The following is a 57,671-nucleotide window of genomic DNA, read 5'->3' on the forward strand; positions in this document are numbered from 1 at the left end:
GCGAAGAGGTCTTTTATGCATTAGAAGGTGAAATAGATTTCTATGTGAATAATGAAAGAGTTCCGATTAAACAAGGTGATGTCCTGCAAGTTCGCCCTCATGAATCTCACTATCTGATTAACCATTCTGACAAACCTTTTAAAGCTGTTTTTATTAAGTCACCACATTTACCAAATAAAGATACGGTTCAAACGGAAAATCCAACATTAACGAAGGAGTGATTTCAAATGACTTGGGGATTTAAAAATCGATTAAATACTATTTTACCTGATGGCAGAGCGGTTATGTTAGCGATAGATCACGGCTACTTTTTAGGACCAATTCACGGGCTTGAACAGCCACTTGAGACCGTCAAAAACTTACTTCCTTATACAGATTCCCTCTTTTTAACGCGAGGTGTACTTAGCTCCTGTATTCCTGAAAACTGCAGCACACCGATGGTAATGCGTGTATCAGGCGGATCTACTGTCGTCGGTAAAGACTTAGCGAATGAAACAATCGTTACCCCTGTAAAAGAAGCAGTGAAACAAAATGCAATTGGCGTCGGCGTTTCTGTTTTCGTGGGATCAGACTATGAAACACAAACAGTTACAAATCTCGCAAATGTAGTTTCAGAAGCTCACGATTATGGTCTGCCAGTACTCGGCATTACCGCAGTTGCAAAAGAACTACAAAAACGAGAAGCGCGCTTTCTTGCACTCGCTTCCCGTGTATGCGTTGAAATGGGCGCTGACATTATTAAAACGTACTACTGCGAAGGATTCGAAAAAATCACAAGCACTTGCCCTGCCCCAGTCGTAATCGCTGGTGGACCAAAACTAGATTCCATTGAAGACGCATTAAACATTACGTACAATGCATTGCAAGAAGGCGCAATCGGGGTAGATATGGGCCGAAACATATGGCAATCTGAACATCCTGCTGCGATGATTCAAGCGATTCATGGTATTGTGAAGAATGGATTGAATGTGAAAGAGGCGCAGGAATTATATGATGATGTAAAAAACTAAGGTAATAGATAGACTATTACACTTAAATAAATACAAAATCAATATTTACTATAATAAGGAAAAGCCCATATGTAACATATGGGCTTTCTTTTACATTTCTTATTATTTCAAATTTGGTCAGGTCTCTACAGATCGCGTACATTCCAAACAATCTCACCGCGTTCACCAAACGTACTGTGATGCCGCTTAAATCCTATCTTCTCTAATACCCGGAAAGATGCAGTATTCCAAGCACCTACAGTTGACCAAAGTCTTTGGCGTCCCGTAGCAATCGCAGCCTCTAGCACCGCTGATGCTGCCTCTGTCGCATATCCCATGCGATGAGCACTGCGGAACAACTCGTATGCAATCTCCGGCTCTTCAAGCGTAGAACGACCGATAATTAAGCCACAGTAACCGATGAAATCGCCTTCGTCTCGTCTACGAATAGTGAGAAGAGAAATACCATTTTCAGCTGCTTTCTTGCGCTTCTCAATAAGATCGTTACGAACAGATTCAACGGTTGGCATTTCCACTCCACGTTCACCAATTAGTTCTCTAAGCCAGACTGCATCGGATTCCTCCCACATATTCAGGTCGAGTCGTTCCGTTCTCAGCTGGAACGCCATATCTTTAAATACAGATGTCATAGCGGTAACCTCCTATTTATATCACTGTACTGCACTATTCAATTTCTCTTATTGATTGCTATCGAGCTTTCTTACCATCTTTATAGTCAAGACAAGACACTTCAATTAATAACCCATTAAACATTGAAAAATAAAAACCATAACTACTACCTCTCATCCCATACGGTTCCTTGTCTATTTCAATGCCACCAGCTACTAAACGATTATATGCTTGATCAACTTCATTTGAAGTATCCACTAAAAAACCAATATGAAAAGCTTCTGGATACGTAACTTCCTTATTCCCCTTAAATGCTTTTGGATCGCTCAGCACAAGTATAAATCCACTTTCGTCACTCATCACTACTAGTGCCTTTCCCTTTTGCTCCAAAAATTGAAAATCAAAAAATGTTTCAAAGAAATGTCTCGCTTCTAATAAATCATCTACACATAAATTTAAATGATTTAACTTCATTCACTCATCTCCTTTTAATCAGAGGGTATGTAGACTCATTTTCATAACACTTAAATATGTAAGGTAAGATATTCAAGCGTTCCGTCTAAGACTATGCTTTATAGTCTAATACTTTTCTTCATAGCCTAGAACGTTTTTTATGACTGTAATTACATCAACCGTTCGACGTGAAATATTAATTTACCTATATAAAATAGCCTTATTATTTAGTTGTCATATTGTGTAAAACCCACTCAATCAGGAAATTCGCTGAAGGGATGCGCTCTGTTGTATTTCCTAAAAATAGTTTATTAAGTAACTCATCTAAATGAATTGGCTTATTCGGTAACGTTTGAATATACCTTAAAACAGACCCGGCTGGCGGTACTGGCTTACTATTAACAGCCCATATCCCTTCTAACAATGTCCAAGTTGAAGTTTGAACTATGTATGAAGCTTTTAACTCATCATTTACTTTCAAAGCAGATTGAATTTTAATTAACGAACTATGCAACCAATGAGAAATGCCTTTCACTTTTTCGCTAGAAACACGATAGTTTTCAAATTCATATGTAGCTATTTCCTTTAACTTTTTCAACTCACCGCTTTTATCAAACAAAATTTTCCCTTCTAGAAATGAGTATAGTTCCATCGGATTGTTTTTAAAATTTACTTGAATTTGATTAAAATCTGCACCCTTATATTCAACTAAAATATCTTCTCTCGTTTCAGAATGAAATTTCTTCTTTTGTCCTTCTTCTAAAAGAATATAAAAATCTAAATCCGAATCAGGATATGCGTCACCTCTTGCGACAGATCCGATAAGCATGAATCCATTTACCTTTTCCTTACATAAGGTTTCCGCTACTATTGTTTGCACTAATTTTTTATGTTGTTTATGTTTAATAAATATTTGTGCTTCTAACATTTGTAACCTCCACACACATTATTATAGAGTTATCCGTTACCTATATATATTACTTCTCTTATCCCTTTAATCTTCTACATACTTATTCAACAATTGTCAGTTCATATACAATTGCGTCTTTACTGCTTTTTGTTTTATCTTGAATGGTTACAATGTCTCCAACTTTTATTTTCGAAGAGTTCACTATTTTTACCATCTCTGGTGGAACAACCCCTCCATCGTTCTCTTTATTTAGCGGTAACCACTTTACTGATTTATTAGTTGCTTCTAAAATTTTATATTTAATTGTACCATCATACTTTATTTCACCAACAAGATCTTTTACTAATGTAGGTGTGTATTTGCCCTCCTCTTTTTCCAAAGAGATATAATCACCTATATCTGGGATACCGTTTCTTACAGGTGCCTTCCATTTTGTTGGATTTAAATCACTTAAACTTACTTTCACACTATCTTCTTTATTTGAGCTAGCATCTTTTAGAAATATTTCATAATAATTCTTATCAATAACGATATACTACTTCTGCTCTACTATTTTTGCACTGCTTTCACGTTTTTCTTCCTCATTCTTAGATACTTCTTCTTTCACATTATTATTACTACACGCTGATAATAATGTCGTTACTAAAGCTGCCATTATTAATATTCTTTTCACTTCATTTACCTCCATTTATAACTAAACAAATAAACATATGTCACATCCATATTTTACTATAAATCAAAAAAGAGGATATTTGTTTATTAATAAACAAATATCCTCTACCTTTACATATATATTACGACTGCTGATAAGCCGCTTTCGATGATTTCACATAATAAACCGCATGATCCACATTAATAATATGATCTGGTTTTGGTTTACCACGGCTTGCTCTATGTCCAGCTAAGTGTTCTTCACTAGTTTCCCAGTTTTTCCAAGCTTCTTCAGATTCCCAGCGAATCATAACGACTACTTCTTCGTCTCCGCGTCTTACTTTTTTCACGAGAACACTTAAATCGATGAAGCCTTCAAATTTTTCAATAATTCCTTCTCCAGTGAAACGTTCTACAACTATATTTGATGTACCTTCTTTTACTGTAAATGTCTTCGTTTCAATAAACATATAATCCACTCCCTCTTTGTAATACGAATACTAGTATTCTTCTATTATAGTTGATTATGATAATTATTTTCAATTATAAAGTTTAAATTTTTTGAATCATGCTGCTTTCTCTTCAATTGCCTCATCTAAAAATTTGAAATACGGAAGTAATATTCCTATTAAAGAAGTAACACATATTATTGAACCGATAATAAAGTATAGTGCTCTAACTCCCCACACCTCACTCAATATTCCTCCTAATAACACACCTAACGGCATAGCGGATCGTATGAAAAATAATCGCACTGAAAATACTTGTCCTATCATATTGTTCGGGACTGTTTGTTGGCATATCGTTGTGTTATGAACATTGAAAAATGCAATACAAACACCTGCTATTACTTCAATTATTATCGCTATAACAATACTATGATTAAACCCTAAAGAAATGTATGTGAGTCCCCCTATAAACAATCCTCCAAGCATAAGTACACGCCGGCTTTTATATATTACTTTACCAACTAGTATGGATCCAACTACATAGCCAAGTGGGAATCCGGCCATAAAATAACCAAACTCCGCGTATCCAGCGGACAACTCGACTTTTATATAGGGAAGATTTGTAACCATCGTTACCCCTACTCCAAATTGCACGAAAGTCAAAAATATACAGAGCCAAACGATAATTGGTTTTGTGAAAAAATATGTAAAACCGTGAAGAAATTGTTCTAGCCACGTTTTCCGAATGGGTTGCGACGTTCTATTTTCTTTTATATAAAGTAAGAAAGTGCCACTACCAAATAAACAAATGCATACGAAAGATAATGTAAGTTCTGTTCCAATCAAATGAATGACTACTCCGCCTAATACCGGCGCAAGAAACATCATAAGGCGAGTCATTCCATCAATGTACGCATTTGCATCTTGAAGTTGTTCTTTCCTTACAATGCTCGGTGTAATTGCTTGACTTGCAGGTGTATAAAGCGGTGTAATAAGTCCCACTACAATTTGAACAACATAAATGTGCCAAATTTCTATACTACCTGAAACTAGCATCACCAAAGGTAATAAGAATACGGACGCTCGTATCCATTGTGAAAAAATCATAATCCACTTCCGACTCCATTTATCAATAAATGGGCCACTTAATAATTGCAGTATGAGTGATGGGATGAAATATAATAGCCACATACTACTTAAAGCCATTTCCGATTCTGTTAACTCATATACTAGAATTGAATTACATAACGTTCCGAAACCCCCTCCTAATTCTGAGATTGCACTACCAATCCACATAAAAAAGAACGAACGATTTCTCAATACATTTTTCAATTTCATACACCAACTTTTCTCTTAAATTCCTCCCTTTATGTACATTCTTGTTGCATATTATCTATTTAAAAACGCATCTAATTCTTTCGCTAACGACTGTACTGCTTTCTTTCTTAATACATATTTCCCGTCATGTATATCCACTAACTTCGCTGCACGTAAAAGTTTCAAATGATGATGTACTGTCGATTTACCAAGTTGCAATCTTTCTGTAATTTCCTGCAATGTACGTTCTTTTTCAAACAACATTTTTACAATGCGTAATCTTGCTTCATCCCCAAGTGCTTTATGCTTTTGAACTAAAAAATAATTTGGTTCAAACGGATCTTCAGGATGAATGCTTTCATTCGCAACTGGATAATGAAGCACTTTCGTATCTTCAATATCTGCTTCAATATTCCACGGTCTATACGTCACTTGCGGAATAAGAAGTACGTGATGAACACTTGGCTCTGGCATATAGTTCACTCCACCAGTGGCCCACTCGACAAACTCTTCCGGTTTCATTTTTTTATTCATTTCATTCTTTGCTTCATAGTCGCGTTTGAATATAGTAAGTATTTCTTCTTCCTCTTTCTTAATAACGCTCTCATACCAACCTGTCATAACAGCGATTAAATGGGCTTTCAGCAGTCGTACATCAACATCACATATAAAACGAATATATGTAGAGAAAAACTGATGTTCTTGTGTCAGTTTCATTAGTTCATGTATTGCCGTTACGTTTCCACTTGCCGCTAAAGTTCTTTTTTCTTGGTACTTCTCTCCTAAAAACGGTAAACATATATACTTGAAATCTTCTTCTGAAAGCGAATCGATTTTAGCATGAAATTGCGATAAATCCCGAAAATCCTCTTCATACAACAACTGAAGCAACGCTTTCCACGTATTATGTTCTTCTACAAACTGTAATTGCTCTCTCATCTCTTTTGTTAATGATTGTTTAATCTCTTCCCATTCACTTTGAGACTTTTCAAGTGTATCAATTAACCTTTTATGAGTAATCGCTGCAATGCCAAGCGCGCATTCGAAAAGTATCGAATATCTCATTTGAACGTTGTATGTCTCCCTCTTTCTACTCGTTACGTGAAAGACTTCCATTCCATCCCCTCCTTGTTTGTTATATATTAAATTCTATTTTTATCAAATTTATCCTTCTATATTTTTAGAATTATACTGCAACTTTTAAAAATACTTTAATCAATGAGCAAATAGAAAAAGGTTTATACTCTTTTTTATTCTGACTCAATTAAAACCTTGATTATTAAAAATAAAATTTTTTAATGGCTCTGTTATACGTTGCATTTCCTTCTCTTGTTCAGCTATAGAGAAGGTTTATTGAAGAGAAAAGAGAATTGATTTTATTAAGAAAAATGAACAGGAGGCTATACGAATGGGAAGAAAAGAAATGTTGCAAAATGGAGTCCAACAAGTTTTTTACGAAGAAGAATGGTACCCACCAATATCAAAAGCTTTAAAGAATCTTACCGCTGAACAAGCATGTTGGCAACCAGAAGGTGCTGCCAGTAATACGATTTGGGAAAATGTGAACCATTTATTAATCTTTAAAGAGCGCCTACTTTTCCGCTTACATGAAGATGACACATTTGTTGCTCCACAAAATAATGATGAGACGTTTATCCAAGGTGGATCTAATGATGATGACGCTTGGCAGCAAACAGTGAAACGAACGCTTCAAGTACATGATGCCTTACAATCTTCATTAACATCCTTTCAAGAAGCAGAACTAGATCAACCAAAGCCTTCTCTACCAATTTGGCAACAATATATGAATATTCTTTTACACGATGCTTATCATACAGGACAAATTATACAGCTTCGGAAACTTCAAGGTTCATGGCCAACTCATCGTTCTTATTTATAAGCGATGTTTAAATTTGCTTACGCTTAACATGCAACAAAACAATTGAAAATAGCTAATTGTTTTGTAATTACTGCGATTGCTCAAAATAAAGCAAATTAAAATACATGGATTCCAAACATAATTTACATTCTTCATAACTTCTGATCATAATCCAAATTTGGAAGAATAGAGGCTTTTTTATATACAAATAATAAGCCTCAAGGAGTTGTTGACATGCATTTTATATTAAATATGTTAGGGATTTTCGTTGTCATATTAATCGTTTTTCTATGTTCGCCTAATAAAAAACAAATAAAATGGAGACCAATCGTTATTCTCATCATATTGGAGCTTTTTATTACGTGGTTTATGTTAGGCACGAAGCTCGGCAGTATTATCATTAATAAAATTGCGTCATTTTTCAGTTGGCTACTATCATGTGCGAATGAAGGTATTCGATTTGCATTTCCTTCAGCTATGGACAGTCCACACATTGATTTCTTCTTTAGTGCATTACTTCCTATCATCTTTGTTATTACTTTTTTCGATATTCTATCTTATTTCGGAATCTTAACTTGGATTATTGATAAAGTAGGTGCAATTATTTCAAAGATTTCTCGTTTACCAAAGCTAGAGAGCTTCTTTTCCATTCAAATGATGTTTTTAGGAAATACGGAAGCACTTGCGGTTGTTCGTGATCAATTATCTGTGTTAAAAGAAAATCGTTTGTTGACTTTTGGAATTATGAGTATGAGTAGCGTCAGCGGATCCATTCTCGGTGCTTATTTATCTATGGTGCCGGCAACATATATTTTCAGTGCCATTCCTTTAAACTGTATTAATGCATTAATTTTAGCCAATGTTTTAAATCCTGTCGAAGTGACGAAAGAAGATGATGTTGTATATACACCTTCAAAACATGAAAAAAAGGATTTCTTTTCTACTATTTCAAGCAGTATGTTAGTCGGGATGAATATGGTTATCGTTATTTTAGCTATGGTAATTGGATATGTAGCTTTAACAGCATGCTTAAATGGGATTTTAGGATTTTTTGTAACAGGTTTAACAATTCAAAAAATCTTCTCCATTATCTTTAGTCCTTTCGCTTTTTTACTCGGTTTATCTGGCAGTGATGCTATGTATGTAGCTGAACTAATGGGAATCAAAATAACGACGAATGAATTTGTTGCAATGATGGATTTAAAATCAAACTTAAAGTCTTTACAACCGCATACGGTTGCGGTTGCAACAACATTTTTAGCTTCTTTTGCTAACTTTAGTACAGTAGGTATGATTTATGGAACTTACAATTCATTATTTGGCGGCGAAAAATCATCAGTCATCGGGAAAAATGTTTGGAAGCTTCTTGTGAGCGGAATGGCTGTTTCCTTATTAAGCGCTATGCTTGTTGGGCTATTTGTATGGTAAATAATTTTAAAATAAAAGACACCCAACCTAATTGAGTGTCTTTTATTTTTATTTTCGAATTTGTCCATTTCCACGAATCACATATTTTGCGGAAGTTAATGCTGGAAGCCCCATTGGTCCTCTTACGTGTAGCTTTTGTGTACTGATGCCAATTTCTGCTCCAAATCCGAATTCAGATCCATCAGTAAAACGAGTTGATGCATTATGATACAGCGCTGCAGCATCAACAGCTGTGAAAAATTTGCTGACGTTTTCCTCGTTTTCTGAAATAATCGCTTCAGAATGCATAGATCCATACGTATTTATGTGATGAATCGCTTCTTCTATAGAAGAAACTACTTTCACTGCCAGCGTGAGAGATAAAAATTCTGTCCCCCAGTCTTCTTCTGAAGCAAGTACAATTGAAGAATCCATTTCCAATGCTTTTTGATCACCACGTAGCTCCACGCCTCTTTCCTTCAAAGAAGAAAACAACTCGCTACCATATTGCTGTGCCCACTTCTCATGAAGTACAATCGTTTCAATCGCATTACATACAGATGGTCGCTGCGTTTTTGCATTTATAATAATATCAATTGCCATTTGCATATTCGCTGTTTCATCAATGAAAATATGACAATTTCCCGCACCTGTTTCAAGTACTGGAACAGACGCTTCTCTCACAACAGTATCGATTAATTGTTTGCCACCTCTTGGAATAAGAACGTCTAGATAATCATTCATTGTAAACAACTGCTTTGCGCTATCTCGCGTTGTATCTTCTATAAGCTGTACGCTTTCTTGAGGTAAGCTTGTTTGTTTGAGCGCCCTGTGAATAACGGCAACGATCGCTTTATTAGAATGAATAGCAGAAGAACTACCACGTAATATGACTGCGTTTCCAGTTTTCAAACAAATTGTAGCAGCATCCACCGTCACATTTGGCCTTGCCTCGTAAATCATCCCGACAACACCAAGTGGTACGCGCATCTCCTGAATAGATAATCCATTTGGCCTTTCCCATGCACTTATACATTCTCCAACAGGATCACGTAATTCAATGAGCTGCTTAATCCCCTCTGTCATATCAATAATACGATTTTCAGTTAGCATAAGACGATCAAGGAGTGAATCAGAAAATCCTTTTGCCTTACCTTCTTCTATATCCCGTTTGTTTTCCTCTAAAATATAAGCTGTTTCACTTATTAATTGATTTGCAATTGCAGCAAGTGCTTCGTTTTTTTGCTCTGTAGATTTAAGCACAAGTTCTCTAGCGACTTCTTTCGCCTTCATTCCCTTTGCCAACACTTCATTCATTTTTATTTCCTCCTTTTTTGATCCCTATTCTTAAAATGAAACCCAATAATCCCTATGGATGACTTCATAACTATGCCTTTCGCCTTTTGCTTGAATATCTTGGCTTTGCATACCTTTTACATCGCTTAGTTCCTCTGCGCTATATGTGCATTGTCCTTTTCCAATCACGCGCCCTTGTTGCGTAATTACTTCCACGACTTCACCTACTCGGAAAAAGCCTGACACATTCGTAACACCTGCCGGCAGAAGACTCTTACCATGCTGAATGATAGCTGTAGCTGCTCCGGCGTCTACTTCAATTTGTCCACTAACAAGCGAATGCAAAGCGATCCATTGCTTATTCATCTTCATTTCTTTTTGAGGGGCATTTCCGACATACGTTCCATCACCTTTACCCTTCAAAACATCTATAAATTTCTCTTGTCCACGTCCTGTTCCGATAAATACACTCACACCAAGAGAGAGCGCTGTCTTTGCAGCATCGATTTTTGATTTCATACCGCCAGTCCCAAGTTTTGAGCCAGCATCCCCAGCAAGAGAAGCGATTTCTTTTGTAACTTCAGGAAGGAAATAATATTTTTTTGCATCCGTATTTTTCTGAGGATTTTTGTCATATAAACCGTTCACATCTGTAAAAATCATAAGCATATCAGCCGAAACAAGTCCGCTTACTAAAGCTGACAGCATATCATTATCACCAAACGTTAGCTCCTCTAAAGAGATAGAATCATTTTCATTAATGATTGGAAGAGCAGAACGGTTTAGTAACTCTCCTAAAGTAGCGTAAGCGTTACTATATTGTTCTTTTCTAGAAAAATCACTTCTCGTCAGCAATAGTTGCGCAGTAACGATACCATATTTACGGAATTCCTCTGTGTACGCCTGCATTAACAAACTTTGTCCGACAGCAGCAGCTGCCTGTTTTCCTTTAATTGTTACAGGTCTGCTAGGATACCCTAGGGAAGAAAAACCTGCAGCAACGGCCCCAGATGTAATTAACAAAACTTCATGCCCTTCCTCTTTCAATCGCGCCAATGCAGAAACATGATCTGAAAGTTGTTCTTTAGAAATGCCTCCGTGACTATCTGCCAAAGAACTGCTCCCAATCTTTACAACAATTCGTTGTTTTTTCACTTTTATATCCCCCAAGTCTAAAATCAAAGTTTTTTATACATTACACTTCTATTCATTCAGCTTGCAACGATTTCTATACTCATCAGTGCTGCACCTAGCCTATTTTAAGAGCAAAATAAAAATGACCGCTTCGCCCTTAATAAAATAAAAAGGACGAAACGGTCATTGTTCCGCGGTACCACCTTAATTGATATACATAGATATCCACTTGGTGCCTATAACGCAGGCGGACGCCTAAACTTTCATTTAAGACTCAGGGATAGGTTCGATACATTCTATACGAGGAATCTTTCAGCCGGTGAATTCCACTCTCTTTCGCAAGAAGACATATGTACTATTTCCCTTCAACGATTTTCAATCTAATTTTTTTATATTATGCGATATAGTTCGATTTGGTGTCAAGTGGTATTTTATAAAATAAATAGAGCGACGAGTTACTTGTATGAAATTATTGTCCAAATTAATAAAAATACAAATTGATATAACTGCAACTCATATTCATAAACATAAAACCTTAAATTATAGTGTATATATTTACAGAATGTCGAATATAATTGATTTTTATCTTTTGGTATTGCAAAAAGGAATATATTCTCTTAGAATGTTTCTTTATATTGCATGGAGATGTTATTGTTATTTTAAGATAACAATTTCAAATTGATATAATTTATTATAAAAGGAGCAAGATTGAGTTATTATGGATAAACAAATTGGATTCATCGGATGCGGAAATATGGGTATGGCCATAGTTGGCGGGATGCTAAATAAAAATATAGTGTCTTCAAATAATATCATTTGTTCAGATTTAAACACGACGAATTTAGAAAATGCTAGTGAAAAGTACGGACTAACTATAACTACTGACAATAATGAAGTCGCTAAAAATGCTGATATTTTAATTTTATCAATTAAACCAGACTTATACCCATCAGTAATTAATGAAATTAAAGAAGAGATCAAAAACGATGTTATTATCGTAACGATCGCTGCTGGAAAAAGCATCAAAAGTACAGAGGATTCTTTTGATAAGAAGTTAAAAGTTGTACGAGTAATGCCTAATACCCCTGCTCTTGTTGGAGAAGGAATGTCTGCATTATGTCCTAATGAAATGGTGACAGAAAAAGATTTAGAAGATGTGCTAAACATTTTCAATAGTTTTGGTCAATCAGAGATTGTAAGTGAAAAATTAATGGATGTTGTAACATCTGTAAGTGGTTCTTCACCAGCATACGTATATATGATTATAGAAGCGATGGCAGATGCAGCTGTACTAGATGGTATGCCAAGAAATCAAGCATATAAATTCGCTGCTCAAGCTGTGTTAGGCTCTGCAAAAATGGTACTAGAAACAGGAATACATCCAGGTGAATTAAAAGACATGGTTTGTTCTCCTGGCGGAACAACGATAGAAGCTGTAGCAACTTTAGAGGAAAAAGGCTTACGAACAGCCATCATTTCAGCTATGCAACGTTGTACACAAAAATCTGTTGAACTATCTGGTCAAACTAAAAAATAATATTATAAAAGAGATCACGTTAGCTATAAATTCACATGAATTTAATTAGAAAATAGTGGACTACATACTACCCCATTTTCACTAAATGATAAACGGACAAACTCAAAGATACTTGGGTTTGTCCGTTTTACTTTTAATTATTTTAAAATAATTTCATTCAAATTTTCTTTTGATTTTCTAGTTTTATCCCTTCCCTATTCCCTACTATGATTGTGCAATTTTATTAGAGATAAGTAGTTTTTCAATGCATAATGGTAACATGTCTAATAGCGTTTCAAATGCGTAATTTACATCTAGACGTTCTGTCCATTGATGTGCATCTTTTCCTACCGGTCCCATATTTAATACTGGAACGTCAAACTCTTCTAGTTCCTGAAGTGGAATCGAGTAACCTTTATCCCATAATGGCATATTGTCTACAAGTGAACTCATTGAATCTAATGGGTTCTGTAAGCCCACATAGCTCAAATCTGAAATTCCTCCAAAATAGTTTTGGTTTTCAAATGTAATATTATGATTGAAGTGTGCATACTTTTCCATTTCTCCAACTACTTCTTTAATTAACTGGTTATTGCGTGAACTTACAGCTGGATAATATGGCGGAGCAAAGAAAAGTACAATCATCGGCGCCTTTTCTTTACATAAAATAGCTAGTTTATCTACTAAATCAATCGTTACCGCACGATCATCTTTATCTTCTCTATTTTTAATAATGCTAGATTGAATTTCATCTATTTTCTTTTGTCCATGTTGTTCAATTGCATAAGCGATAAGCTCTTCATACGTTAATACATTTACTTTGAGGTTAGGTGGTATAAACGGATTATATTTAGAAAAACGATATGCATGTTTTTCATACGATTCTTCTATTTTCTCAGCTACTTTCGTTACTTTTTGACGCAGCAATGAAACGACATCTATCATTGATTTTTCTAATAAAAACAAATTAAATAATGTGACTGCACGATGCGGAATTTGTACAGAATAATCTTCCTTTAAATCCCTCTGAAGTAAGTTAGTTGGCGGAGGACTCGCTTCCCCTTCTACAATATCACAAAGGTCTGTATTCAACTCTAATTCTGCTGTTATTAATGAAGCCATATAACTCCCATTTAAGCCTGCAAAAGGTTCACCTACATGTGTCTCTTTTCCGTAGCAAAGAAAACCAGGTAACACCTTACCAATAGAACCAGTATAAATATATTTCTTTTGGTCACCAGGATGCCTTGAAAACATAGGCTCTGAATTTAGTACCGTTTTATAATCCAAGTCATATTCTCTTGCTAAATCTAACAATCTCGGAACAGCAGCTCTCATCCCTACCGAGTTCACTTCTTCATCTGGAACAGCTAGTAAAAGAACATTCCCATCAAATCTTCCTTCACAAGCTTGCTCAATCATCGCCATTTGTAAAGCTAGACCACATTTCATGTCCATTGTTCCTCTACCAAACAGCCAATCTCCATGTTCTATATCTTCACGTACATGTTCTGGAAGTTCATCTTTATGAGCATAAAACATAGATGTTAACTTTTTAGGATTAAATGCATCTTCTTTCCACACCCCGTAATCTTGTACATCTACAACATCAAAGTGACTTACTAGAACTACGGTATTTTTCGTACTATCGCTTTTCTTTACTAGTGCTGTAACAAAATATCGTCCGTCCCCCGTCGGATTTTTTTGCAAATGATGCGGGTTTTCTTTAAAATACTGTAAATCAGATAATTGTTCCACAACAAAGTCTGGCAATATCACTTCAGCCTCTGTACCTGTAATACTAGGAATTTCAACAAGACCGCTTAATAATTGAATCAATTGTTCTTTTGATTGCCACTTTGACATATAAATCCCCCTATTTTTCCGCATTATGAAAATGAATTCCAGTATATGAATAAAAAATGACGGCAGTTATCAAAATTATAGTTCTGATGTACTGCCGATTTTTATTGATATTTCATGAGCTGCTTGTTTTACCTTACTAATAAGAAAAGATAGTCGATCATCATTAATGCGATGACTAATTAATCCAACACTTAATGCTCCTACTACTTTATGATTAAATCCGATAATAGGTGCAGCTACTGAAGCTGTCCCTTCTGTTTTTTCACCATAACTGACCGCATATCCTTCATTTCTTATCTGCTCGATTTGATTAAAAAGACATTGCTTTTGTTCTGGTACAGAAGAAAGTAGCTGTTCTACAATATATTCCATTTCATTCTGTTTCATATTGGCAAGCATCGTTTTGTTTGCTGCGCCAATAGAAAGAGGAATTTGTTCCCCTAAGTTATCAATAACTCGAATTTTTAAAGGGCTATCAATTCTTTCAATGATAATAGAATGTGTTCCATTTGGAATGTTCAAATAAACACTTTCTTCCACTTCATAGGCCAATCGCTTCATAACTTCTCTTGCGACTGATCTGTAGTCTACCTTCTCCAATTGTCGTAATCCTATTTCCATCCACATTGGTCCAATTTTGTACTGTTTCGTCTCTGAAATTTGCGTAACTAGCCCATGCTCAATTAGAGAGTTAAGTAATCTATGCACTGTACTAACTGGGAGATGTGTTCTGTCCGCTATATCAGAAATGGCCCAATACTCTTTTTCATTAGTAGAATTTAATAACTTTATAATACTTATCGCTCGATCAATGGACTGTACCATAACTCACCTCAACTTGACTTGTAATATGTTAGTGCGCTCAATTACCTATCAATTTAACAAAAATTCAAAATGAAATCAATCTATTTATTTAATTTTCTAAAAATAAAAATATGCCACCGATAATAATTTGAAAGCGCAATCAAAAAAATATTGACTTTTCTTTTTAATTATCTGAAAATTAAAACAAGATTTCACATCACGGAATACATTCCATAATACGGAAAAACAACAAACTTTATTCTATCAACTACGAAAGTGAGGAAAACAATGGCGCACGTAAACAATACAAACAATGAATTAAAACGTACGATGAAAAGTAGACACTTATTCATGATTGCACTCGGTGGTGTGATTGGAACGGGGTTATTTAACGGATCTGGCTTTATTATAAGTAAAGCTGGGCCTGGTGGATCCGTACTTGCCTTTATGGCCGGTGGATTATTAATGTATCTCGTTATGCTATGTCTTGGTGAGCTTGCTGTAGCAATGCCTGTTTCTGGTTCTTTCCAGGAATATGCCACTAAGTTTATCAATCCTGCAACTGGGTTTACAATCGGATGGTTATATTGGTTAAGCTGGGCGAATACGACCGGTCTTGAATTTACAACTGCCGGTATTACAATGCAGCGCTGGTTTCCTGATATTCCTGTATGGGTTTGGTGTTTAATATTTGGCGTTACAATATTCACTATTAACGCACTATCTGCTCGTAGTTATGCAGAAACAGAATTTTGGTTTTCAAGTATAAAAGTATCTGCCATTATTGCTTTTATAATTCTTGGCGGCGCCGCTATGTTCGGTTTTATTGATTTAAAAGGCGACGAACCAGCTCCGCTATTATCAAATTTCGTAAATCATGGTGGTTTATTCCCAAATGGACTTGCAGCTATCCTATTAACAATGGTTACAGTCAATTATTCCTTCCAAGGTACAGAACTTGTCGGAATCGCTGCAGGTGAAAGTGAAGATCCAGCAAAAACTTTACCTCGTTCTATTAGAAATATTATATGGCGAACAATGTTTTTCTTCGTCTTAGCAATTTTTGTTCTCGTTGCTTTAATTCCTTGGGAAGAAGCAGGATTAACAAAGAGCCCATTCGTTGCTGTTTTTGATAATATCGGTATTCCATATGCAGCTGATATTATGAACTTTGTTATTCTTACTGCTGTTCTTTCTGTCGCAAACTCTGGACTATACGCGGCAACTCGCATGCTTTGGTCATTATCAAAAAATGAAATGGCCCCAGCCTTTTTAAAGAAATTATCATCACGAGGAATACCTCTAAACGCTTTAATTATGACAATTGCTATTTCTGCTTTTTCTCTTTTGACAAGCGTTGTAGCTGCTGAAACAGTTTACTTATGGTTAATTTCCATTTCTGGAGTCATAACAATCATTGTTTGGATGTCAATTTGTGTTTCTCAATTCTTTTTCCGTAAACATTATTTAGCCGAAGGTGGAAAATTAGCAGACTTAAAATTCAAAACTCCACTTTATCCTCTTGTACCAATTCTTGGTTTTGGACTGTATGGCATTATATTAATAAGTCTTATCTTTATCCCAGATCAAAGACTAGGAATCTATTGCACTGTACCATTTATCATCTTTTGCTACACTTACTATCACTTTAAAGTTAAGAAAAGAATTTCTACTAACACTCATAGTGAAACTAAAACTAGCGAGACTATGTAATACCCTACTTATATAAAAGACCGCACATGGATTTCACCTCATGTGCGGTCTTTTATCATTTATCATTTTCACCTGTTTTGTCGTTCCTTTATTTTCCTATACTTTTTAGAAGACGAGTCAGTGTTGCTATACTCTTTATACAAAGGATAATATCTGTATCGTTTCAACAGTAAATGCTACAATATTAGCAATTATGATTTTTTACTTTTTATAAGTTAATGATTTACCTTACTATTACTGTTTTGATATATTGAATATATATTACTGAAAATTTTTGAAATAGACAGGAGTTATGTACGATGATAAAAGGTTTCGGGGGAATATTTTGGAGAACTAAAAATATGGATGTTATAAAAAAATGGTATAGCGAAGTATTAAAAATTGAAATAGAAAATTGGAATGGGACAATAATTAAGCCCCAATTAGGAAATGAAACTATTTTTTCTTTCTTTACCGAAAATGACAATTATTTCCCGATAGAACAGCAAGTGATGTTAAATTTTGAAGTACATAATCTAAGTGAGACTATTCAGCATCTTGAGAAAATTGGCGTACCTCTTGAAAAGAAAGAAGAAATGAGTGAATTTGGAAAGTTTATTTGGATTAAAGATCCTGAAGGCCGACTAATCGAACTTTGGGAGAAATAATTGGTTATAGTCATTTGTGCTTTCATTCAACAAAGTAAGTAAAATAGCAATTCCCTGTCAGGATCAGACAACTATTATTTATACAAAGACACCCCTTTAATCAAAAATGATTAAAGGGGCGTCTTTTATATACGATTAAATTATAGTTCCGATTTCACCCGAACAGAAACATTATTTTTAATTATATTTTTGACATCTTTAAAGCTAACAAAATTGTTACTTTTCTCATCCCAAAGACGGAAACGTAGTGATTGTAAGCTTGTAGCAAGAGTAATTGTTGGTACATTTTTTAACGGAAGCGTATTATTGTGTGCCTCTTCTAGTTTATAGTTAGGTACTCTTGGGCTTAAATGGTGAACATGATGGAATCCAATATTACCAGTTAAGAATTGCAAGATTTTTGGAAGTTTATAAAATGAACTTCCTTCCACTGCCGCTTTCACATATTCCCAATCTTTATCCTCTTCAAAATAAGAATCCTCAAATGTGTGCTGTACGTAAAACAGCCAAATCCCTACTGAACCCGCTATTAAGAATATAGTACCATGTACTAACAGAAACGATTGCCACCCAATTGCCCAGCAAAGTATAGCTACTACAGCAACGATAATAATATTCGTCAAATACGTATTCATACGTTCTTTCTGTCTAGCACCTTTTCGGTTAAATCTATTTTTAAGCAAGAAAACATAAATCGGACCTAATCCAAACATAACGAAGGGATTGCGATATAAACGATATGCTAAACGAAGTCTAAATGGTGCAGCTACATATTCGTCCACTGTAAGCGTCCAAATATCTCCTGTACCTCTCTTATCTAAATTACCACTTGTAGCGTGATGAATCGCATGCTCATGCCCCCATTGATCAAATGGGAATAACGTTAACACACCCATACATGTCCCTACTATTCTATTTGCACGTCGACTTTTAAAGAATGAATAATGGGTACAATCATGAAAAATAATGAAAATTCGTGTCATAAAACCAGCGGCTAACAGAGATGGAACTAATGATAACCAATAAGAAACAGACAAACTTTTATAAGCGAGGTACCATAAAATAATAAATGGCACGACTGTGTTAATAAGTTGCCACACACTTTTTTTAATCGTTGATTTTTCATACGGAGCAACTTGTTTTTTTAAATTTTTAGTATTTTCTAATGTCATTTTTCTAATTCCTTTCCTTTTTGTTGCTAATTCACATTATAGCACACTATTAGTAGTAGGTGTTAAAAGTAGATGTAATAAATATTATATACTATAAAAATCTCTTTTTTCTTACTCAATACTTACAAATTACTTACGCCCAAAATAGCGCTATAATTGGACAGTTGAAGCATTTCATTTATCAAATAAATTTCCAGTCTTTACAATTAAAACAGCGAACTTTTTTACAAGCAGAAAAGAGCTGCCATAAGTCAGTTTCACCGGCTTATGGCAGCTCCTCTTCATTTCATTTTATTTTATCGATGGATCCAAACTGCACCTGCTGACTTATCTTCAGCTTGACCTACTACTTCAAACTTCAATCCTAGTTTCGGCAACTTACGTCCTGCATCTGGAATAACACTGTTGATATACTGCTTAGAATCATCAAATTTCGAAACGCCTGGTAATCCTTTATAGTCAAAGATACCGCGAGTTGGCGAATTTACTTTCCATGCTGGCGTTTGATCAAATGAGAATGCCGCATCGGCAATTTGATAACGGGTACTGCTCTTCACAGTAGGTTGTCCGTTTAATGTTCCTACGATTGCCTCTGGATGAGAATCTACTACTCCAAGGAATCCTTCGCCTGGATGAACGCCTACCCAGTTATCTGTAAAGCTTTGATCCGCATACCATACAACCATTCCTGCATTAAATACTGGACCACGTGCATATTGTAATGCAGTATCAGACCCAGCGTAATTACGCCATTCGATATAGTAGTTATGTTTTTTCTGTTCCAATCCGTTAGACACAGTAAATCCTTTTAACGTCATTGCTGGCTGGCCTTCTGCATCATCAGAGAAAACAACTTTTCCATCTACAGTTAATGCTGCATTGTCTAACGCAAATCCTTTATAAGCTACTGCAATATCTGTTACATACTCAAATTGCAGTTTTACTTTCTTTCCTTTGAATTGACTTAAATCGTATGATTTACCAACCCACTTACCATCCGTTGTATCTATACCACCTTTTACATCTTTTTCGCCCATTCGATCGATACGTGTCTTCGTTCCATCTTCTGTAATCGCATTTACGTCAAGGAAATCATACTTTGCTTCCAGTTCATAAAATGTCTTATAATCAAACTTAGCATCCGTTGCAGTCGTTAAGTCAAATACTGGTGTCTCAAGTGTTGTATGAATGTCATTTCCTTTAGTGCTGTAATAAAACTTCTTACCAAATGCTGATTCGATATTTTTTATATCTTTGTCTGGCAAGTTAACACGAACGATTCCTGGTCGTTTAGATTTTGTAACACTTTGATCTAGATATGTTGCAGTACCGACTCCAGTACGAAGTTTATCATAATCTACCTCAACGATATTCGCCCAGTTCCCCTTCATATTCTTTTGGAAAAACTCTTTATTTTGTGGTGAGAAACTTGTTGGCTCTGTTCCTGCAATTTTTCCAGCCCAGCTACCGCCGCTCATAAGGGACCATGATTCAACTGGTTCACCTTGCCCTGAGTACTTTGTATCATACTCATCTGGTAAGCCTAAATCATGACCGTACTCATGTGCAAACACACCAACCGCTCCGTCTTCAGGCTCAATTGTATAATCGTATGCAGCCATCTTTCCGCCCCAATTTGAAACAGAAGATTTTGTACCATCAATCGCATATGGCTTCGATCCTAGTTTTGAACGATGAGACCAAATTGCATCATCTTTCAATTTACCGCCGCCAGCCTCTTGGCCCACGCCAGCATGTACAACCATTAAGTGGTCAATAATTCCATCTGGCTCGTTTTTATTTCCATCACCATCTTGATCGTATTGATCAAATTGGTCATAGTCTGCTAAATTGATACCTTTTGCTACAGCTGCTTTTAATGCTTCTTTTACAAAATCCTTCGGGCCTAGGGGACCTTTGTTATCATGACCAGTTCCGGCATCCGCACCATAATCTGACGCTTTTCCTGGAACAGTAAGCCATTCCGTTACAGTTCCATCAACTGTATAGCTTCCGCCAGATTGTTCTTCATAATACTGTTTAAATGTATTAATCTTCGATCCATCAAATAAGGTAAATGGCTCATCACCAAATAACATTTTTTGATAATGTTCACGATTAAAGTCTTTAGAATACATATAACCTGGTTCTTGATCAATATTATTATGCTTAAAATCGCTAAATTCTACGAGTAAAACAAGTACTTCATCTTTTCGAACAGCTCCATTGTACTCAGCTTGTTTCGCTGGTGTAGTAGGTACTTTTCCATTTAATTTTCCTGGGTTCAATCCTACACCTTGTCCAGTTATCGATCCTAATTCGGGCTGCTGCGCCTGTTCATTTTCCTTCATTTTTGTATCTTTTACTTTTTTCATAAAATCTGAAGCTTCTTGCGTAAGATTATCTCCGGTCAAGATTTCTTTTCCAGGGTTTTCCCCTTTCTTTTTCTCAACATATTTTTCGACAGCCTTTGATGTCTCAGCTTGTGATGCAGATTGATCAATTACTCCCCGTTGCTTCAGCGCTTCTGCCAAACGCTCCTCTGGTATTAAATGCTCATCAATTGGTGGAGATGATGGCGTCTCAGCATACGCTGCATGACTTCCAAAAGCAAACGTACTACTTAGCACTGCTGCTGATGCTAAAACTAATACAGGTTTTAACTTCTTATTCTTATTCAATGTGTTTCCTCCCCGATGGTTGCAAATTATCGTTTTTTGCCGATAGCAACATAATATTCGTTATAATGCGAATATTCAATCTTTTTAAAGCGCTAAAATGTTGAGAAATATTTTTTGTAGGCTGAAAAAAATAAAATAAGTAAATTTACAGGAAGTCCACTCTAGAATTTTTGTTCCTCTTTCCTCTTTTGTTCGAGTGAAATCTCATCTACACAAAAAAAGCCAATTCCTAAGTACTAACTAAGGAATTGACATTTTTTAATGAGAATGCTTTATGAATAAACGGGTTGCTTCTTCTGGTACATAGAACTTGCCATTGCTTTCTACAACAACACTACCTAATTCATAATCTTTATTCTTAATACGAATTATATTTTTGTTAATAAATAATTGAGCTGTTACATTATTACGTTTTACTATGAGCACGGAATTTACTGCATCGGTTTTATCTATTGTTACTGTTGCCCCTTTTCGCTTAAAAGCTGATTCACTCTCTACAAATAATTTGTTTGTTATTTCTTCTAAGTTAAAACCCATTGCTTTCGCCATCGTCTTCCCAATGTCCGTGTTTTGAATCAAACCGTATGGCTTTTTAGGACCGTAAGAATATAAAAACACATCCTCACCTGTATGGCCTCCTGTTGTGAAGCCTATGTTCGCACGATTGGCCAATAATGTAGTAAGTATTGGACCTACATCCGATTTCTTTTTTGCTACTTTTACTCTTTCTTTTTCATCATAAGTTAAATTATCCAAACCGTATAATTTAGCTACATCTGCTACATTTGATAAATCAGATTTCAAATTATTTATAGTCCCCTCAAGTGTCATTTTCGATTTTTTCAATGGATCAATGTATGCAGAGACCGGCGTAGTATTATATCCTTTCGTCGTATTCATATTCCCAATAGAAATACCGCTGTTACCATGGTCAGTTAAAGCGATGAGCAGTGTATTCCCATCATTTTTTGCAAATTGCAACGCTTTTGCTACCGCTCCATCAAATGCTAATACATCACTAATCATCCCAATTGGATCATTCACATGAGCTGCCCAGTCTGGCTTACTTCCCTCTATAAATAAAAAGAAGCCATCTTTATCTTTTGATAACGTTTGAATCGCTTTTTCCGTCATTTGTGAAAGTGTTGGTTGCTCCGGATTTGTTTCTTCACGATCCATATCGAAAGCTAAGGCATTATGTGAAAAAGAACCCCAAATTTTATTAGATTTGGATTTCAATAATGCCTCTTTCGTTTCAACAAAGTCATATCCTTTATTTTGAATTACTTTTACTAAATCTTCTCCATCTTTTCGGATTCCACTATTTTTTATAGGTAGCAGTGCCGCTTTTCCCCCGCCTAATACGACATCTATATTTTGATACACTTGCTGCTCCGCAATTATGTCAAAACGCTTTCGATTGACATGATGAGCAGAAAATCCGGCCGGAGTAGCATGCTGAATTTCAGCTGTAGCAACAATTCCAGTTGCGCGACCAGTACGTTTGGCACCTTCTAAAACGTTGGCAACTGGCCGTAACTTATCCTCTTCTTTTATTGGTTTTAGGCCAGGTAAACTCATAATAGAAGGTAATACACCTACATATCCTGAATTCGATTTATTCCCCGTCGCTAAAGCTGTTGCTGCCGGGGCTGAGTCTGTTATAGCTGATTCCGCCGAATATGTATGAACTCCTCCTGTTACAATTTCATCTAATACAAGTGGTTTCCCTTTATACATGCGAGCTAATGTGGTTGCTGAAGAACTCGTTCCGTCCATAACCATCATGATTACATTTTTCGGTTGTCGTTCTGCTTTTTTCTCTTTAGCTTCCACCGTATGATAATTCATCATACTTTCAGTACCTAACATACTTAGTGTGATTGTTCCTACTAACAGTAACTTCTTCATCTTTAAACCCAATTCCGACATTATTGCGCCTCCATTAGTTTCACATTCATTTACATACAAAGTTCTGATTTCCCTTTACTTTTCACTACCTATATATGCTTTATTAATTCCCAATTCTTATAAAGCTAACAGTAGTAACTTTCTCATTCATTTAATGTCGGTATAGTTCATCTATCTTATATAGAAGATTTTTCATTATTAACTTGTTTAACAACAAATCGCCAATCAAAATAAATAAAAATTTATTGTTAAACAATAAATTTCATGGTAAATTAATAAGATATTAAATAAATGAGGTGCTTTTTATGAAACAAGGATCAACACTCTTCTTAAAGACAGCTGTGATTCTAATGGGTATCCCTGTTCTTGCTATGTGCATTTTTTTAGTCCCTAAAATAGGAAATTTCGCTGCAGAACTATATCCTGATATTGCATATATTAAATATCTTGTATTTATCAACTTATACGCAACAGCAATACCATATTATTTTGCGCTGTATCAAACATTTAAGCTTTTAAACTATATTGACAAAAACAACGCATTCTCAGAGTTGTCTGTTACAGCTTTAAAAAATATTAAGTACAGTGCACTAGCAATTAGTGTATTATATGTATTAGGTATGCCACTTTTCTATCTTGTGGCAGAGAGAGATGATGCCCCTGGCATTATTATTATCGGAATGATTATGATTTTTGCTTCAATGGTAATCGCGGTCTTTGCTGCCGTTCTCCAAAGACTATTAAAAGATGCTATAGATATAAAATCAGAAAATGATTTAACGGTCTGAGGTGAATAATATGGCAATTATTATTAATATTGATGTAATGTTAGCGAAAAGAAAAATGAGTGTAACAGAGCTTTCGGAGAAGGTTGGAATTACAATGGCTAACCTTTCTATTTTGAAAAACGGAAAAGCAAAAGCAGTTCGTTTTTCAACTTTAGAAGCCATTTGTAAAGCATTAGAATGCCAACCTGGGGATATTTTAGAATATCAACCTGAAGATACTGAATAAAAAGAGTCCTTCATACAAGAAGGACTCTTTTTATTGCACATTACGGCGCAAAACTAATTTGACCAGTAAACAATAAGATAATTGCGATAATCCAAAATATAAAAAATGATGAGGACAGTATGAATGAAAGAAAAGCAATCCCCTTCTTCTCTGTTTTTTTCGTCATTGTAATGATAGAAAGTATGATACCTACAACTGTGAGGGCAACTGTAATATAATCCCCCACTATATTACCTGCATTCGCTATCCTTGTTGGCGTTATAAAAACGAACAGAAAACATAAAATTCCTATAAGTAATGATATATAGCTTATTATACTGTACTTCTTTTTAGGAATTATTTCGGTTTTCATCTTAACCCACCCCTTCTATATAACTATGAGTTCATATTAGCACAATTAACCATAATTTGGTTAATATAAAAAAGAGATACAGCGGGAACTTCCACTGTATCTCTTTTTTATTTAATAAATAAACCTGCTATTTCTTCTTTATCATTATAAGTAATGATAAAGGTACGTTGTTCCTTACTATACTTCGCTACAAGAATAACAGTATATAATCCATCTTTTTCTTCAATCGATTGTTTCTCAATTTTTTCGAACGTACCAGCTTTCTCAATTACAGGTGTAAGATCTTTCATTTTTTCTTCTGGTAATCCAGCTTTCATTTTACTATCAAATTTTTCATGCACTTCTTTATACTTTGTTTCATTTAATAATGATACAATTTCTTCCGCCTTCGGAATAAATTTTTTTGATGTACTTTCATCTACTTTATTACCGGTACATGCTGCAAGCGCGAACGCCGCGATTGCACTTATAATAATAAGTAACATTCTTCTCATTTTAATACACCCTTTCTTTTTAAAATGAAACTATAACTAAAAACGAGTAAAGCACAAATTGCTATTGAAACTTCTGACATAATGATCCCGCTTTTCCCTGTTACATATAGCGAGATAATACTAGCCAATGCATTTACAGCCCCATGGATGAGAATTGCATATACAACATAACAAAATTTCTTTTGGACGACAGCTTGCAATACAATGAAGGAAAGCCCAACATGCAATATCATCGCAAAAATACGCTCGATACCGCCGAAATAATAGCTGTCAACATTTTGGATGACTGTTTGTGATAATAATAGGGATATTACCGGGATACCGACTATCAACACCGCCTCAATACCACCATGCCCTGCTCCAAATAAAAAACCAGACTGCCAATCTCGTTGCTTCATAAAATAACGCATTGCGATAAAACGAGCTATCTCTTCAAAAATTCCAGCTGATATACTAAGCAAAACTGCAAATAGTATAGGCTGCATAACAGAAAACATTTGAAATTCTGTGCTAGTTCCATTTAAATAATTCAGTATTGGTATGCGAATCAATATTTGTGATACAACAAAAGCCAATATACCTAACATATATGGAATATAGCGTTTCTTCCAAAAAGCATATAAAAGTGCTATAAGCGGGAAACCAAAGCTAATCATTGTTGTAAAAATAAGACCATTCATCTTGCTTCACCTCTTACTTAAAGTGTATAAAATCGAGTGAAGAAAGTATGTAGTTATTTCTTATTCGGTTTCATTTTCATCATAGATGGTCATTTCATCTCATTTAATATAAATGTTTGTGTGAAATAAGGACTTACATAAGTTGTTTCTAACGTCGCATTATTTGTTTTATTTATGATCCGTTTTAACGAAAATAGCCCGTACCCTCTAGCCCCTTCTTTACTTGAATGGTTTTTCTCATAAATTTTTTGCAAATCAATCGCTTCACTCTTCGAACTATTACGCACGATAAAATATTGTCGTAAATCCATTTCAAAGAATGCAATTTGCAATATCTTTTCCTCACTATGTACTGCTTCTTCAATTGCATTATCTACTAAAACTGAAATGATACGAATAAATGAAATAATCGTCATCGAAACACTTTCAATGTTCTCCGGTATATCAAGCATTACTTTTATTTGTTGCTGCTGGGCAGTGCTAACTTTTGCTCTTAATACGCTTCTTACTTCAGGAATTTGTATGCGAGATAATTTTGCGATATCAAGTTCATGATTATTTATTGTTTTTAATGTGGGAGCAATAACATCGTAGTACACTTGCTCAATTTCTTTCACATTTTTTGTACGTATTCCCTCTTCTAACGATAGTAATACATTCATATAATCATGACGGAAACTAGCAAGCTCATCATGCATATCCTCTAATTTCTCCACATAATCTAATAACTCTTTATCCAAACGTTTTTCATGCTCTTCTCGTAACTTTTCTTTCGATAAGTGTGAGCTTATAAGCACAATGATTAGTAATAATAAAAATATAATAATCGCTGAAATATAACTTACTTCACTGTATTGTTGATTTAATTGTGCTAAAAAATTAGTTGATGGCTGAGTTATAATTAGTTCAATAACAAATCCGATAATTAATAATATATAAGTTACATAGTATAACGGACTACCTACTATATATTGAGCGATTTTTTGAATTCTTTTACGCGCTACTAAAATACCGATAAAAGTAAGGATTGATACGATAAGATGAATCATGCTACCTGTCCATAAATATAAATTGAATGGCGTTAACATAAAGATTTTCATTCCTAAATCGAAAAGCAACATTTTCACTAACGTTATAATCACCATACTCACTAGTGCAAAATATAAATTATGCTTAAATTTTAATTCATTTTGCATTAATCCTAAACTTATTAAAAATAACACAATCGTACTATTCAACTCTGGATATCTCGTTACTGTTACGACTATAGCAAGTAAAAAAATGAATACCGCACTTAAAGCTATTAACATTCTAACTGACAATCTGTTGTACCGGATTAATTGTATGTATAAAAACGTATGACACATACTAGTAAGCAGTATTGCAAATAAATCATAAATATACATTACATCTCACCCTTTAACATGTTACGTACCTTACTCACTAAACGACGCGATACCGGAATACGTTTTCCACTTTTTAAAACTATCATTTTTTGCTTCGCATCGTAAGAAGACATTTGCTTCGTATTCACGATATATGATTGATGACAACGAAATAAACGTTCATCTATCATTTCAATTTCCTTTAAAGTTCCATAAAAATAAACGATTCGATCTAACGTCACTAATGCTAAACGGTGCGGTTCATCAGTCATAACATATTCAACTTCATGAAAAGGAACCCGCACAGTGGCATTACTATTTTCAACGATAAAGTCATCGGACGGAATAATATGCTTATTTCTCGCTTCATATTGGAGTAAACATTGTTCAAAAACTTTACACCTCTCCTCGTATGGCAACCCTTTATCAATAAAAGTTAAAGCTGATACCATGTATTGATATGAAATAGGTGCAAATTCAGAATGCGTTGTTACAAACACAATAATTCCTTGCGTATCATACTTACGTATTTCTTGCGCCACGTGTAACCCTTTTCGCTCTTCTCTTTTTATCTCTATATCTAAAAAATAGATTGGGACATACTTCGCCTTTGGAATATTAGTAATAATGTTTTCACTTTTACTAGTTACCTCGATAAAATCAAAAGGCAACCTATATTTCTCACAAATCTCTTCAACTAGCCGCTTCATTTGCTGCGCTTGTATGACATCATCTTCTAAAATGAAAATACTCATGTGATCACTCGCTTTATTGAAATCTTTTCATCTATAGATTTATCTATAACTATATAATTCAAATTGTTATACTAATCTCCTTCCCAAGAATTAAAATAATTAATTTGCTAAATCATAGAAAAACCTCAACTTTTCAAGCAAAAAGCTGAGGTTTTGTTCTAACTATTTATAAATTTATTACTCACTACCTAAAAAACTCCGAGTAATGTGCTAAAGAATAATCCGCTACATCACAACTCCCTTGAAACATGCATGTTGAAATACCTAACTCTTTTGCAGGCAATAAATCTAATTCTCTATCCCCAATAACTAAATCAATATTGTGCTTTTTATGCAAATGATCATAAGATAAAGCGTTCGGTTTTCGGGGGAAACCATCGTCAATTGTAACCATGTCGATGAAGTATTTCTCCCAGCCGTAATGATTTAATATAGATAATACCCCCGCTCTATCTTTATGAGTCATAATTACATTTTTATCAGCAAACTTTAAAACCTCTTCCACTTTTTCAAATGGTTTTATATCTTCTATAATAATTCGACTCTCTAATACATCAATTTCACTTAATTGGTTTTTAGATATTTCATAGTAATCAATTGTGTGAGAAAATGAAACCTTTAAATTTGTATAGATTTCTTCTTCACTTATTTCCTCTCCTAAAACTTGAGAAATAATCCTTGTATAAACTGGATACGTATCAAATAATGTACCATCAAAATCCCATAAAATATTCATTATGTTCACCTTCTATTTTTAAATCATTTGATGATTAAATCCGCCCTATCCTTCGGCGATTCCGTTTCTAAGTAATAATCCTCTGCCTTCCAATACCTATTCTCAAACTTTGAAAGGTTTTTCTGCGTTTCCGGACTCTCCCGAAGAAAACGTGTCTCTCTTGGACAATCCAAATACACCATATAGTGAAAAAAATCTCTCCATTCTTTTCGCTGTAGAAAAACACCTTCAATTATAATTACGCCTACTATGGGAATCGGTACTTTTTTCATTTCACATGTATCTGTGTCATCATAATAGAACTGTAATTTCAATTTTGTTTCATATTGTAACTTTTGAAAAAACTTCTGACGGATCCACTCAATATCCCATTGTAAATAATAATACTCATACCATTCTTCATAGCCAGTATGATATCGTTTATTACGCTCTACTATATGATCATCAATATGAAAAATATGAAACGGAATACTTTCTTGTTTCATATTTTCTTTTAAGTTTGTTACAAATGTTGTTTTACCCGATCGACTTAGTCCATCAATACCTAGAATGAACCTATTTTCTTTATGCTTCTTCATAATATTTATAAGCTCATGTGTACTCATTACTTTTTCCACTCTTCTTTTAATAAAGAATATAAAATCGTATCATGAGCAACTCCATTTTGAATCATATGTTTTCGAAGTAATCCTTCTTCTTGAAAACCTGCTTTACTTAATAATTTTTGAGAAGCTTTATTTTCTACATATACAACAGCAGCAATTCTTATAAGTTGCAACGTTTCAAATCCGTAACCTAAAATTGCTTGTAACGCTTCAGTTGCATATCCTTGTCCCCAATATGTATCATCTAATTCATAGCCAATTTCAGCTCGCTTATGATGATGATTAATTAAATGAAATCCGCACGTTCCGATTAATTGACCCGTCCCCTTTTTCTCTATTCCCCATCGAAATACACTTCCCTCTTCATAACGATTTTTAAACGTTTGAATCGTTGTTTTCGCTTGCTCAATATTTTCGAAAGAATCCATTCCGAAATAACGTATAACAGATTCTTTTGAAAAATAATGGAACATCGTTTCGGCATCTAACAGTGTAAGTTCTCTTAATTGTAAACGTTCTGTTTCTAGTTTCGGAAACCCCATCTCTTTTTCTCCTTCTATTCTAATGAACTGCAAATTTCAATATAATTCCCATCCGGATCGGTAATGTATGCAATTGTTTGTCCCCACGGTTTTACAATTGGCTCAACTAAAATCTTAATACCTTGCTCTCTAAATTGCTCAATCGTTTCTTGTACATTCTCAACAACGAATCCTAATTCGAAATGAGAAGATTGTAACTCTCCTTCTGTAAGTGGTAGTCCAGTTAATGATTTCACATCTTGCCGCGTGTTCATCGCTAATATTGTAGATCCAGTATTAAATTCAATATATGTACCATGCTCTTCTTTTATAGGTAACTGTAAAATATCTTTATAAAACCTTAAACATTCTTCAAACTTTTCTACGTATAAAATGATGTACTTCATTTTTAAATTCATTTTACATCCCCCTTTATATCCATCCCTAAAATTTCGACAAAAGTCTCATAAAAACCTTGTTTCCTATAGTAACGAGCACAAAAAAATGAGGCCGATTTCTCGGCCTCCCAGCTTATTGGCATAAAACAGGAGATTTGGTTTGGACATAACCAGTTCGTACCCTTATTATATTTTATTTTTTCTGAATTTTAAATACATTAAATACCTATTTATATTGAGAAAGTTTTTTCACTTGCATAAAATTAAGGGGTTTAAGAAATGCTACAAATGGAGGTGTATACATATGGAACCAATGCTATGTCCAAGCTGTAAAACGAACCGTACCCGCTTTAATATTCTTGAGCAACAAGTAAAACCAGTCAAATTAAATCCACAAACTGGTCAAGTAGAAGAAGAATACACAAATGAAACGATAAATGCTTTTCATATGGCTTATCAAGGACCTACATACCGTGTCCAATGTGCTGTATGTGGGCTTGTTGAAAATCCAGAGCAATTTATTAAACCTGCTCAAAGCCAGTCTTTTTCTTAAACACTTTTATTACCCCCTACCAATTTTCTATAGGGGGTTTTTTCGTTTAATATGTTAATAAAAAAACGTTTTTCTTCCTTATTATAAATCACACCCCACACCTTTTTAGTGATCTTTTATTTTTTGATCCTCAATATGAATCTTTTTTTCTTCATTTATTATTTTTGGGGATTGGGATTGGGATTGGTTTTGTAACTATTAATTTTGTACCTTCATATAGATTTTTATTATATAAAAAAGAGTGAACAAATTATGTTTATATAGAGACAAAAGAAGTTGATTCTGGCATTTCTCCTCATCAACTTCTTTTATACTCCACTCTTTATTATAATATTTCACTTTTTAATTTCTTGATTTTCCAAGTGAGTCTTATAAAGAAGTACATCCACATACAACCTGTAAGACCGGTTATAGCTTTCGCCCAAATTGGCACTCTTGATTCCATCGGGCTTAAAAATAGGTTATACATTGATAGTAATATACTTGCTGATATAATAACAAGAAATAGTAATAATTCATTTAGTTTTTGTATCCTCGTCTCCTTTTCAGAGTAAATATCAGGCAATTCATTTACCTCTTCTACTTCTTTACAAAAATAATTCCATCTTGTGAAACTTGTTACGCGTTTCCAACCTGACATTTCGTATATTTCGAAATACTCTTGTTGTTGTTCTTTCGAATCTCTATAAACCAATCTAAAATCAGCTTTGTATATTACATCTTTTGGCTCTGTTTTCTGAAACGTATACATTAAATTATATTTTTGTAATCCCCAACCTTGTTGATGCATCTTTCGTAAAAAAGCTTCTTCTTTTTCTAAATTCCATGCCGTAAAAAATTTGAATACCTTTTTAGTCTCCATCTTCCATTCACTCCCCTAATATACTATTTCCATTCCTTACAGATCTCTGCAACCTGTTATACTCTAGCTCTAACACTTCTCTACCAAGTGGGGTTAACTCATAACACTTCTTTCTATCTGTAGAAGCAACTTCCACAATTAATTTCTCTTTTAATAATTTCGTCGTATTCCCGTATAAAGTTCCAGGACCGAGCTTTACTTCTCCATTTGTCATCTCTTCTACCATTTGCATAATTCCATAGCCGTGCATTGGTTTCACTAGTGATAACAGTATGTAATATGTTGCCTCAGTTAAAGGAATGTATTTTCTCGCTTTCGTATTCATTATAACCACCTCCAATACATCGCTTGTTGATATATCGACAAGCGATACATCGTATACCGATATTATATATTTATATTCCAAAATATGCAATATTATAATTTAATAACCAGATATTTATTTCTTTGAATTAAAAAATCATATAAATTTTCTGAATAATTTGTTAAAATATAGAAATATCCGTTTATATTTTGAAAGGAATGATACATATGATACATAAATTGAAAGAAAACATAGGATCTGTTTTTATCGGTAAAGAAAATGTTATTGATCTATTACTCGTTTCATTGCTTGCTGATGGACATGTACTGCTCGAAGATGTGCCTGGTACGGGGAAAACGTTACTGGCGAAAACCATTTCAAAAAGTATTAGTGGTAATTTTTCTCGCGTCCAATTTACACCGGATGTACTTCCAAGTGATGTAACAGGTATTGAATACTTCAATCCTAAAACCAGCGAATTCGAGTTAAGAATTGGACCAGTTATGACAAACATTTTACTAGCAGATGAAATTAACCGCGCAATGCCTAGAACACAATCCAGTCTGTTAGAAGCGATGGAAGAACGACAAGTGACGCTTGAAAAACAATCGACTTCACTTCCGAAACCATTTTTTGTTATTGCGACGCAAAACCCAATTGAATCACAAGGAACTTTCCCTCTTCCAGATGCACAGCTTGATCGCTTTTTAATGACGATTTCAATCGGTTATCCGGCCCCAGAAGATGAGTTACAAATGATGCGACGTTTTCGTAACGATACACCATTAGAAAGTGTCACCCCTGTTATATCTTTAGAAGATATATTAGAATCACAGAAACGAGTAAAAGAAATTTTCGTATCAGAACCGGTAGAACATTACATTATTAAACTTGCTCATGCTACAAGAAATCATGATTATATCGCTAACGGTGTAAGTCCACGTGCTACACTTGCTTTAGTGCGTGCAGCTCAGGCATTCGCCTTTTTAGGTGGGAGAGAATATTGCACACCAGAAGATATACAATTTTTAGTTCCTTCTGTTTGGAATCACCGTATCGTCTTATCAATGGAAGGCGCATTACGCACGACAAAAAATGAAATCATGCAAAGGATTTTAAAAGAGGTTGACGTACCAGTGGAGATTGAACAAACATGAATGGACAGCGCGTTGTAACAGTACCTTTATTTTTTCAACTTCATATTATTCAACTAACTGTACCAGGCGCTATACTATTTACTTTTTTTATGCCGCAACGAATCATTATGTTTTTCTTTTTCTTCTATTATTTATTTGCAATTTTCATTTATAAATATGTCGCTTACGTTGAGAAAAAATTTCAAATTATAAATGAGAAACAAACAACTCGGCTTTTCCCTAATGAATCTGGACAGTTTTTTATTCATTTAAAAAATGGAGCAAATATACCACTCGTTAATGGTTTTTGTTATTTTCATTTAGACCCGTCCCTACTACCGCATAAAGATCAAGGGATTGATCAAATATCAAAAACGCTATTCTCTTTCCCATTTTCACAACCTGCATACTCAGCACAAAAATGGGATTTGACATTAACCGCAACGAAGCGTGGTGTGTTCCAAATAGAACAATTCGAATGTGTCTTAAAAGATCCTTTTCATTTATTATCTGTATATCTACCTGTATTTGATAAATTAAGAACTGAAATTATTGTGTATCCATCACCTAAAAAAGTGGCAGGTTTGCAAGAACTTCAGCAACTTTTAAATGGTTCTTATCGAACGAATTTTTCTTTTTATAATGATGAAACATCTATTATCGGTGTTAAACGATATGAACGTGAATCTTTCCGTTCAATTCATTGGAAAGCCTCTGCTAAAATGCAGGAGTTACAGGCAAAGCAATATGAACCTGTAAAAAATTATAGTTGGACGATTTGTCTTTCTTTAGCTGCTGATCGCGGGTTTGGTTGGAAAGATAATATAGAAGATCTTATTTCATTTACAACATACATTTGCCAATACGCAACGAAACATCAAATACCGTTTGAATTATTTATTAGTGTATTAGCAGAAGGTGGTCCTCTGCACTTACCATTAAATGAAGGACAAACACATTACGCAAAAGCTTTAGAAGAATTGGCACGTATTTCAGACGATAGCACATTAATTCCGAAACAAGGATTTCTCCATTATACAAATAGAAAAGGAGAACGATCGTCTACAATGATTTACATTGGCTTGCAAAAGAATGACCTCTCTCTTCTATCGCAACCTACGTTTCTCATAAATAACGAAGGGATGGTGGAAAAGCTTGAAAACTTGGCTCTATCACGTTAATGACTTTATTCTGCTGCTCCTCCTTTCGTTATTAACTGAAAGGGACGAGTTAATTGCTGTTGCTATATTTTTAGCAACAGGCTATATTGGTGTATTTCTAATCCATAAATTCATGAAGAAAAAAACGACAGGTTTTATCATTCTGTTAATGACTCAAATAATCGGTTGTTCTATCTTTCTCCCTTTCTCTCTATTTGGCACAATTATATTACCGCTTTTCTTCTTTATCGTACACGTAGTCGGACCTGGGTATCCAGTTCAAAAATCGTTAGGCGGCATTATATGGTTTGGTATTTCGGCTATATTTTATGCGCCTTTTCCACCGTTATGGAAACTGTTACTATTAGTTATACACATTATGATTACATTTTGGTTAACCGGGGCAAATCGGAATCAACAGTTATTACGTTTCACTTCAATCATTACAATTGGTGTAATGAGTATAATAATCGTTCAAGTGTTTCCTTTTATTCGTCTTATTTTTAGTTTTATTATAGAAGTAGTCGCATTAGGGATTGGTTATGTTATAAATCCATTTCTCATAGCAGCTGAATTAAAAGATACTGAAGGGGTTTGGGCAAGTAAAGGGCATCTCTTAAAACCTCAAATTGAAAAAAACGGAGAAAAACCTCCTGATTTTGATCCAACCCTTATAAATAGCATGACCATAATAGCCTGTGCAGCCATTGCTATTTATGTCGTTTGGAAAATAGTAAAAAAACGAAAACATTTAAGTTTACCAAATATGCCTGCCTTCGAATCTACTATCATTACCGATAAAGAAGGTATAACCCAAAGCCGATTTAAACGCAACAAGCCACCATATAACGAAATTCGAAAAGAAATTTTCAAGCTTGAGAGTAAGTTAACTCCTCCTTTAAATAGAAAGCGTGGAGAAACTGTTGAGGCCTGGTTAGAAAGAATAAATAGTGAAGAAGATGTAAATATTGAGAGTCATATTATTATAAATGCTTATAATACAGTGCGTTATTCTAATGAGGAAAACACCGTACTTTTGCATGAATTTAAGGAAGAGATTCATAAGCTTTATATGTATCAGAAGAGTTTAAAGAAAAGGAAGAAGTAACACAATAAAAAGACTCCTATTTTTATAGGAGTCTTTTTATACTTCTACGTTACTTTTTAAATTGAGGCGTTTTTTCCTGCTTCAATCTCTAATGACTCTTCATGCCACCAAAGTGTTTCTTCAGGGTCTTCTTTAGCGATTTGGTGTGCTTCTTTCTTCGTTTCTACTGTAGGATATGAACCTTTTAGCGCACGTCCTGATGTTGTAACGAATAGTATACTAAATACAACTAATCCAATAACACTTACACCTGTTAAATAAAATGCCGGTGCAAGCGGGTTACCGGTTGCATGAACTAAATAGGAACATACAAGTGGTGTTGTGCCACCGAATATCGATACAGAAATATTAAATGAGATCGAAAGTGCTCGATAACGTACATCAGTGAAAAAGAGTGATGGTAATAATGAAGGTAATGTTCCTTCATATACACTTAGGAAGAAACCTAATACGAAAATACCTGCAAATATAGCTGCAATATGCCCGTTACCTATTAGTAAAAATGCTGGAATTGCAAATACAGTTAAACCAAGTAAACCAATTTGCACGACGCGTTTATTACCAATTTTATCACTTAATTTACCGAAATATAGTGCTAGTGGAATCATAAGTGCCATCGTAATAGAAATAATTAATAAGCCAGTTGTTTCTTTGACTTTAAGTACTTGAGTTAGATAAGAAGGAATATACGAAAGAATCATATAATTTGTAATATTAAAGAAGGCGACAATTACTGTGCTTAATAAGAAGTCTTTTTTGTGATATTTAATAATATCCATAAATGAAAATTGTTCATTGTCTTCAGATTCCTCTTGTGCTTTTTCCATCTCTTCAAAGATGGGAGATTCATCTAAATGACGGCGTAAGTATAAACCGACCAAACCAATTGGTGCAGCAATTAAGAAAGGAATACGCCAGCCCCAGCTGAGCATTTGCTCATCTGTTAACAATAACGTCAAAATGGTAACAATTACCGATGCAGCAATGTAACCTGAGAGTGTTCCAATTTCAAGACCACTACCGAGTATACCACGCTTTTTATCTGGAGAAGATTCTGCGATATAAACCATTGCACCTGAATATTCGCCGCCTGTAGAGAAGCCTTGAATCATTCGGGCAACTAAAAGTAGTATTGGTGCCCACACACCAATTTGTTCATAGGTTGGTAGTAATGCGATGAATAATGTAGAAAGTGCCATTAAAATAATAGTAGTACTTAACACGATTTTTCGGCCGTACTTATCTCCTATTCTACCAAAGAATACACCTCCGATTGGTCGAACGAGAAAGGCTACTGCAAATGTACCGAATGTAAGTACAAGTTGCAATCCACTATTATCAACACCTGAGAAGAATAATTGACTTAAAATTACCGCTAAATACGCGTATAATCCGAAGTCAAACCACTCCATTGCATTCCCTATACCAGTAGCAACTACTGCTTTCCTGGCTTGTTTAGGATTGACAATATTAACGTCTTGAGGTTCAAAATTTAAATCATTATTTTCTTGCATATAATAAAACAGCTCCTTATTTAATTTAACTTCTTTAAGCACACCTTCTCTTATTGAATAAAATTAATTCGAAGCACTTAAGGAAAAGCAATGTCTCCTTATCTGTTATTATTATTTCACATAATTAATTATTTGTCCAATTAAATGCTATTTTTATATAAAATTACATCCTGTTTAATTTGTTATAAAATGACGTTTAGCTTATATAATGTATACCTTTACACTACAAATGAAACTTTAATTTATTTATATTTATAACGTTTCTATAATTGCTTCCTCTAACCTAGAAATCAGTAACTTTTACTAAAGATTTGCATATATTTAAAAAGTGAACTCATTAGCTCGAATTTCGTCTTATTACATTCACCTATAATATTATTATAGGTTTAAAGGAGGCTATTTTATGTTGGAAATAATATTGTTACTTACTACTGTTTCTTTTCTTTTAATTATTTCTGTATTTTTCATTACCTTAAAACAATTTAAAGAAATTAAAAATATAAAAAACATATTAACTACCAAAAAAGGAAATGAAAAAAATACATCCGAAAACTCAATCCCTTTGCAATTAGACCTTAGCGTTCTTAATAATTTACTCGCTTCAGGAATAAATAAAGGTTCTAATTCAGGTAATGAAAATTCTGAGTCTGATAAAACTAAATAGTCGTTACGTATATATCTAAAATATATATCTCCTATTTTATCTAATCTTATTAACAACTACCTCTGATTAAAAAGGAGACTACTTATGCGTAAAAATCCGATTTCTATTATTATTTCTATACAGCATAACATAAGAGTTTTACCTGAAATTTTGAAAGCATGTGAACAACTACAGCCTTTAGAAATTATTCTTACTATTAATGGATATATTGATGATTCCATTGATATTGCACAATCTTACAATTGTAAAATTATCACACTAGACGAACCGACAGAATCAAATAATTGTTATGTAATTGGTGCCAAAAAAGCAAAGGGTAAGTACCTCTTATTTTTAGATGCAAATTACATTCTCCACCCTTCCTTACTTATACAATTTCTTCAACCATTACTAGACGAATCAGCTGACGTAGTATTAAACAATTTAGATGATTTTTTTTATCAAAAGCAAAAGCCCACTATAGAAATGATTTGGCAGCAAGTCACGAATCATTTTTTTCATCGTCCAGATTTAAATGTTAACTCATTATTATTTCCTCCCTATGCAATAACAAAAGAAATTCTTGAAGCCATTACTCCAGAAAGTTTATTAAATCCGATATTGGCACAAATGAAAATTATTAAAAATAAATTTCGGATTAGCAATCATTTTAAAATTTCTATACCGCAAATCCCCTCCTTCCCCTCAAAACAACTCATTCGTTACCACCTAGAAGCGATTGGAAATTGGGTAAATATATTACAAGATCCAAGAGGAAACTATACTGATAATAATCGAAGGCGGGATATTATTTTAGAACTTCAAAACGGCGAACAAAGAGCTATACCCAAATTAATTACAGGTAAAGAGTTTTATTCGAATACTTATGGAAATAAACAATTATCTATCATCATCCCTGTTCAAAATGAAGAAAAAACGATAGAATCTATCATTTTTGAGGTGCAGAAATTAAAACCTTTAGAAATCATCATTATTGTTAATGGATCAACAGATAAAACAGAGGAATTGGCGAAGAATTGCGGTGCAACAGTTATTACTTACAAAGAAGCTCTCGGCATTGATACCGGACGTGCCGTTGGTGCATATTTTGCAAAAGGTGATATATTATTATTTATTGATGGTGATTTCTTAATTCCTAGTTCTGATTTATTACCATTTGTACAATCTGTTCAAGATGGAACCGATTTAGCTTTAAATAAATTAGAGCATTACTACATGTATCGTCTTCCTTATTCTATCGTGACTGCATGTAAGTATGCTGTCAACTTAGCATGTAATCGAAAAAATTTAGGTATGGGATCCACAATTGCTGTCCCTCATGCTTTTAGTCGAAAATGCATTGATACAATTGGGTTTGATTCACTTATTTCACCAACCTTAAGTCAAGTTAAAACAATTTTATCAGGCTTGCATGTACAAAAAGTCCATTCTGTCGATGTTGACAAGATAAATCGAGTTCGACCAGAAAAACACTTCTCACAGGAAGGCTACCTTTCATTAGCAACACAGCAAATTATTGGTGATCATATAGAAGCAATTTCTTACCTCATCGAACAAAAAAGAAACACTGAATACTTTTAATTGTATATCCTTACCACCAAATAATATATGAATTCATTTTAAATATATAGCAAAATAAAAAAGATGGTTTGTAACCATCTTTTTTATCTTTACATCAATTCAAAAGAAAAGTAGAAGGCAGGCTTTTCATTTCTGTATTTTTCTTAAGAAGTTTGAAAAGAGAGGCTTGTTAATGAAGATGCAACACTTAAATCATCATTTAGTGTAATTGAGAAACATGCAACTAATGGTAAAGTAATTACAATTGATCCACTAGGACTAATTACAATTGTAGGACTTGTCCCACATGCACCCCCACAATCCACTACAGCGTCAATTCCACTACTAGGGGTAATTGTAATTTTAAGGCATACATCAAAACAAACATTATTCGTAGTACATGCCATAACTCTCCCTCCTTTCTTTTAACAATATATGCAGTTAATTAAATTCGGACACGACTCTCTTACGAAATTTTATAAATTAGATGTTATTTCACTCTTAGTTTCATTGAAAATTAACGTTTTATTAAACTATCTAAATCAAATAAAAAACTCAAATCATCCTTTACTAAAATAGAAACACATGCAATAAATGGTATTACATTAAAATTAGATGAACATTCATCATTGCATCTTACGAATATTTCTGCTCCACCATTTGGATTGACTTTAGTTTCTAAACAAATATTAAAACAACTTTTATTGATGCAAGACAAGATATTCTCTCCTTTCTTATATTTAATATCAATTTATACAGAAATAAAAATATCGTTACAGCTTTATTCACTCTTTACTTTTCATACTTAAAATAAAAAAAGATAAAAGCTTCTTCATGTATATAAAGAAGCCTTTACCTTTTTGTTACTTTCTCATTTACTATTAGTCAGTGAAAAATGCACTTCATTTGTACCTGAGCTAAAAATAATATAAATTTTTGATTTTAGTTTCATTGCAATACTAAATATCGTCAAGTTGCTTAAATGAAATGTTTACGTTACTCATGCAATAGACAAATTTACCTTTTAAAATAAATCTTTAAAATCCCTATTCTTCAATAGATATGAAAGTCCTTCTAAATGATCCCCAGTAATTCTCAATACAGCTGGTGGATGCCCTATCGTTGCAAAATGCTCTTGTGGCCGAATACGGTTTGGTTTCATTACATCTACAAAATGGACACATTCGACTTTATATCCTTTTAATATTGCCTTTACTTGCGCAACACACGATGTGTGAAGTGTATCCCAGCCGATTCCCTCTAAACATTTTCTACTAATAGCATGAGGAACAGCAATTGTGGATCCCACTCCTAAATCTTTACGCTTACAAGCAATATTCAACATATATTTATATAAATTTACAATATATAGAGGAAATCTAAGATTTAAATTTAAATCGTTTAAAGCCATATCACCCCCATCTGCAACAGCCTTCGTTAATGGATGAAGATCTTTTGCTGGAATAGCAAAATCAGCATCAATAAAGAGAAGTATATCCCCTGTGGCTTCTTGCGCACCAATTGCCCGTCCTACATCATGCCCTAATGTTTCTTGATAAACAATTACTGTAGCTCCTAATTGCTTAGCAATTGCTTCTGTTTGATCTGTTGATCCATTAATTACAACAATTATTTCTTTCGGTTCAATTTTTCTTGCCTCAAGAATAACTTCATTAATCGTTGCTTCTTCATTTTGTGCTGGTATTATAATTGATAACTGTTTTCCATTATAAATAGAGGAATTCATTCCCCATCCTTTATGAAAAAGTGAATAATTCTTTTGTTTTTTTAGTTGCTCTATAACTTCTCTTTTTCTTCCTCCATCTGTATAATTACCTCTATCATCTTTTCCTTGTAACCAACTCTCTAAAACTTTTACATTCTCATTAATCTCACGTACTTCTAATTTAGTTAGTTTATCTCTATAGAAAGAGGTTTGATTTACATTTAAAGAGGTTTTAGTAATTGCTGAAGAAGTGTGTACTCGCCACCCTTTCTGAATAAGAGTTACTTGGGATAGAATAGGGTTCTGCAAGATATCATATCCAATGTCTTCAATTGCTTTTTTAGTAATAGCATATGGCATAGATAACATCGAATCATATTTTAAATCCATACGTCCCAATACATCGTTTACTATTTTTCTATACACCATAGCAATGCTTGGCCATTCTACTCTCATCTTTTCAAAACAGACAGAGTCTATGTTATTCAAAATTACATCCTGTTCCTTTTTTAGTAGCGGTTCTATAAATCGTTCTAATTCTACCGAAAAAATAACATCTTCTCCATTTAAAAATAAGACTACATCACCATTGGTGATTTTTGCCCCATGAACTGGTGCTTTCCATTTACTTTTCTCCTCAATCACAACAACGTTACTTTCAACAAATGTTGGTATAGATTGTATAGCACTCATTCTGTCATCAGCTACAATAATAATTTCTAGTGGTTTTATATGCTGCAATTTATTTAAAATCTGATTCAACTTCGATTTTTCTTCTCCTAAAACTATAACGACTGATAGGTCCACTTCTTTTTGTTCTTCTTTCACAGTCTGATTAGGCTTTACTTTTTTTATATATTCAATTGTTTCACTCTTCCCTACAGCTGCATGCCCTGCTTTTTTATCAAAATATAAGTCTATTATAATTTGATTTACTTTCGTGTCTTTATCAAGTTGCTCTAATTCAGAAATAAAAGGTAATAAATGATTTTGTACATCAAATTCACACGCGAAATTTTGCAAAAAATAAATATTTGGTACATATTTAATGTGATTAAAAAATTTCACAACATTAATTCTTTCTCCAAATTTCTCTTCAACTTCTTCTCTTGATAAACCTGGATAAGATAAATCGAAAACTAGATTTACCGGTACAGGTATCCATTTTATTAAATTTGTTTGCGGATTATTAATGAAAGCTGTGGAACCTTTAACAAATCCAGCTAAAATTAAAGACATAAATCCTCCCCCAGAACTTCCATAAAACAAGACATTTTTTGAATCAACTTTTAACTTTATAAATAATATTTCTAGAATATTAGCTATATCTTGTAAATAAAATCTATTTAACTCCCCCTGTCCCCAACCTAAAGATAATTTTCCAAGATATAAAGTAGGGTCATTATAATATATAACAGTATCTTCAAATTCATCCATCCAAGAATGTCGATGAAAAATAGGTGGACCAATTGGCTGTTCTTGAAACCCACCTGCTCCGGATCCAAAAACAATTGTGTTATCAGCATTGGGCTTAATACGAATTAAAAATTCATACGTTACTTTATCCCAATCAACCTTGAGTATAAATGGCTCCGAAGTTTGAAAATCCATTTGCCATAATTGTTCATATGGAATGTTAATTATTTTATACTGGTCTAACAGTTTAATCACCCTTTCCATCCATTTCGAGTTGTTCTATCAAGTAAGAGAGCGCTTCAACATGATCACCAATTATTCTTAATACTGCTGGAGGATGTCCATTTTGACTTACATTTTCCTTTAAACGAATTCTATTCGGTTTTACAACATCAACATAATGGACACATTCTACCCTATACCCTTGTAATATAGCTTTTACTTGTGCAAGACTAGGACATAGTAAAGTTTCCCATCCTATTGCATCTAAGCATGATTTACTCATTGCATGTGGAATAGCTACTAATGAGCCATTACTTAATTCTGGACGACCATATGCTAAATTAAGCATATATTTTACAATATCCACAACATAAAAAGGCGGATTGAGCATTGGATTCAAATCATTTAACGCTATGTCTACGCCATCTAAAACTGCTTTTGTAAAGTGATGCAAATCACTTCCTGAAACACTAAAATCACCATCAATAAATAAGAGAATATCTCCTGTAGCTTCAAGCGCCCCAATAGCACGTCCAACATTATGACCAAGTCGTTCGTTATATTTAATAATAGTGGCACCAAGTCTTTTAGCTATGTCAGCTGTATGATCTGTTGAACCATTTACAACGACAATTATTTCTAGCGGTTCTATTTTTCTTGCCTCAAGTATTACTTGTTCTATAGTTTCTTCTTCATTTTGCACCGGTATAATAACAGAAAGTTGCTTCCCGTCATAAATTGAAGAATACATTCCCCATCCTTGATGATAGGAAGGGTATTGCTTGGATTCACCTAGCTTTTGAATAATATCCCTTCTTTTTCCTGCATCAGTAAACCCTACTCTTCTTCCTTTTTTCTCTATCCATTTAGATATACCACTTAAATATCTTTCTACTTTCTCTTTTTCATTTTTTGATAACTCTTTTTTTATTAAATATCCTTCTTCCTCTATAGTCTCATCTTTAGATAATGTATTAATTGCATATTGATCGTTAATCCGCCAGCCTTGATTCACAATCTTCATATGAGATAAAACGATATCTTCCATATAATCAAAGCCGATATTTTCCACCACTTCCTTCGTAAGCGCATATGGCAATGAAAGTATTGAATTGCTTTTTAAATCTGGTCGTCTTAAGATTTCATTTAACATTTTTCTCCATACAATATCCATATTTGGACATTTACCTACTTCTATCAATTTATCTATTTTATTTAAAACTACATCGGCCTGATTTGTAACAATTGGCTCAATAAATCTCTGCATTTCATTTGTGGATAATGAAAAATTGCCATCTAAAAATAATAAAATATCTCCTTTTGCTGCCTTTATACAAGCATCATATCCTTGATAATGCGCACTATATTTGTTCATTAAAACACTATGACATCTATATTTCGTTGCTATTTCATACAATTTACTTTTATCATTAGGGGCTAAAATTATAATTTCAATTGGTTTTAGTTTCCATGCTGCGTTAATTAAATCTTCTACTAGTTGCTCTCGATCATTATACGAAATAATAACCGTTAACGATTTCATTACAATCCCCCTTTTTTACACATTATGTGGCATGAACCATCATTCATATGAACTTAAAATATTAAGTATTACAATTCACTCTAAATTTGCTACTTTATTAACATATTCAAAAGTGAACTATACTGTGTGAAAACAAACGTCTATTTTTGAAAATATAAGCTCTACACTTTCCTTCTTCCTCTTATAATTATGTGTTACAACTGTACCCATTAAATATATAAAAAGAGTCCTAATTTCTTTAGGACTCTTTTAAGTTAATTTATCAATTTGATTAATTTTATAATCTACATTTTCCCATGTTATACCTCTATCCGTTGTAGTAAATATTTCTTTTTTACTACACGCCCAGCCATTATGCTGATTTAAAAAATGTAAACAAAATACACTTTTTAATAATGGATTACTTGATAATTCAATCCATTCTAATCCTTTTTTCTTTATTTGATATACTCCTCCGTTTTCTCTATTTATAACCCAACCATAATGTGAACTAAAAAAAGATACGGCCACTTTACTAGTGTTCATCTTTTCATTTGAAATATGCCACGTATTTCCATTATCTAATGAGTAATTCATAAAAAATATATTATTATTTATTTTAGTTGGTATTGCTAACAAATTATTTTTATAAATTGCTTTGTAAGCCATGGAATTTCCATTAATAGTTCCTTCAATACTTGGAACATCTTTTATAGGGCTCCAACTTTTACCCCCATCTATTGTTTTGAATACCGTTGATTTTTCATAATTCTTTTGTAAAGAAATAAAACCAACTAATCTATTTATAAATGTTACACCTGAAATACTATCACTAATATTTATGTTTCTTATTACTTTCCATACTCTTCCTTTAGATTTTGTATAATACAAATTATGCTGAAATTTATTCGATTTAAGTTTTCTAGATAATATAATCCATATGCTCCCCATATTTGTGGCATGCATTTGTACTTGCACATCAGTCGACAGTTCCCAATTTTCTTCAATTGGTAAAATAAATTTTTTCCATTTCCCTCCTCTATTAACTGTATAAAATATGGCAGGCTCTCGATTATCATCTACTTTTGTTAAACCATACGCCCAAGAACTACGAGAGTTTATTGGATATACGGATAATATAATTGAATTAGGAGGATTGACAACATCCCACTCTACTCCTCCGTTTCGAGTAAATAAAATGGCTTGCTTATTATTTGAATGTTGAATACCAGCCCAACCAAATCTATCAGTCCTCATTTGTAAGGAAGTAAATCGAATATCATTATTCTCCAACATATCACCTCATTCTCATCATATATATATTGGTATGTTATTTTAAAAAAAACGTTCTATCATTTTTATTTATATCACCGATTTTTAACTATTACCTATATATCTATCTAATCTCTTTAATGAAGTTTTAATTTCTTAACTATTAAATGCATGCACTTTATTTCTTCAACCACATTTATATCAAAAGTTGAGAACACTTCATAATAATTCATACTAAAAAAAGCTATCTTATAAAAGATAACTTTTAATTTTTTATATTTAATTACATACAGGATATATCAAACTTTTACGAAATTGTTAAAGCGGCTACTGTAGCAATACAAGTAATAAATTGATTAACAAACGCGTCAATTTCTTCTTTCGTAATAATATATGGTGGCAGTAACCGAATGATATTCCCTTGCGTGACATCAACTAATATACCTTTCTCCATTAATTCTGCCTGTAATTTCTTCACATTTTCATTCGTATCATTCAAACTAATTCCAAACATCATACCAGCATGACGTACTTCCCCAATATAATAAGAATTTTCATTCTGAATTTCTTGCAATCTATCATTTAAATATAGTGACGTTTCATAAGCTTCTTGCATTAAACCATCTTCAATCAATGTATTTAATACCGTTAAACCTAAAGCTGTTCCCATTGATGAATGTGCAAATGTTGTGCCGTGATCTCCTGGTGAAAATACATCACATAACTTTTCACCTACAATAATTCCGCCGAGCGGTATCCCGCCTCCTGCACCTTTACCAATTTGAATAATATCCGGTGTAATCTTGAAATTTTGATAAGCAAATAGTTTACCAGTTCTCCCCATACCACTTTGCACTTCGTCAACTATTAGAAGTACATTGTATGTATCGCAAAGATGTTGAACGCTTTGCAAATATTCACTTGATAAAGGATAAATCCCCCCGCTTCCTAAAACAGGCTCTAGCATAATTGCAATCGGATTTTCATTTATAATTGTTTCTTCTAATTGCTCTATATTTTCACGTTCCACTTCATATACAGGAATCGATGTTTTAGGGAAATTTTGATATATACTTTCTTGTCTCGTAAAATGAAGTGCTCCTAACGTTCGTCCGTGGAAACTTCCCTTTAGAACAACTACTCCATTTCGTTCTTCATTCGAAATAGATCTATATTTATCAATTAATTTTAATGTCGTTTCTGTCGCTTCCGTACCAGAGTTCGTAAAAAAGACCTTTCCGTTTTGTAAAGAGCACTCTACTAATTTCTTTGCATACTCAATCGCAATTGGATTTAAAAAATGAAACGGTAGATGCAACGATTTCGTAACTTGCTCCATTGTCGCTTGCACGATTTTAGGGTGATTGTATCCTAATACGTTCACTCCGACACCAGAAAATAAATCTAAATACTCTTTACCATCCACATCATAAAGCTTGCATCCTTCTCCTCTTTCTATTGCTACTTTCGTGCGACAATACGTAGACATCATATATTCTTTATCTAATTGAAACCAATCCGACATTTTAAATTCCTCCTAGTTATTTTCCCTGTTTATTTATGCTCATTCTCTATAAAATCATGTATAAATTCATTTTTAAGATTGAAATTTCAAAAGTAATTTTCTTCCCGATATTCATTTTTCCATAATTTCTTCTATTTCAACAGGTCCACTACATGCGTGTTTTTTTCATCTAGCGGTCTTTTACTATTTTGAACTCTGCCTGTCATACATAATCAAGTCTATAAAATCATATTTAGTAACAATGGACAAAAAGATTTGGAGGCTATATTGATGGATGAAAACTATGATAAACAGAGGCAATCTTTACTAGGGAAAGACTTTAATGATAATGGAAAACGTAATGAACAAGCTATATTTCACTCTCAAACAGTTGGTTCACGTGGACCTGTTTTAGAGCAAGATAGTGTGCTTCACGAGGCATTACAAGAATTTATTCACGAAAAAATTTTAGAAAGACCTGTTCACGCAAAGGGTTTTGGTGCATTCGGTTATTTTCAAACGATCTATCCAATGTCTGAACATACTAAACTAAGTTTTCTACAACATTCTAATGAGAAAGTTCCTGTTATGGTGCGGTTTTCATTAGCTGTTAGTACGAAAGGAACACCTGATACTGCTAGAAATGTACGCGGTTTTTCTACAAAATTTTATACAAAAGAAGGTATTTTCGATCTATTATGTAATCACATTCCTGTCTTTTCTGTTCACGATCCGATGCGTTTCCCTGAAACAATTCAAGCGTTGTCACCTTCACCTAAAAATAACTTAATAGACCCTAATAGATTTTGGAATTTTGTCGCTAGAGCACCCGAAGCGATTCATTTCGTTGTCCGTCTGTACTCTGATGCTGGTACAGCCAAAAGTCTTCGCCGCATCCCAGGACATAGTGTAAATACATATGTTTGGAGAAATACTGAAGGTAAGCGAAAGTATGTAAAGTATCATTGGTATCCATTTGAAGGTGTACAATTCATTACTAGTGAGGAAGCAAATAAACTGGCTGCCGAAAACCCTGATTATAGCGGGAAAGATTTATATAATACAATTGAAAATGGTAAGCCAGTAGAATATGGTTTATACGTCCAACTCATGGACCCGAAAGATGAAGCACATCTTTCTTTCGATCCTTTAGATGATACAAAAATATGGGATGAAAAAGCGTATCCTCTCATACCAGTCGGCAAAATGGTATTAAATAAAAACCCTGAAAATTATATGGAACAAGTAGAAAAAGTCGCTTTCTCCCCTTCTAATTTACTGGACGGTGCAGAACTATCAGATGATAAAATGCTGCAAGGACGTGCTAACATTTATAGTGATTCCCAAAGAAGAAGAATTGGTCCTGAATTTCGTAAATTAGCAATTAACCAACAGCAAGATTGGACACCCGTTAATCAAATAACAAGCAGTGACGGAAGGTACGTTGAAGGTAAACTTGAAAGGACTTCTATAACGAAACAAGATGACTTTACACAAGCTGGTGAATTTTATACGAATTTACAACCAATAGAAAAAGAACATCTTGCTGAAAACTTAGCTAGTGACTTAAAGATTATTTCCGATGATATTAGAAAGATAGTTTTAGGGTATTTTCATACAGTGTCTGATGATTTGGTGAAAAAGATTGAAAGTGCAATGCAAAAGCTTTAAAAATAAATAAAAACGTCATTTTAATCATTAAAAATGACGTTTTTTTATGGCGAAATTACTAGGGGTTTCTATCGCTTCATTTACAACGATTAATGAAATTTTTCTCCTTCAAAGTTTCCTTTATTTCATTTTATATTATGGTACTCATTTCTCTTTTTCATATAATCTTTTTCACATTGCAACGGCTTGAATTTCACTTTTTTCCCTTTCTTCTTTTTCGTTTTTATAACGAGCCATTCCCCTTTTTCAACATCTAGTTTTAGACGTTTCATTACATTGATATTATCTTTTTCTTTATAAAGTAAAAATGCTTCTTGCGCACTCACAAATAAGCTAGGCTGCTCGCTAAATCCACCACTATCATAAATTTTAGTTAGCGAATTATAATAAGAATCATTTTCCCTTCCACCATACATCAAATGGGCAGCCTCCAAGTTTCTTTTACTAACTTCCCAAAAACTATGTTCATCAATATTTAAATTAAATGTGTTTTTAATGTCCTGCATTATATTCTTCACATGCTTTTCATCTCGAATTTTTCTTTCTTCAATACAATCCGAAGATAATTCCGGTGCATCAGATTGGGAATGCACAACGTGTTGTATTGATACACACAGAATAAATATGCTTAAAATGTATAATATTTTTTTCATATTTACATATCACCTCAAATGATTTATATACTATATCATTTGAGGCTTACAATATTCTTATGCTAGAAATGAGAAAGATCCTATAAAATAAATCTTTTATAGGATCTTTCCATCTAATATTGCTTTATCAAATTCACCGGCGAAGCAATTACCTTACTACTTTTCACATCATATAACCCTATCGGTGTTACCCGTATAAATGGCAAGTGCGTCGCAGAAAAGAATAAAATTGTAAATGCTGGATCGTTATATGCGTAACCTCGCTCTTGCAGTAAGTTCACCATCTTTTTCTCTTTCTGTATTAACTCTCTCATTTTTAATTCAGACATAATCCCGAGTAATGGTAATCTAATTTCATGTAACACTTCATTTTTTTCAGCGATTACAATCCCGCCGCCGAGCTCTTTTACTCTATGAAAAGCAGTAAGCATATCATCTTTGCTCTTACCAACAAGAATGATGTCACCTGTACCGGAATAAGAGCTAGCAAGGCCCCTTAATTCTTTCGCAAAACCTTTCACAACTGTATTCAATCGCCAACTGCCATCACGAGCAATCATCATAAGGAAACATTCATCATGATTTATGGACAATTCATCACAGTCTAAGTCGATTTCACTAACGTATGGTTTTGTTATAACGTTATTTAATAAGTGTATACCCGTATTATTAGAGAAAATCATATCCTCTTTTTCTATGGACCAATCTAATGTTAATGAAGTTACTTTACATTCATTCCAGTCTATATGTAATGATTTATGTGTATTTACACCGTCACGCTTCACCCATTGCCCCTTTGCAATTACGCTCGTTGGTACCGGGTTTTCTTTACTTTCTAAAATATTGATATTAGCAATTCTACCTGTCGCAATCGAACCATGTAAGTGCTCCATGTTATAATAACGAGCAATATTATAACTTGCCATATGATAAGCATCTATTACCGGCACCCCTTGTTTTATCGCGGTAGAAATCATAATGTTTGTCATTCCATTTTCATAAAATGAAGGATGTGAACCATCTGTAGTAAGCATGAATCTATCAAACTGCTTAACACCTAATTCCAGCAATTCCTTCAATAAAACTTCTAAATCTGGGCGTATGGAAGAATTCCTAAGAGAAACAATGTAACCTTGCATAAGACGAGTTAACGCTTCCTGCCCTGTCATCGCTTCATGATCGCAATCCGTACCTAACAGTTTTAATTTCGCTAAAGTTGCTTCAGATGCTCCTGGGAAATGTCCTTCCACTTTTTTCTGTAATCGTTTTGTTTCCTGCACCCAATCTAACATTTCATCATCGCCATGTAATAACTTTGGCCATGCTGTTAGCTCACCGCCTTGCAGAACTGCTTCATGTTTCAGCCATTCTATTATTTCTTTACTATTAAATAAAGATTCACCGTTTTGCAGTTCAGTTTGTCCATCAAAACGGCACCACCAATACATACTAGCTGGAACCTTTGTAAATTCATCTAATAAATGAAATGATTCTTCACGCTTTAATGTGAAAAATAAAGTTAAATTATCATTAATAAAAGTTGTTGTCCCAAATTGCATCGCATGATTTGCTAATGTCTCTGGATTATACAACTGATACGGATGTGCATGTGGTTCTATGTAACTAGGAACTACATACTTTCCATCACAATTAATGACTTCACATTCATGTAGTTGCGCTGGCAGCTTTTCTCCTACATATATAATACGGTCATCATAGATCCAAATATTTGCTTGCATCCATTCACGCATATAGGAGTTTAAGTATGTTGCATTCTTTAATAATTTGTGTGGGCTTTTTGTACCATCTATTATTTCAACATGTTCTCGTAATTGTTCGTTACTCCATCTAAACTGATTTTGTCCCAATGTATTTCACTCCAAATCAATTTACTTTTATTTATTAAAACAAAAATAATTAACAAACTGAAGTATTATCCATTCATAACTCCCCTGTATAGCCGCTATATCTTTCATTATATGAAATAATCGAAAAAATAACAATTTTACAAACATGAAACATACCTCTTTGATCTGCAATAAAAAGGATGTCATGCAACTGACATCCTTTTTATTTTTATGCTAAACTATAAGATTGAATCGCACTTGTATCGTATTTATGTTCTACATATACTTGATGCCATCGCCTGAATGTTAATACTGTCCTTATTTGTTAAATTTAAAAAACATATCTTTTATTTACAACTATAGCGAATTCCCATTCACTTTCTTTTCATCTATTTATTAAATTCAACTTGCATCATTTTATCAAACTGTGTAAGAATATCAACCTGACCTAAAGAGTTAACATTAACAGCAAATGTATGCTTGCCTCCAATTACTCCACCAGCAAAAGTCATAAACCCAGGAATTGATCCTCCGTGACCCCAAACTGAGACACCATTTGGAAGTTTAGTCTCATAGATTCCAAGACCATATCCATCACCAACCCCTTTTCCTTCTACAGGAACTGTAGTAAGCATTTCTTTTAGCTCTCGTTCCTTCAGTAACTTACCACTGAGTAAAAATGAAAAGAATTTATTTAAATCATCTGCATTAGATATCATGTCTCCAGCTGCATTAGCTAAACTCGGATTATAATCCGTAATGTCTTTCAATTCGCTCGTTTCTTCGATTTTCACATACCCACGAGCATGATTCTTTCCTGGGATGACGGGTGAATTTCCTGGTAAAAACGTATTTGACAAGTCCAAAGGTTCAATTATTCGCTTTTCAATTTCTTCCGCATAACTATTACCAGTTATTTTTTCAATTAGCATTCCCAATATTACATATCCTGTGTTTGAATACAACCAATCTTTACCCGGCGAGAAATCTGGAGGCAGAGAAAGGCCTATTTTCACTATTTCTTCTGCTGTATACGTTTTTTTCGAATTCATTATGTCAGCGTCTTTTGACTTTAAATATTCAGCTATACCACTCGTATGATTCAAAAGTTGTCGTATCGTAATTTGATTTCCATCATACCCATTTCCTTGTATAAGACCCGGCAGCCACTTTTCAATTGGATCGTCAAGTTGTACGCGATTTTCTCCTACTAATTGAAGAACAGTCGTGGCGGTAAAAGTTTTCGTCACACTACCAATCCGAAAGCGATAATCCGATTTCACCGGTTTCTTTGTATTTAAATCCGCCACACCAGCAGTATAACTATTAATTTTCCCTTTATTAGACGTCTTAGCTAATACCCCTGGCGCCCCAATTTGTAATGTTTCCTGCATTACTTGTTTCCATCCATTCCGATTCTTTTGATCATGTACTTGTGATGAATTAGAAATACTTTGAGTAGAATCTGCTTTCACAGTAAAACCAGGTGTAAATAGAGTAGTACCCGCTAATAAAACTGTCAAACTCGCTAACTTCATTGAATTACATTTTTTCATAAGGTTTCTCTCCCCTATTCATATCGTATTGATTCAAGCTATACTTTTATCCTATATGATAAAACTCTCTTTTTTCTTATCCATTCCTTACGAAATACTTACGTTCAAATTTTGTTGCGCTAAGCTGAGAAAGAATTATGTATGAAAATAAAAAGGGCATAAAAAATAAGGACAGTCCCTTAACTGCCCTATTTTTATTTCACCTTGTCTTAATTATTTTAAAATGAATAAAAAAAGAACATGTTTTCACTTTTATGTAAACACGTTCTTTTTTATTTAAGTAACTAATCTATATTCACCTTTACCATCCTGCACTAGCGTTCATACCATTTCCGATAATAGAAAGTAATAGTGGCCATAATACTGGTCCTAACGTAAGTAGTAGATTTAGAAGTATAAGCATTCTATATCCAACGGTGAAATTGTGATTTTTACGATTAACAAATACGAGACTGACTAATGATATTATGGTCGTTAAAAATAATACTAACATTACCAACCAATACCACACCATTAAACTGAGACTCCATGGAGTTAATAGCTCGTGTATGATACAAAATGAGATTCCTAATACAGCAAAACTAAAGCTAGTCACCGCTGTTTTTATAAGCCATTTACTTATTTTTTTATCGTATGTATTTTTACAATATAAATCTATTAAAGTAAATAAAGATAAATATGCCATTACTACGCCTATCCAAGACAATAACCAGTCTCCATCCCCTTTGAATAATAAGAACAGCAACCAACACATACCTACTGCAGAAAAAACAAAGGAAATAAGTATGCTTTTTAATACCGATTTCATTACATTTTCACACCCTTAAAAACTTAAAAATTAATTATAATTTATAAAAATTAAGTATAGGTTAACACGTAATGAAGTATAAGTAAATAAAGTTAATTTACAGTTAATTTCTTTTTTTATTTGAAGACGGTTTCATTTTTACAACAGTTAAGGCTTCAATAAAGCGTAATATATATGTATTTCGCCTATTTCTCACGCTTACAAATTTATGTCATACAAAATGAGTTTCTGAGAACTTATCTCAACAAATGTTCCTTTCGGATATGGTACTCCCTCAATATCAAGAGTAAATATACTTTGGCCAATTTTAAAACCACAACATCCATGCTCAAAAAATGTTTCCACTTCACAAACTATAATTGTGGAATTTCTATTATTTTTAATACAGTATTGCTTTTTGCCCAACTTATTAACATCTTTTCTCCACACTACTACATCTCGTATTTCTAGCTCGACATAATATTCTCGACCTTCTATTGGAGTTTTTCCATTCCAACTAGCTTTTCCACAACCAAACGCGGAAGAAAAGCTTACTACATTCTGGTCATTATATATTCCTTCATTTTTTATAATTTTAATTTTCACAGATTTCACCTCTGAATTGGAACTTTAACAAAACTCTTTATTAGCTCGTAATCTCATATTTCTTCATGTTAATGATGTATTTGTTGTACCCCACATTACTCAGTGATATTGGCTGCTCTCCATTCCTTAAAACAGCAGTATGTATTTGACGATTTTCATGCTAACTTCTCCGTTCTACTACTGTATATAATCTTTTAAAGCCAATATTTCTTCTCTATTGTAATCAACCATTGCCAAGAAATACTCGTCAAAATTCTTAAACCTATCTATTTCTTCTCCTGCAAACCAAATGATTTCACCTGGTCTATATGAATTTGGTAAACATAAAACAAATAAGTCCTTATCAAATTCAGAGACTGCTATTGGTAATAACTCCTGCCTTACAACGCCACTTTCTTTTAAAACATCGTCATCAATAACTGTTAATAACATTTGAGCGTACTCCATTATAGTTGATTGCTTCAGTTGTTCTATACCAAATAAGTCCACAGTTTGATAAAAGCCTTTCCAACCATTGGCATATTTTAGAAAATCTCTATATTTTAAATCAAGTTTATAACCCCATTCTTTTTCAAAAGCATACACATACTCTTCACTGGCTCCTACTTCAGGAAAGTGATGTGGCCATATTTGCTCGATATCTTGCTTCATTAACTCTTGCTTCACTAAAACTAAAGTTGTTATCCTATCTTTCCAGTTAATCACCTTTTAGTCCTCCACTATAAATTTAAATCCAGTAGATTTACCTATTAGTTATCTATTAGCCCGTACTTCAAAATTCAACCAACTATGAGGATTCAGTTTTCCATCTAAGTTGTATTAAACGTAAGACAAATTTCTTTGTCATAATTATTTATTTTATCATTAATTTCTATTACAAAAGATAAGAAAACCATCATTGTTCCAACATAACTATGTCGAGAATAGATTCCACTTATGCAAAAAAGATGACCCCAGCAACACGCTAAAGTCATCTTTTTCTATCTCATTATTTTACTAACTCTCCATTATAAACTTTTATGTCAAGAGGAGCAGTTAAAAATTGTGGTGCTTTGCTAACGAAAGATGTGAAGTGTTCACTCGTATTATGACTCGCAACTGCTGCTTCATCTTTCCATACTTCTACCATCGTATAAACACTTTCTTTTTCTGTATCTTTATATAAATCATAAGACACATTTCCACTTTCTTCTCTTGAACCATGAAGTAGTGGCTGAATTTGTTCTAAAAATGATTGTTGTTTCGCTGGATCTACTTGAAATATTGCGTGAATAATAATCATGGTGTTTCCCCTCTCATCTTTCACTTATTTAAGTTCTTTTATAAAATTATTTCCACTCTGCAACTTTTTCAATTGGAAGACGTACTGATTGGTAACCACTGTCAGCAGCTTTTCCAATTGAAATTAACATTACTGGTACGTGACGTTCTTTATCTAGTCCGAAAGCTTCTGCGATTTGATCTTTCTCAAAACCACCAATTGGGCAAGTGTCATAGCCGTGAGCACGAGCTGCTAGCATAAATTGCATTGCTACAAGACCACCGTCAATTAGTACTGTATCTTTCATTACTTCTGGTGTAACCATTGAGAAATAAGCTGAAAGTTTTTTCATTTGATCTTCTTTTACTTCTGCTGGCATAAGTCCACGCTCTACTGCTGTACCGTAAATTTCTTCTGCGTTATCAAAGTTGTTTAAATCACCAAATACAGCGATCATTGCTGAAGATGTTTCTACTTGAGATTGATTGAATTTCGCAAGTGGTGCAAGTGTTGCTTTCGCTTCGTCACTTTCAATCACAAGGAATCTCCATGGTTGCATGTTTACTGATGATGGTGCAAGTGTTGCTTCTGTAAGAATTTCTGTCATTTCTTCTTTGCTAATTTTCACTGAAGGATCGTACTTACGGATTGAACGGCGTCCTGTTAAAATTTCGTTAAAATCATTTGTTTTTACTGAGTTAGTCATAGTTGTATTCTCCCTTTTTTATAATTCTTTTATGTTTTGTTGAATGCGGTCTAACATCGTTAAAAGATTGTCGCGTTCTTCTTCACTTAATCCTTTAAATGCTGAAGTAGCGAAACGCTCTTTTTCCTCTTGATATACTTGAATTTTATTTCGCCCCTCTTCTGTAAGAGAAACTAACGTAATTCTGTTATCTTCTGGATTTTTACGTCGTGTAATCATTCCGTTTGCTTCCAGCTGTTTTAAATGCCTCGTAATCGCAGCATTATCAATATTCACTTCTTGCTGAAGTGCTTTTTGACTAATTTCACCTACTTCATATAACTGAAGTATAAGCTCTAATCGAGACTGGCTCATACCCGTACACCCTTCAAATTTCGAACTTACTTCTTTATTTAGAAAGTGTAATTTATATAAAATAATCGCTTCTTTTGAGCATGAACTCGTCAAATTACCTCCTCCTTTACATCCAATTCAAAAACGTTTGATGTATCAATAGTTGATATGTCAATTAATATAATCTATATCGATTTAGAATGCAAGCTTTTTGTTTTCATTTTTATTTTTCCAAATTAAGGCGCTTTGTAGCGTTACAAAAAATGGGAATTACATTATAATAGTAATAATTTAAATGGCTGGAGAGTGATTGTAATGCGGCAATACACAAATAGAAATGAGGAAATGAAAATGGGAAATGAAATGAGGATATTTATAAATGACAACAATAAATATAGGGATTGTCGCGCACGTAGACGCTGGCAAGACGAGTTTGACTGAGCGTATTCTTTTTGAAACGAATATGATTAAAGAAGTTGGCCGAGTTGATAGCGGAAGTACGCAAACTGACTCAATGGAATTAGAAAGACAACGCGGCATTACGATTAAAGCATCTGTCGTTTCTTTCTTTATAAATGACTTAAAAGTAAATGTCATAGATACACCTGGACACGCTGATTTTATCGCTGAAGTGGAGCGATCATTCCGCGTTTTAGACGGTGCAATTTTAGTTATTTCTGCCGTAGAAGGTGTGCAAGCACAAACTAAAATTTTAATGCGGACATTACAGAAACTAAACATACCGACTGTTTTATTTGTAAATAAAATAGACCGTAGTGGCGCAAATTCAGAAAAAGTCGTGAAACAAATAAAAGCGATTCTTTCGAATAATGCTTTCCCCTTCTACTCTGCGCAAAACGAAGGAACAAAGGAAGCTCGTATTATCGAATATAAATCATATGAAGATTGTATAGAACGATTAGCGCCATATAATGAATCACTGCTTGCATCATATGTAAATAACGAAATAATTCCGGACGCGCTATTAAGAAACGAACTAAAAAAGCAAATACAGCAAGCAAATGTGTACCCAATCTTTTTCGGTTCAGCAATGACGGGTATAGGTGTAACTGAACTGCTCGAAAATATTCCGTCCTTATTTCCAGCTAATAAGTCGGCAGAAAATGAAATATTATCCGGTGTTGTTTTTAAAATTGAACGTGAATCTTCTGGAGAAAAAATTGCTTACGTAAGAGTTTTTTCTGGTAGCTTACACGTTAGAAAATATGTGGATATACAGCGTGGTGAGTCTCTACCTCATAAGGAAAAGATAAAAAAAATGTGCATGTTTCATAAGGGAAATGCCGTTCAAACTTCTACCGTTCCTAACGGTGAATTTTGTAAAATATGGGGACTGAATGAT

57 protein-coding genes, 1 pseudogene and 1 other annotated feature (2 of these 59 running past the window's edge) are annotated in these 57,671 nt (G+C 33.8%); of the genes and pseudogenes, 17 read left to right on the top strand and 41 right to left on the bottom strand.

The annotated features are described in order from the left end of the window. Positions 1-221, top strand: partial view of a cupin domain-containing protein gene (locus V7S50_RS16045; RefSeq protein ID WP_000909986.1) — the 3' portion only. It extends 142 nt beyond the left edge of the window; only the last 221 of its 363 coding nucleotides appear in the window; its start codon lies off the left edge, out of view; its stop codon occupies positions 219-221. Positions 222-227: 6 nt separating this feature from the next. Further along, complete coding sequence (lsrF, locus tag V7S50_RS16050) at positions 228-1,010, top strand: 3-hydroxy-5-phosphonooxypentane-2,4-dione thiolase (protein WP_242252848.1); 783 nt, start codon at positions 228-230, stop codon at positions 1,008-1,010. A 125-nt stretch (positions 1,011-1,135) separates the two neighbouring features. Here the strand turns inward: lsrF and V7S50_RS16055 are convergent, their stop codons facing one another. The 7 genes and pseudogenes from V7S50_RS16055 to V7S50_RS16085 all read right to left on the bottom strand — a co-directional run bounded on the left by V7S50_RS16055 (position 1,136) and on the right by V7S50_RS16085 (position 6,515). Next, complete coding sequence (locus V7S50_RS16055; protein WP_048555034.1) at positions 1,136-1,639, bottom strand: GNAT family N-acetyltransferase; 504 nt, start codon at positions 1,637-1,639, stop codon at positions 1,136-1,138. 58 nt (positions 1,640-1,697) lie between these two features. After that, positions 1,698-2,093, bottom strand: coding sequence for a VOC family protein (locus V7S50_RS16060; RefSeq protein ID WP_242252847.1), 396 nt, complete (start codon positions 2,091-2,093; stop codon positions 1,698-1,700). Positions 2,094-2,295: 202 nt separating this feature from the next. Further along, the gene (locus V7S50_RS16065) at positions 2,296-3,000 is read right to left on the bottom strand and encodes a nucleotidyltransferase domain-containing protein (protein WP_242252846.1); all 705 of its coding nucleotides are present in this window, start codon (positions 2,998-3,000) and stop codon (positions 2,296-2,298) included. Between the two features lie 82 nt (positions 3,001-3,082). Continuing rightward, positions 3,083-3,670: pseudogene (locus tag V7S50_RS16070) on the bottom strand (hypothetical protein). A gap of 106 nt (positions 3,671-3,776) precedes the next feature. Continuing rightward, positions 3,777-4,103 carry a heme-degrading monooxygenase HmoA gene (gene hmoA / locus V7S50_RS16075; protein WP_000469503.1) on the bottom strand — a complete coding sequence of 109 codons (327 nt, stop codon included), beginning with the start codon at positions 4,101-4,103 and terminating at the stop codon, positions 3,777-3,779. Positions 4,104-4,199: 96 nt separating this feature from the next. Further along, positions 4,200-5,420 carry an MFS transporter gene (locus V7S50_RS16080; RefSeq protein ID WP_242252845.1) on the bottom strand — a complete coding sequence of 407 codons (1,221 nt, stop codon included), beginning with the start codon at positions 5,418-5,420 and terminating at the stop codon, positions 4,200-4,202. Between the two features lie 51 nt (positions 5,421-5,471). After that, positions 5,472-6,515, bottom strand: coding sequence for an ArsR/SmtB family transcription factor (locus tag V7S50_RS16085; protein WP_242252844.1), 1,044 nt, complete (start codon positions 6,513-6,515; stop codon positions 5,472-5,474). Positions 6,516-6,807: 292 nt separating this feature from the next. Here V7S50_RS16085 and V7S50_RS16090 point away from each other — a divergent pair, with 292 nt between their 5' ends. Continuing rightward, the gene (locus tag V7S50_RS16090) at positions 6,808-7,299 is read left to right on the top strand and encodes a DinB family protein (protein WP_242252843.1); all 492 of its coding nucleotides are present in this window, start codon (positions 6,808-6,810) and stop codon (positions 7,297-7,299) included. A 213-nt stretch (positions 7,300-7,512) separates the two neighbouring features. Beyond that, positions 7,513-8,706 (top strand): NupC/NupG family nucleoside CNT transporter, encoded by a 1,194-nt coding sequence (locus V7S50_RS16095; protein ID WP_242252841.1) that lies wholly within the window; start codon positions 7,513-7,515, stop codon positions 8,704-8,706. Positions 8,707-8,754: 48 nt separating this feature from the next. Here V7S50_RS16095 and V7S50_RS16100 read toward each other — a convergent pair whose 3' ends face one another. Next, complete coding sequence (locus tag V7S50_RS16100) at positions 8,755-10,002, bottom strand: glutamate-5-semialdehyde dehydrogenase (protein WP_242252839.1); 1,248 nt, start codon at positions 10,000-10,002, stop codon at positions 8,755-8,757. A 30-nt stretch (positions 10,003-10,032) separates the two neighbouring features. After that, the gene (proB, locus tag V7S50_RS16105; RefSeq protein WP_242252838.1) at positions 10,033-11,136 is read right to left on the bottom strand and encodes a glutamate 5-kinase; all 1,104 of its coding nucleotides are present in this window, start codon (positions 11,134-11,136) and stop codon (positions 10,033-10,035) included. Between the two features lie 146 nt (positions 11,137-11,282). Next, positions 11,283-11,493, bottom strand: a binding site (T-box leader). Positions 11,494-11,833: 340 nt separating this feature from the next. Between proB and proC the strand changes: the two genes are divergently transcribed. Next, positions 11,834-12,652: a pyrroline-5-carboxylate reductase gene (proC, locus tag V7S50_RS16110; RefSeq protein ID WP_242252835.1), complete on the top strand. Its 819-nt coding sequence runs from the start codon at positions 11,834-11,836 to the stop codon at positions 12,650-12,652. Positions 12,653-12,856: 204 nt separating this feature from the next. Here proC and V7S50_RS16115 read toward each other — a convergent pair whose 3' ends face one another. Together V7S50_RS16115 and V7S50_RS16120 are read right to left on the bottom strand one after the other, a co-directional pair. Beyond that, on the bottom strand, positions 12,857-14,497 hold the full coding sequence (locus tag V7S50_RS16115; protein ID WP_242252833.1) for a M20/M25/M40 family metallo-hydrolase: 1,641 nt from the start codon (positions 14,495-14,497) through the stop codon (positions 12,857-12,859). A 75-nt stretch (positions 14,498-14,572) separates the two neighbouring features. Next, positions 14,573-15,322 carry an IclR family transcriptional regulator gene (locus tag V7S50_RS16120; protein ID WP_242252832.1) on the bottom strand — a complete coding sequence of 250 codons (750 nt, stop codon included), beginning with the start codon at positions 15,320-15,322 and terminating at the stop codon, positions 14,573-14,575. Positions 15,323-15,589: 267 nt separating this feature from the next. Here V7S50_RS16120 and V7S50_RS16125 point away from each other — a divergent pair, with 267 nt between their 5' ends. Together V7S50_RS16125 and V7S50_RS16130 are read left to right on the top strand one after the other, a co-directional pair. Beyond that, the gene (locus tag V7S50_RS16125) at positions 15,590-17,014 is read left to right on the top strand and encodes an amino acid permease (protein WP_242252830.1); all 1,425 of its coding nucleotides are present in this window, start codon (positions 15,590-15,592) and stop codon (positions 17,012-17,014) included. Between the two features lie 299 nt (positions 17,015-17,313). Continuing rightward, the gene (locus V7S50_RS16130; RefSeq protein ID WP_063225334.1) at positions 17,314-17,661 is read left to right on the top strand and encodes a VOC family protein; all 348 of its coding nucleotides are present in this window, start codon (positions 17,314-17,316) and stop codon (positions 17,659-17,661) included. 140 nt (positions 17,662-17,801) lie between these two features. On the opposite strand, the gene V7S50_RS16135 is transcribed toward V7S50_RS16130, so the two are convergent. From V7S50_RS16135 to V7S50_RS16145, 3 genes are all read right to left on the bottom strand, one after another. After that, positions 17,802-18,833 (bottom strand): fatty acid desaturase, encoded by a 1,032-nt coding sequence (locus tag V7S50_RS16135; RefSeq protein ID WP_242252828.1) that lies wholly within the window; start codon positions 18,831-18,833, stop codon positions 17,802-17,804. Positions 18,834-19,129: 296 nt separating this feature from the next. Continuing rightward, positions 19,130-21,514 (bottom strand): immune inhibitor A domain-containing protein, encoded by a 2,385-nt coding sequence (locus V7S50_RS16140; RefSeq protein ID WP_242252826.1) that lies wholly within the window; start codon positions 21,512-21,514, stop codon positions 19,130-19,132. Between the two features lie 258 nt (positions 21,515-21,772). Beyond that, positions 21,773-23,446: an alkaline phosphatase gene (locus tag V7S50_RS16145; RefSeq protein WP_242252824.1), complete on the bottom strand. Its 1,674-nt coding sequence runs from the start codon at positions 23,444-23,446 to the stop codon at positions 21,773-21,775. A 284-nt stretch (positions 23,447-23,730) separates the two neighbouring features. Here V7S50_RS16145 and V7S50_RS16150 point away from each other — a divergent pair, with 284 nt between their 5' ends. Together V7S50_RS16150 and V7S50_RS16155 are read left to right on the top strand one after the other, a co-directional pair. Continuing rightward, positions 23,731-24,213 carry a DUF2975 domain-containing protein gene (locus tag V7S50_RS16150; RefSeq protein WP_063225330.1) on the top strand — a complete coding sequence of 161 codons (483 nt, stop codon included), beginning with the start codon at positions 23,731-23,733 and terminating at the stop codon, positions 24,211-24,213. A 10-nt stretch (positions 24,214-24,223) separates the two neighbouring features. Beyond that, positions 24,224-24,439 (top strand): helix-turn-helix domain-containing protein, encoded by a 216-nt coding sequence (locus tag V7S50_RS16155; RefSeq protein ID WP_000974619.1) that lies wholly within the window; start codon positions 24,224-24,226, stop codon positions 24,437-24,439. A 40-nt stretch (positions 24,440-24,479) separates the two neighbouring features. On the opposite strand, the gene V7S50_RS16160 is transcribed toward V7S50_RS16155, so the two are convergent. From V7S50_RS16160 to V7S50_RS16200, 9 genes are all read right to left on the bottom strand, one after another. Next, positions 24,480-24,791, bottom strand: coding sequence for a hypothetical protein (locus V7S50_RS16160; RefSeq protein ID WP_063225329.1), 312 nt, complete (start codon positions 24,789-24,791; stop codon positions 24,480-24,482). 107 nt (positions 24,792-24,898) lie between these two features. Beyond that, on the bottom strand, positions 24,899-25,285 hold the full coding sequence (locus tag V7S50_RS16165) for a DUF3887 domain-containing protein (RefSeq protein WP_242252822.1): 387 nt from the start codon (positions 25,283-25,285) through the stop codon (positions 24,899-24,901). Further along, positions 25,282-25,965 carry a YhfC family glutamic-type intramembrane protease gene (locus tag V7S50_RS16170; RefSeq protein WP_242252820.1) on the bottom strand — a complete coding sequence of 228 codons (684 nt, stop codon included), beginning with the start codon at positions 25,963-25,965 and terminating at the stop codon, positions 25,282-25,284. Before V7S50_RS16170 ends, V7S50_RS16165 begins: the two co-directional genes overlap by 4 nt. 89 nt (positions 25,966-26,054) lie before the next feature. After that, complete coding sequence (locus tag V7S50_RS16175; protein WP_242252819.1) at positions 26,055-27,371, bottom strand: GHKL domain-containing protein; 1,317 nt, start codon at positions 27,369-27,371, stop codon at positions 26,055-26,057. After that, positions 27,371-28,105, bottom strand: coding sequence for a LytR/AlgR family response regulator transcription factor (locus V7S50_RS16180; RefSeq protein ID WP_242252818.1), 735 nt, complete (start codon positions 28,103-28,105; stop codon positions 27,371-27,373). The genes V7S50_RS16175 and V7S50_RS16180 overlap by 1 nt, the downstream gene beginning before the upstream one ends. A gap of 184 nt (positions 28,106-28,289) precedes the next feature. Continuing rightward, complete coding sequence (locus V7S50_RS16185; protein WP_242252817.1) at positions 28,290-28,841, bottom strand: HAD-IA family hydrolase; 552 nt, start codon at positions 28,839-28,841, stop codon at positions 28,290-28,292. Positions 28,842-28,864: 23 nt separating this feature from the next. Continuing rightward, a complete protein-coding gene (locus V7S50_RS16190) occupies positions 28,865-29,446 on the bottom strand; it encodes a kinase (protein ID WP_242252816.1) in 582 nt (193 codons plus the stop codon). Beyond that, the gene (locus V7S50_RS16195; RefSeq protein ID WP_242252815.1) at positions 29,446-29,988 is read right to left on the bottom strand and encodes a GNAT family N-acetyltransferase; all 543 of its coding nucleotides are present in this window, start codon (positions 29,986-29,988) and stop codon (positions 29,446-29,448) included. The genes V7S50_RS16190 and V7S50_RS16195 overlap by 1 nt, the downstream gene beginning before the upstream one ends. Before the next feature lie 14 nt (positions 29,989-30,002). Next, on the bottom strand, positions 30,003-30,386 hold the full coding sequence (locus tag V7S50_RS16200) for a VOC family protein (RefSeq protein ID WP_242252814.1): 384 nt from the start codon (positions 30,384-30,386) through the stop codon (positions 30,003-30,005). A gap of 283 nt (positions 30,387-30,669) precedes the next feature. On the opposite strand from V7S50_RS16200, the gene V7S50_RS16205 reads away from it, so the two are divergent. After that, positions 30,670-30,918, top strand: coding sequence for a DNA alkylation repair protein (locus V7S50_RS16205; protein ID WP_242252813.1), 249 nt, complete (start codon positions 30,670-30,672; stop codon positions 30,916-30,918). Between the two features lie 325 nt (positions 30,919-31,243). Here the strand turns inward: V7S50_RS16205 and V7S50_RS16210 are convergent, their stop codons facing one another. Continuing rightward, positions 31,244-31,780 carry a DUF2812 domain-containing protein gene (locus tag V7S50_RS16210; RefSeq protein WP_242252812.1) on the bottom strand — a complete coding sequence of 179 codons (537 nt, stop codon included), beginning with the start codon at positions 31,778-31,780 and terminating at the stop codon, positions 31,244-31,246. A 7-nt stretch (positions 31,781-31,787) separates the two neighbouring features. Next, positions 31,788-32,105, bottom strand: a complete 318-nt coding sequence (locus V7S50_RS16215) for a PadR family transcriptional regulator (RefSeq protein WP_001092644.1) — start codon at positions 32,103-32,105, stop codon at positions 31,788-31,790. A gap of 206 nt (positions 32,106-32,311) precedes the next feature. Here V7S50_RS16215 and V7S50_RS16220 point away from each other — a divergent pair, with 206 nt between their 5' ends. From V7S50_RS16220 to V7S50_RS16230, 3 genes are read left to right on the top strand one after another with little or no spacing between them, the layout of a single operon-like run. Then, the gene (locus V7S50_RS16220; RefSeq protein ID WP_242253100.1) at positions 32,312-33,241 is read left to right on the top strand and encodes an AAA family ATPase; all 930 of its coding nucleotides are present in this window, start codon (positions 32,312-32,314) and stop codon (positions 33,239-33,241) included. Next, the gene (locus V7S50_RS16225) at positions 33,238-34,401 is read left to right on the top strand and encodes a DUF58 domain-containing protein (protein ID WP_242252809.1); all 1,164 of its coding nucleotides are present in this window, start codon (positions 33,238-33,240) and stop codon (positions 34,399-34,401) included. The genes V7S50_RS16220 and V7S50_RS16225 overlap by 4 nt, the downstream gene beginning before the upstream one ends. Further along, entirely contained in the window at positions 34,376-35,488 is a 1,113-nt protein-coding gene (locus V7S50_RS16230; RefSeq protein WP_242252807.1) for a DUF4018 domain-containing protein, read from the top strand. The genes V7S50_RS16225 and V7S50_RS16230 overlap by 26 nt, the downstream gene beginning before the upstream one ends. Before the next feature lie 56 nt (positions 35,489-35,544). Here V7S50_RS16230 and V7S50_RS16235 read toward each other — a convergent pair whose 3' ends face one another. After that, positions 35,545-37,002, bottom strand: a complete 1,458-nt coding sequence (locus V7S50_RS16235; protein ID WP_242252805.1) for an MFS transporter — start codon at positions 37,000-37,002, stop codon at positions 35,545-35,547. Positions 37,003-37,405: 403 nt separating this feature from the next. Between V7S50_RS16235 and V7S50_RS16240 the strand changes: the two genes are divergently transcribed. Both V7S50_RS16240 and V7S50_RS16245 read left to right on the top strand, forming a co-directional pair. After that, entirely contained in the window at positions 37,406-37,666 is a 261-nt protein-coding gene (locus V7S50_RS16240; RefSeq protein ID WP_242252804.1) for a hypothetical protein, read from the top strand. Between the two features lie 84 nt (positions 37,667-37,750). Beyond that, positions 37,751-39,247, top strand: coding sequence for a glycosyltransferase family 2 protein (locus V7S50_RS16245; RefSeq protein ID WP_242252801.1), 1,497 nt, complete (start codon positions 37,751-37,753; stop codon positions 39,245-39,247). Between the two features lie 143 nt (positions 39,248-39,390). Here V7S50_RS16245 and V7S50_RS16250 read toward each other — a convergent pair whose 3' ends face one another. The 6 genes from V7S50_RS16250 to V7S50_RS16275 form a co-directional block, all read right to left on the bottom strand. Further along, entirely contained in the window at positions 39,391-39,633 is a 243-nt protein-coding gene (locus tag V7S50_RS16250; RefSeq protein ID WP_242252799.1) for a hypothetical protein, read from the bottom strand. Positions 39,634-39,743: 110 nt separating this feature from the next. Beyond that, positions 39,744-39,944, bottom strand: coding sequence for a hypothetical protein (locus V7S50_RS16255; protein WP_309258976.1), 201 nt, complete (start codon positions 39,942-39,944; stop codon positions 39,744-39,746). Between the two features lie 306 nt (positions 39,945-40,250). Then, positions 40,251-42,563, bottom strand: a complete 2,313-nt coding sequence (locus tag V7S50_RS16260) for a glycosyltransferase (RefSeq protein WP_252209278.1) — start codon at positions 42,561-42,563, stop codon at positions 40,251-40,253. Between the two features lie 52 nt (positions 42,564-42,615). Next, the gene (locus V7S50_RS16265; protein ID WP_242252797.1) at positions 42,616-44,133 is read right to left on the bottom strand and encodes a glycosyltransferase family 2 protein; all 1,518 of its coding nucleotides are present in this window, start codon (positions 44,131-44,133) and stop codon (positions 42,616-42,618) included. A gap of 249 nt (positions 44,134-44,382) precedes the next feature. Further along, the gene (locus V7S50_RS16270) at positions 44,383-45,405 is read right to left on the bottom strand and encodes a VPS10 domain-containing protein (protein WP_242252795.1); all 1,023 of its coding nucleotides are present in this window, start codon (positions 45,403-45,405) and stop codon (positions 44,383-44,385) included. Between the two features lie 286 nt (positions 45,406-45,691). Next, complete coding sequence (locus tag V7S50_RS16275; RefSeq protein WP_242252794.1) at positions 45,692-46,909, bottom strand: aspartate aminotransferase family protein; 1,218 nt, start codon at positions 46,907-46,909, stop codon at positions 45,692-45,694. A gap of 270 nt (positions 46,910-47,179) precedes the next feature. On the opposite strand from V7S50_RS16275, the gene V7S50_RS16280 reads away from it, so the two are divergent. Further along, positions 47,180-48,559 (top strand): catalase, encoded by a 1,380-nt coding sequence (locus tag V7S50_RS16280; RefSeq protein ID WP_242252792.1) that lies wholly within the window; start codon positions 47,180-47,182, stop codon positions 48,557-48,559. Between the two features lie 125 nt (positions 48,560-48,684). Here V7S50_RS16280 and V7S50_RS16285 read toward each other — a convergent pair whose 3' ends face one another. From V7S50_RS16285 to V7S50_RS16325, 9 genes are all read right to left on the bottom strand, one after another. After that, positions 48,685-49,212 (bottom strand): hypothetical protein, encoded by a 528-nt coding sequence (locus V7S50_RS16285; RefSeq protein WP_242252790.1) that lies wholly within the window; start codon positions 49,210-49,212, stop codon positions 48,685-48,687. A gap of 113 nt (positions 49,213-49,325) precedes the next feature. Then, the gene (locus V7S50_RS16290) at positions 49,326-51,080 is read right to left on the bottom strand and encodes an adenine deaminase C-terminal domain-containing protein (RefSeq protein ID WP_242252789.1); all 1,755 of its coding nucleotides are present in this window, start codon (positions 51,078-51,080) and stop codon (positions 49,326-49,328) included. A gap of 368 nt (positions 51,081-51,448) precedes the next feature. Next, complete coding sequence (locus V7S50_RS16295) at positions 51,449-52,615, bottom strand: serine hydrolase domain-containing protein (RefSeq protein WP_242252788.1); 1,167 nt, start codon at positions 52,613-52,615, stop codon at positions 51,449-51,451. A gap of 301 nt (positions 52,616-52,916) precedes the next feature. Further along, a complete protein-coding gene (locus V7S50_RS16300) occupies positions 52,917-53,423 on the bottom strand; it encodes a DUF3902 family protein (protein ID WP_242252787.1) in 507 nt (168 codons plus the stop codon). Positions 53,424-53,621: 198 nt separating this feature from the next. Next, positions 53,622-54,008 (bottom strand): hypothetical protein, encoded by a 387-nt coding sequence (locus tag V7S50_RS16305; RefSeq protein WP_242252786.1) that lies wholly within the window; start codon positions 54,006-54,008, stop codon positions 53,622-53,624. A 177-nt stretch (positions 54,009-54,185) separates the two neighbouring features. Continuing rightward, positions 54,186-54,713 carry an SMI1/KNR4 family protein gene (locus V7S50_RS16310; protein ID WP_242252785.1) on the bottom strand — a complete coding sequence of 176 codons (528 nt, stop codon included), beginning with the start codon at positions 54,711-54,713 and terminating at the stop codon, positions 54,186-54,188. Between the two features lie 283 nt (positions 54,714-54,996). Next, the gene (locus V7S50_RS16315) at positions 54,997-55,290 is read right to left on the bottom strand and encodes a putative quinol monooxygenase (RefSeq protein WP_242252784.1); all 294 of its coding nucleotides are present in this window, start codon (positions 55,288-55,290) and stop codon (positions 54,997-54,999) included. Positions 55,291-55,336: 46 nt separating this feature from the next. After that, positions 55,337-55,975: a nitroreductase family protein gene (locus V7S50_RS16320; protein WP_087953270.1), complete on the bottom strand. Its 639-nt coding sequence runs from the start codon at positions 55,973-55,975 to the stop codon at positions 55,337-55,339. 18 nt (positions 55,976-55,993) lie between these two features. Next, on the bottom strand, positions 55,994-56,422 hold the full coding sequence (locus V7S50_RS16325) for a MarR family winged helix-turn-helix transcriptional regulator (protein WP_212957160.1): 429 nt from the start codon (positions 56,420-56,422) through the stop codon (positions 55,994-55,996). 265 nt (positions 56,423-56,687) lie between these two features. Here V7S50_RS16325 and V7S50_RS16330 point away from each other — a divergent pair, with 265 nt between their 5' ends. Beyond that, positions 56,688-57,671, top strand: partial view of an elongation factor G gene (locus V7S50_RS16330; RefSeq protein ID WP_242252783.1) — the 5' portion only. The gene runs 960 nt beyond the window's last position; the window shows 984 of its 1,944 coding nt (coding positions 1-984); the start codon lies at positions 56,688-56,690; its stop codon lies beyond the right edge, outside the window.

Origin of the sequence: Bacillus sp. CCNWLW194 (assembly GCF_037120585.1) — a bacterium.
GTDB classification, from domain to species: Bacteria; Bacillota; Bacilli; order Bacillales; family Bacillaceae_G; genus Bacillus_A; species Bacillus_A basilensis.

Bases quoted from the DNA above. Each gene is read 5' to 3' on its own strand.
- V7S50_RS16180 (WP_242252818.1), bottom strand. From the start codon at position 28,105: ATGAGTATTTTCATTTTAGAAGATGATGTCATACAAGCGCAGCAAATG.
- V7S50_RS16295 (WP_242252788.1), bottom strand. From the start codon at position 52,615: ATGAAAAAATGTAATTCAATGAAGTTAGCGAGTTTGACAGTTTTATTA.
- V7S50_RS16275 (WP_242252794.1), bottom strand. From the start codon at position 46,909: ATGTCGGATTGGTTTCAATTAGATAAAGAATATATGATGTCTACGTAT.
- V7S50_RS16155 (WP_000974619.1), top strand. From the start codon at position 24,224: ATGGCAATTATTATTAATATTGATGTAATGTTAGCGAAAAGAAAAATG.
- V7S50_RS16225 (WP_242252809.1), top strand. From the start codon at position 33,238: ATGAATGGACAGCGCGTTGTAACAGTACCTTTATTTTTTCAACTTCAT.
- V7S50_RS16245 (WP_242252801.1), top strand. From the start codon at position 37,751: ATGCGTAAAAATCCGATTTCTATTATTATTTCTATACAGCATAACATA.
- lsrF (WP_242252848.1), top strand. From the start codon at position 228: ATGACTTGGGGATTTAAAAATCGATTAAATACTATTTTACCTGATGGC.
- V7S50_RS16285 (WP_242252790.1), bottom strand. From the start codon at position 49,212: ATGAAAAAAATATTATACATTTTAAGCATATTTATTCTGTGTGTATCA.
- V7S50_RS16100 (WP_242252839.1), bottom strand. From the start codon at position 10,002: ATGAATGAAGTGTTGGCAAAGGGAATGAAGGCGAAAGAAGTCGCTAGA.
- V7S50_RS16090 (WP_242252843.1), top strand. From the start codon at position 6,808: ATGGGAAGAAAAGAAATGTTGCAAAATGGAGTCCAACAAGTTTTTTAC.
- V7S50_RS16220 (WP_242253100.1), top strand. From the start codon at position 32,312: ATGATACATAAATTGAAAGAAAACATAGGATCTGTTTTTATCGGTAAA.
- V7S50_RS16265 (WP_242252797.1), bottom strand. From the start codon at position 44,133: ATGAAATCGTTAACGGTTATTATTTCGTATAATGATCGAGAGCAACTA.
- V7S50_RS16315 (WP_242252784.1), bottom strand. From the start codon at position 55,290: ATGATTATTATTCACGCAATATTTCAAGTAGATCCAGCGAAACAACAA.
- V7S50_RS16150 (WP_063225330.1), top strand. From the start codon at position 23,731: ATGAAACAAGGATCAACACTCTTCTTAAAGACAGCTGTGATTCTAATG.
- V7S50_RS16055 (WP_048555034.1), bottom strand. From the start codon at position 1,639: ATGACATCTGTATTTAAAGATATGGCGTTCCAGCTGAGAACGGAACGA.
- V7S50_RS16250 (WP_242252799.1), bottom strand. From the start codon at position 39,633: ATGGCATGTACTACGAATAATGTTTGTTTTGATGTATGCCTTAAAATT.
- V7S50_RS16060 (WP_242252847.1), bottom strand. From the start codon at position 2,093: ATGAAGTTAAATCATTTAAATTTATGTGTAGATGATTTATTAGAAGCG.
- V7S50_RS16300 (WP_242252787.1), bottom strand. From the start codon at position 53,423: ATGAAATCGGTATTAAAAAGCATACTTATTTCCTTTGTTTTTTCTGCA.
- hmoA (WP_000469503.1), bottom strand. From the start codon at position 4,103: ATGTTTATTGAAACGAAGACATTTACAGTAAAAGAAGGTACATCAAAT.
- V7S50_RS16160 (WP_063225329.1), bottom strand. From the start codon at position 24,791: ATGAAAACCGAAATAATTCCTAAAAAGAAGTACAGTATAATAAGCTAT.
- V7S50_RS16115 (WP_242252833.1), bottom strand. From the start codon at position 14,497: ATGTCAAAGTGGCAATCAAAAGAACAATTGATTCAATTATTAAGCGGT.
- V7S50_RS16145 (WP_242252824.1), bottom strand. From the start codon at position 23,446: ATGTCGGAATTGGGTTTAAAGATGAAGAAGTTACTGTTAGTAGGAACA.
- V7S50_RS16215 (WP_001092644.1), bottom strand. From the start codon at position 32,105: ATGAATACGAAAGCGAGAAAATACATTCCTTTAACTGAGGCAACATAT.
- V7S50_RS16190 (WP_242252816.1), bottom strand. From the start codon at position 29,446: ATGAGTACACATGAGCTTATAAATATTATGAAGAAGCATAAAGAAAAT.
- V7S50_RS16065 (WP_242252846.1), bottom strand. From the start codon at position 3,000: ATGTTAGAAGCACAAATATTTATTAAACATAAACAACATAAAAAATTA.
- V7S50_RS16085 (WP_242252844.1), bottom strand. From the start codon at position 6,515: ATGGAAGTCTTTCACGTAACGAGTAGAAAGAGGGAGACATACAACGTT.
- V7S50_RS16170 (WP_242252820.1), bottom strand. From the start codon at position 25,965: ATGAATGGTCTTATTTTTACAACAATGATTAGCTTTGGTTTCCCGCTT.
- V7S50_RS16240 (WP_242252804.1), top strand. From the start codon at position 37,406: ATGTTGGAAATAATATTGTTACTTACTACTGTTTCTTTTCTTTTAATT.
- V7S50_RS16120 (WP_242252832.1), bottom strand. From the start codon at position 15,322: ATGGTACAGTCCATTGATCGAGCGATAAGTATTATAAAGTTATTAAAT.
- V7S50_RS16200 (WP_242252814.1), bottom strand. From the start codon at position 30,386: ATGAATTTAAAAATGAAGTACATCATTTTATACGTAGAAAAGTTTGAA.
- V7S50_RS16210 (WP_242252812.1), bottom strand. From the start codon at position 31,780: ATGGAGACTAAAAAGGTATTCAAATTTTTTACGGCATGGAATTTAGAA.
- V7S50_RS16195 (WP_242252815.1), bottom strand. From the start codon at position 29,988: ATGGGGTTTCCGAAACTAGAAACAGAACGTTTACAATTAAGAGAACTT.
- V7S50_RS16235 (WP_242252805.1), bottom strand. From the start codon at position 37,002: ATGCAAGAAAATAATGATTTAAATTTTGAACCTCAAGACGTTAATATT.
- V7S50_RS16130 (WP_063225334.1), top strand. From the start codon at position 17,314: ATGATAAAAGGTTTCGGGGGAATATTTTGGAGAACTAAAAATATGGAT.
- V7S50_RS16135 (WP_242252828.1), bottom strand. From the start codon at position 18,833: ATGACATTAGAAAATACTAAAAATTTAAAAAAACAAGTTGCTCCGTAT.
- V7S50_RS16260 (WP_252209278.1), bottom strand. From the start codon at position 42,563: ATGGATTTTCAAACTTCGGAGCCATTTATACTCAAGGTTGATTGGGAT.
- V7S50_RS16185 (WP_242252817.1), bottom strand. From the start codon at position 28,841: ATGAATATTTTATGGGATTTTGATGGTACATTATTTGATACGTATCCA.
- V7S50_RS16165 (WP_242252822.1), bottom strand. From the start codon at position 25,285: ATGAGAAGAATGTTACTTATTATTATAAGTGCAATCGCGGCGTTCGCG.
- V7S50_RS16320 (WP_087953270.1), bottom strand. From the start codon at position 55,975: ATGACTAACTCAGTAAAAACAAATGATTTTAACGAAATTTTAACAGGA.
- V7S50_RS16205 (WP_242252813.1), top strand. From the start codon at position 30,670: ATGGAACCAATGCTATGTCCAAGCTGTAAAACGAACCGTACCCGCTTT.
- proC (WP_242252835.1), top strand. From the start codon at position 11,834: ATGGATAAACAAATTGGATTCATCGGATGCGGAAATATGGGTATGGCC.
- V7S50_RS16125 (WP_242252830.1), top strand. From the start codon at position 15,590: ATGGCGCACGTAAACAATACAAACAATGAATTAAAACGTACGATGAAA.
- V7S50_RS16280 (WP_242252792.1), top strand. From the start codon at position 47,180: ATGGATGAAAACTATGATAAACAGAGGCAATCTTTACTAGGGAAAGAC.
- V7S50_RS16080 (WP_242252845.1), bottom strand. From the start codon at position 5,420: ATGAAATTGAAAAATGTATTGAGAAATCGTTCGTTCTTTTTTATGTGG.
- V7S50_RS16175 (WP_242252819.1), bottom strand. From the start codon at position 27,371: ATGTATATTTATGATTTATTTGCAATACTGCTTACTAGTATGTGTCAT.
- V7S50_RS16095 (WP_242252841.1), top strand. From the start codon at position 7,513: ATGCATTTTATATTAAATATGTTAGGGATTTTCGTTGTCATATTAATC.